Below are 55,416 nucleotides of genomic sequence, written 5' to 3'. Positions count from 1 at the left end.
CATCACTTTCGTAAGGAAAGTGATGGGGCGTCCGGAAGAAGCCGGCAGGACCTGATGGGGCGTCGCTAGGAGCCGGAGTGTGCCTGCAGGAAGCTGTACACCTCGGTCTCATCCACGCCCGGGAAGGCGCCAGGGGGCATCGCGGCCAGCAGGTGGGAGTGGGCACGCGCCGAGGGCCAGGCGTTCCCTGCCCACTGGCCGGCGAGCTCGGCAGGAGGCCGTTTGCAGCAGGTGGGGTCCGGACAGTTGGAGGTCGCCCGCGCCGTGGTCTCGCGCCCGCGGAACCACTTCACGTGCTGGTACGGCACCCCGATGCTTAGCGAGAACTCCCCGGCGGCCGAGCGTTCCGTGCGCGCGGTGCACCAGTACGTGCCCGACGGCGTATCGGTGTACTGGCTGTAGGCACTGAACTTGTCCGGCACATCGAACACCGCCCGGGAGGTCCAGGCCTTGCACGACGGCTGGCCCTCGATGGCGCCGGTGTGGTCCTGGGGGAAGTTCACGCCGTCGTTCTCGTAGGCCTTGTAGATGATGCCGCTCTGGTGCGTCTTCTGGAAATGCGTGGTGATGCCCAGATGCTTTGTGGCCAGGTTGGTGAAGCGGTGCGCCGCGGTCTCGTAGGAAACCGCGAAGGCGTCCCGGATGTCCTCCACCGCGATTTCCTTGGCCGCCTTGGCTTTTTGCAAAAATTCGACGGTTGCCTGCTCGGGCAGGAGCAGGGCGGCGGCAAAATAGTTGGTGGCCACCCGCTGGGCCAGGAAGTCACCGTAGTTCTTGGGCGTTTCATGGCCCAGGACGTAGTGGCCAAGGGCCTGCAGCAGCACCGAGCGGGGGTCGTGGTCCTGCCGCTGGCTCTGCGTCAGGTAAATTCTGCGGTTCTTCAAATCCGTCACCGAGCGGGTGGAATGCGGCAAATCTCCCACATGGTGCAGGGTGAAACCGAGGTGCGCGGCGATGTCCGCGATGACGTGCTGGCTCAGCGGACCGGTGGTGTAGCCCACCTCCTTGAGGACCTTCTGCGCCTCGGCCTCGTACTCCGGGAAATAGTTCCCCCGCTCCCGCATCATGGCCCGCAGTTCACCGTTGGCGCGGCGGGCTTCCTCGGGGGTGGCTACTTGCTCGTTCATCTTCCGTTCGAGCTCGTGCAGCAGCCCCACCTGGGCCTCCAGCACATCCAGTGGAAGCCGCGAACTGATGCGGATTTTAGGCAGGTCAAGGGACTCGTAGAGCGGGCCGCGCTGGTAGCGTTCCAGCTCGATCTCGAGGGCGGCCCGGCGGCTGGGCGGCTCGGCCCCGAGCAGCTGGTCGATGCTGACATTGAGCGCCGACGCCAGGTGCTGGAGCAGGGTCAGCTTCGGTTCGCGTTTGCCGTTTTCGATTAGGCTCAGCTGGCTGGGGGCGGTTCCGACGGCGGCGCTCAGGTCATCGAGCGTGAGCCCGGCTTGTTTGCGCAGATGACGGACTCGGCGCCCCAGGGAAATGACATCAAGGTCCGTGGACGAAGCGGACGACGGCTGGGAAACGTCCCTGTTCCAGCTTGAAGGCGACATTTCTGAAGAATACGCGAAGAACTGCATTTCTTTCCACCCTTTTTCTCTAGAAAGGCGGTTGAAAGTGCTGAAAAGTAGTTGTCACGGAAAGAAACACCGCACCGGATAAGCCGGTGGGAACCTCAACGACGCGGTTCCCACCTACCCCCTCCGGAGCTCAATCAAGGAGATCAACGATGACTGCAGCATTTGAGCCCACCCAGCAGCCGTCCGGCCAGGACACAACACAGCAGGCTGCCGCCCTGGAGCTCGAGTGGGCCGCCAACCCCCGCTGGGAAGGTGTGACCCGGGACTACTCAGCCTCCGACGTCGTCCGCCTCCGCGGCCGCGTCTCCGAAGAGCACACCCTGGCCCGCCGCGGTTCGGAGAAGCTGTGGAAGCAGCTGACTGAGGAGCACAAGACCGGCGGCTACACCAACGCCCTGGGCGCCCTCACCGGCAACCAGGCCGTCCAGCAGGTCAAGGCCGGGCTGCGCGCCATCTACCTCTCCGGCTGGCAGGTCGCGGCGGACGCCAACAACTCCGGCCACACCTACCCGGACCAGTCCCTCTACCCGGCCAACTCGGTCCCCACCGTGGTCCGCCGGATCAACAACGCCCTTCTCCGGGCAGACCAAATCGAATTCTCCGAAGGCATCCAGACGGTCGAGGACTGGATGGTCCCGATCGTCGCCGACGCCGAGGCCGGCTTCGGCGGCCCGCTCAACGCCTACGAACTCATGAAGTCCATGATCCAGGCAGGAGCTTCCGGTGTTCACTGGGAAGACCAGCTCGCCTCGGAGAAGAAGTGCGGCCACCTCGGCGGCAAGGTCCTGATCCCAACCCAGCAGCACGTCCGCACCCTGAACGCCGCCCGGCTGGCGGCCGACGTCGCCGGCACCCCCACCGTCGTCATTGCCCGCACCGACGCCGAGGCCGCCACCCTCATCACCTCCGACGTCGACGAGCGGGACCAGGAATTCATCACCGGCGAGCGCACCGCCGAGGGCTTCTACAAGGTCCGCAACGGCATCGAACCCTGCATCGCCCGCGCCAAGGCCTACGCCCCGTACTCCGACCTCATCTGGATGGAAACGGGCACCCCGGACCTGGAGCTGGCCCGCAAGTTCGCCGAGTCCGTCAAGGCCGAGTTCCCAACCCAGATGCTCTCCTACAACTGCTCGCCGTCGTTCAACTGGCGCAAGCACCTGGACGATGCCACCATCGCCAAGTTCCAGCGTGAACTCGGCGCCATGGGATTCACGTTCCAGTTCATCACCCTGGCCGGCTTCCATGCCCTGAACTACTCGATGTTCGACCTCGCCCACGGATACGCCCGTGAAGGCATGAGCGCCTACGTCGAACTCCAGGAAAAGGAATTCGCCTCCGAGTCCCGCGGCTACACCGCAACCAAGCACCAGCGCGAAGTCGGCACCGGCTACTTCGACACCATCTCCACGGCGCTCAACCCGAACGCGTCGACTCTCGCCCTCGTGGGATCCACCGAAGAGGGCCAGTTCCACTAACTTTCCTGCTCGACGGCGGTGCTTCCGTTCGGCCTTCGGACCGGCATCGCTCGGCCTGCTATTCCCCCCGTCCCGGTTTCGACCTCGCTGAGCGAGGACGGACCGGGACGCGGGGCCCCTTTTACGCAGGCTGCCGCGACACCGGCTCCTCGGCCTAGTGCCTCAGTCGCCACCCTGCCGCTTCCCGCCGTCGAACTTCCCTTTCGTCTTTAAGGAGACTGAGATGAACAGCTTCACCGATACCTTCACGATCAATGGCATAACCCTCACCGCGCAGCCCATTTGCCGGCAGGACGAGGTGCTGACCCCGGACGCCCTGTCCTTTATTGCGAAGCTGCACCGGGCTACTGCGGACCGTCGGCAGGAGCTGCTGCAGGCACGGCGGACCCGGCGGGCTGATATCGCCGCCGGCGCCGATCCCCGGTTCCTGCGGGAAACCGAGCACATCCGCAACGATGCTTCCTGGCGGGTCGCTCCCCCGGCACCCGGGCTGGAGGACCGCCGCGTCGAAATCACCGGGCCGGTGGACAAGAAGATGACCATCAACGCCCTGAACTCCGGTGCCAAGGTGTGGCTGGCTGACATGGAGGACTCCTCCACCCCCACCTGGCGGAACGTCATCAAGGGCCAGCTGAACCTCACCGACGCCCTGGAACGCCGGATCGACTTCACCACGGAGGAGGGCAAGGAATACAAACTGCGCCCGGCCGGCGAACTGCCCACCATCGTGGTCCGGCCCCGCGGCTGGCACCTGCCCGAAAAGCACATGCTCATCGACGGCCAGCCCATCGCCGGCGGCATCGTGGACTTCGGCCTGTTCTTCTTCCACAACGCCCGCCGCCTGCTCGCCCAGGGCAAAGGCCCGTACTTCTACCTGCCCAAGATCGAGAACCACCTCGAAGCCCGGCTGTGGAACGACATCTTCATCCTGGCCCAGGACCTGCTCGGCATCCCGCAGGGCACCATCCGCGCCACCGTGCTGATCGAAACCATCACCGCAGCGTTCGAAATGGAGGAGATCCTCTACGAACTGCGCGACCACGCCGCAGGCCTGAACGCCGGCCGCTGGGACTACATCTTTTCCCTGATCAAGAACTTCCGCACCCGAGGCCCCCGCTTCGTCCTCCCGGACCGGGGCCAGGTCACCATGACCCAGCCGTTCATGCGCGCCTACACCGAACAGCTGGTCCGGGCCTGCCACAAGCGCGGCGCCATGGCCATCGGCGGCATGGCTGCGGCGGTTCCCAACCGCAAGGACCCGGAAGCCAACGCCAACGCCCTCGAGAAGGTGCGCGCGGACAAGACCCGCGAGGCCAGCGACGGCTTCGACGGCTCCTGGGTGGCGCACCCGGACCTGGTGCCCGTGTGCCGTGAGGTGTTCGACGGCGTCCTGGGCAGCAAGCCCAACCAGTTGGACCGGCTCCGCGAGGACGTCACCCCGGACGACCGCGCCCTGATCAACGTTGCCGCCACCACCGGCACCATCACCGAACAGGGCATCCGGAACAACATCGAGGTGGGCATCCGCTACATCGAGTCCTGGCTCCGCGGCAACGGCGCAGTGGCCATCCACAACCTCATGGAGGACGCCGCCACCGCAGAGATCTCCCGGTCCCAGCTCTGGCAGTGGATCTATGCCCGGGCCATCACGGACCACGGCGAGATCATCAGCCACGAATGGGTTGAGGAACTCCTGGACGAGGAATTCGCCCGGCTGGAACGCTTCGACGGCGACCGGTTCGAGGACGCCCGCGACATCTTCGAGGAAGTCACGCTCAGCCGCGAGTTCCCGTCCTTCCTCACGCTCCCCGCGTACGCCCGCTACCTGACGGAGGCCCGCGAAAAGGCCACCGTGGAGGAGTTGTCGGCGGCGTGACCATACTTCCGTCTGCCGGGCCGGCACGCCCTTCGCAACAGGCCCCCCGAAATCCGGGGCGCCGGCCCGGCGACGGAGCACCCGCAACACCCCCGCTCACTTCTTATCGATAAACCCAGGACGCCCGCTCACTTTCGCGAAGAAAGTGAGCGGGCGTTGTCGTATTTATTGCCAGACGTGAGCGGGCATCGCGGGTTTAGGCACATCAGGTGAGCCTGGTTCAACACAGGGATGTCCGACGGCGGCGGGTCGTCTCAGCGTCCGCGCGGCACCTTCCGGACGGACAGGGTGGTACTGACGAAGAAGACCAGCACCGAGGCCAGGATGACCAGCAGGGCCGGGGTCCACGATCCGGAGCTGTCATGGACGAAGCCCACCAGCGGCGGCGCGACGGCGGCAAGGCAGTAACCCAGGCCCTGGACCGTGGCCGACATCCGCCCCGCGGAGGCCTGGTCGTGGGCGAGCTTGATGATGGCGATGAAGATCAGGGTGATGCCGCCGCCCTGGGCGATGCCGCCTGAGGTGGACCACAGCCACCACAGCTGCGGCAGGAAAAGCAACCCGATGGGAACGGCAAGCCACAACGTGCCCAGGGTGACCGCCACCGCCGTCGTGCTCATGTATTTGGCCGCAAAGGGCACGCCGAGGCCGCCCACAATGGCAAGGATCTGGAAGATTGAGGACGCGGCGCCGGCCGCGGACGTGGACATGGACAGCTCGTCGTGCAGGTAGCTGGGCAGCCACGCGGTGACGCCGTAGTAGGAAAACGCTTGGCCGCCGAAACCGGCAGTGAGGCCGAACGTGGTCCAGCCCGAGCTTGAAGCCCGGGCAGCCGGCGCCTCTGCCCCGTCCCCGCCGTCCACCAGGAAGGCGGTCCGCGGACCCACTGCGAGGACCCACACCGCCACCGCTGCCACGGCCAGGAGCGCCACGGACGCCAGGGCAAGCCGCCAGCCCAGCAGGGCCGCCAGCGGGGCCATGGCAACCGAAGTCAGGAACGAGCCAATGTTCAGGGCTGCGGTGTAAATTCCCATCGCGGTTCCCTGCCGGCGCGGGGCAAAATCGCGACGGATGATCAGCGGCACCGCTATGTTGCCCACGGTGATGGCCACACCGAGGACCACCGTTCCGGCCACCACCAGCACGGGTCCTCCCGCCGAGCGGACCAGCACCCCGGCCAGCACGCCCAGGATGGTCAACGTGACGGCGAACTCGGCGCCGAACTTCCGGGCTGCCAGGGAGGCCAAGGGAGCGGCAAGGGAGAAGCAGAGCACGGGGATGCTGGTCAGCAGCCCCAGCAGGACCGGCGAAAACTGCAGCTCCGCCTGCATGGGGCCCACCAGGGGCGCTACGGCAACGAACGGGCCGCGGAGGTTCAGCGCCAGCAGGCCGATGCAGGCCAGCAGGACCCAGCTCTTCGGGACGCGGGACAGGACGCGGCCGCTCACAGGGGCAAAACGGGGAATGGGCGTGGATTCATCACTTCCATTGCTATCACGCCCCGCGGCGCTGGAGTTTCAGGCGCCCGGGCCGCCGGTGCTGCCATACGATGAACCTGACCCCAGGACGAAGCACCCGCGGAGGACACCGATGACGCACCGCCTTGCCATCCTCGACGACTACCAGGACGTGGCCCACGGCTTCGCTGACTTCGCGGCCCTGGAGGCTGAGGGAGTTACCGTCACTTCCTACCGTGAGCCGTTCCCTTCCCGGGACGCCCTGGTCTCGGCGCTGGCGGACACTACCATGATCATTGCCATGCGCGAGCGGACGCCGTTCCCGCGGGAGGTGTTCGAGAAGCTGCCGGCACTTGAATTGCTGGTCACCACCGGAATGGCGAACGCCGCCATCGACCTGGCCGCCGCAGCCGAGCACGGGGTGACCGTGTGCGGAACCCCGGGCTCACCCACGGCTGCTCCGGAACTGACCTGGGCCCTGCTGCTGGCCGTGGCGCGGCAGCTGCCGGCGGAGGAAAACTCCCTCCGGGCCGGAAGCTGGCAAGCAAGCGTGGGCATCGAGCTCGCCGGGAAGACCCTGGGCATCGTGGGGCTGGGAAAGATCGGGCAGCGGATCGCCGCCTACGGGCAGGCCTTCGGCATGGACGTGGTGGCGTGGAGCCAGAACCTGACAGCGGAGGCTGCCGCCGACGCCGGGGCCCGGCTGGTATCCAAGGAGGAACTCTTCACCGTCGCCGACGTCGCCACCCTCCACCTGCGCCTCTCGCCGAGGTCGCAGAACACCGTCGGCGAGGCCGAGCTGCGCCTGCTGGGTCCCGAAGGCATCCTCGTGAACACAGCCCGCGGGCCCCTGGTTGACCAGGACGCCCTGATCAAGGCGCTCACCAACGGATGGATCCGCGGCGCCGCCCTGGACGTCTTCGACCAGGAACCCCTGCGGGCCGGGCACCCGCTCCTGGCCGCCCCGAATACCGTGCTGTCCCCCCACCTGGGCTACGTCACGCAGGAAAGCTACCGCCAGTTCTACGGCGGCGCCCTGGAGGACATCACCGCGTGGCTGGCCGGCTCCCCTATCCGCACCATCACGGCCTGAACGGGAAGAAGCAGCATGACGCACATCATCCGCAAGGCAACAGCAGACGACGCCGGCCGCCTCGCCGCGCTGGCGGCCGTCACCTTTCCGCTGGCCTGCCCGCCGTCGTCGTCCCCTGCCGACGTTGCCGCCCACCTGGCCAACACGCTCAGCGAAGACCACTTCAGCGAATACCTGGCGGACCCCGACACCACGGTCCTGGCGATCGACGCAGACGGGGACCTCACCGGCTACAGCCTCCTGGTGAACAGGGCCGCCATCGACCCGGACGTTTCCTCCGTCCTGTCCCTGCTGCCGTCCGTGGAAATCAGCAAATGCTACGTCCACCCTGACTACCACGGGCTTGGGGCCGCCGCTGAGCTGATGCACGCAAGCCTGGAGGCGGCCGCGGCCCTGGGCGGTGCTGGAGCATGGCTGGGCGTCAACAGCCAGAATGCCCGCGCCATCCGCTTCTATGAAAAATCAGGCTTCCGCAAAGTGGGGACCAAGTCCTTCCGGCTCGGCAGCACGGTGGAACACGACTTCGTGCTGGAGCGCCCCCTGCCGTAGCCGCTCAGGCTTCCGGTTGATGCAGCCGTCGGATGTCCGTGCCGGCCATCGACTCTTCCAGCGGATAGGCCAGCGGCGGCCTTGGTTCGTCCAGCAGCTTCAAACCTGGTGGCAGGCCCTCGATGGTGCCGCTCGACCCGGTGGCAGTGATGGTCACACGGCTGGTATCCAGCAGGACGTTTTCGGCCCGGAAGGTTCCCACGGACTCCGGCAGGATCGGTGCCAGGTGCACCACCCTGCGGGTGAAGACGGGGTCGAAACGCAGCAGGATCCGTGCGAGCTGCACGGGCGCCGCCGCCGCCCAGGCCTGCGGGGAGCATGCAGTGGGATAGGGAACAGGGCCCGGGAACTCACCGCGGTCGAACCCGCAGAACAGTTCCGGCAGCCGGCCATCAAAGTGATCGGCTGCGTCCAGGATGCCCAGTGCCACCCGTTTGGCCTCGTCCACGAACCCGTAGCGCATCAGCCCCGTGGCCACCAGCGCGGTGTCGTGTGGCCACACCGAGCCGTTGTGGTAGCTGACGGGGTTGTAGGCGCCCATGTCCGAGGCCAGCGTGCGGATGCCCCAGCCCGTGAACATCTGCGGGGACATCAGGTTTTCCATGACAGACACGGCTTTGTCCTCGTCCACAATGCCCGTCCACAGGCAGTGGCCGATGTTGGACGTCAGCGCATCGACATGGCGTTTGTCTTTGTCCAGCGCCACCGCAAAGTAGCCCTTGTCCGGCAGCCAGAACTTCTTGTTGAACTCCTCCTTGAAGGCTGCGGCCTTGTCCGCCCAGTGCTTTTCCAGGTCCGGATGCCCGGTCCAGTGGGCCAGCAGCGACCTGCCCACGTAAGCCGCATAGACGTAGGCCTGGACCTCGCAGAGCGCGATGGGGGCTTCTGCGATGGTCCCGTCCGCGAAATTGATGCCGTCCCAGGAGTCTTTCCAGCCCTGGTTGACCAGGCCGTGGTCGTTGGGCCGGAGGTACTCCACGAAGCCGTCGCCGTCCCTGTCGCCGTATTTTTCGATCCATTCCAGGGCGCGGTCCGCGTTGGCCAGCAGCGGCTGGATCGCGTCCCGGGACAGTCCCCACCGACTCAGCTCGCCCAGGGTTGCCACGAAAAGCGGGGTGGCGTCGGCCGTGCCGTAGTACGCGGTGCCGCCCAAAGACAGGCCCGCGGTAACGCCCAGCCGGACCTCGTGCGGGATGCGGCCCGGTTCCTCTTCGGAGTCCACATCCACTTTCTTCCCCTGGATCCCGGCCAGGGTCTGCAGCGTGCCCAGGGCGAGATTGGGGTTGACCATCATGCTCATGTAGGACGTCAGCAGCGAGTCCCGACCGAACAGGGCCATGAACCAGGGCGCCCCCGCCGCGACCGCGGCGCGGTTGGGATGGTGGGCATCGAAGATCCGCAGGGCACCGAGGTCGCTTTGGCTGCGGTTGAGCACGTTCTGGAAGCTGGTGTCCTCGATGCTGATCCGGGGCACGTTCTCTTCCCAGGCCAGGTGGCGCCGCACGCCCTCGCGGTGGTGCGGCAGCTGGCCCTCCGTGAAGGGTTTTTCCGGGGCCTCCCCGTTAACCAGCGGCACCACGATGACGCTGGTGCTCCACTTGCCGCGGGCCGGAACGGTGACCCGGAAGCGGAGCCCGTCCGTGCCCACCTCCGCGTCCTTGGCCCCGATGGCGGAGCCTCGCTGCTGGCCGTGCCGTGATGCTTCAATGATGAGCTTTCCATCCACCACCGTGCGGGTGGTGTCATCGGGGCCTGTTGTCCGGCCGCCTTTCACTTCGAAGAGGTCGGCCTGGTCCGCGTCCACATGCAGCTCGATCGCGCATTCAACGGGTTCCGCTGCGTAGTTCTCCAGGATGATGTCGTCCTGCAGGCCCGGTCCGATATGGCGGATCTGCCGGACCACCAGCGGACTGTCAAACCGGCCTCCCGGCCACGTTGCGCGACCAACAAAGGTTGCTTCGAAAGGCTGGGCCTTCTGGGCTGACAGTGGTTCGCGCCGCGAGCCGTTGATCCGCAGCACCCAGCCCGAGACGATCCGGGTGTCCTGGTAAAACGCGCCGTTCGTGCCGCCGTCGGCACTGATGTCGCCGGTTCCGGCTGAGATGCAAAACGAAGAACCCTCCAGTACGGTGACGGCACCAACATCGGAGCCGGAGGCCTCATTGTCTTCGTTCCAGGCGGTCATGGAAGGACTCCCTTCTGAGGCTGGATGCTGCCGGGGAGCCCAACGCCCGCCCGTCCCCCTTAACGATTCTGGTGCACCGGCGGGGTAACGGGAACCCCTCCCGGCAATCTCCCGGCCAGCAGGTCGTCAAAGAGCCTGAGATGTTGTGCCACCATCCTCTGGGCACTGAACCGCTCCTCCACTGAAGCCCGGCAACGTTCCCTGCTGAGGCCTGCGGCTGCCTCCACGAAGCCCGGCAGTTCCTCCAACTGTCCCAGGAAGCCCGTCCGGCCGTGCTCCACGATCTCTGGGGCCGAGCCGATCCGCGTCCCGATCACGGGAGTCCCGGTGGCCAACGCCTCGATCATCACCAGGCCGAAGGGTTCCGACCACTGGATGGGGTTCAGGAAGGCCGTGGCCTCGCCCATCAGGCGGTACTTGGCGGCATCGTCGACTTCCCCCACGAAATCTTCGTTGGGTCCGAGCATCGGTTCGATGACTTCCCGGAAGTAGCGGATCTCGTCCGGCTCCCGCATCTTGACGGCGATCTTGAGGTGCATGCCCACGTCCCGGGCGACGGTGATGGCTTCGAACAGCCCCTTGTCGTGGCAGGCGCGCCCCACAAAACAGAGATACCCGCCACTGCCACTGCCGACAGGGACCTCGGAAACGTCCATGCCATGGTGGATCACCTGCGTCACCGGGACGTCCGGGGCATGCGACGCCTGGTCACGGGAGATCGCCACAATGGCCACATCCTTCGCCATGGCCCGGTAGAGGTCCTCTGCATCCTGATGGAGCGGACCGTGGATGGTGGTGACCACGGGGATATTGGCCGGCCTGCGGGCATAGAGCGGGCCCGCCAATGTGTGGTCGTGGATGAGGTCCACGTCCCGGAGCTCGTCGTACGCCCGGATCACGTGGCTGAGCTCGGACATGGTCAAGCCAAGCTCATCCCGGCACGCCGGCCGCATGCCCGGCACCAGCGGCACGGGGCAAGTGCTTTCGGACGGGGCGGCGAGCAGGACCTCATGTCCGGCGGCCGCGAAGCCACGCGCCAGGGTGTCCACCACCCTTTCGATGCCGCCGTAGGTCAGCGGGGGAATCGGAATCCATGGTCCGGCAATAAGTCCAATACGCATATCTGGCCTCCAGGGAAACGAGGCCCGGGCTCCCAGCTGCCAGGCACTTCCCGCCACGGGACATGCAATCCCGTGGTGTTTAAGTTTGTGGCGACTGCATCACCTACTTCAGAACTATCACCCACCACGGCCCGGGCCACAAGACCTGTTTGTGGGGCATCTCATAGAACGCGGCCGGAATGGCCGCAGCAACCGCAGGGTTGTGCAAGACATGAAGATTGAGATCTGGTCCGACGTTGCCTGCCCATGGTGTTTCATTGGCAAGCGCCGTTTCGAGGCCGCCCTGGCATCCTTCCCGCACCGCGATGCCGTCGACGTCATGTGGCGCAGCTACCAGCTGGACCCTGCCCTCCCCGAACACTACGACGGGACGGAACTGGAGTACCTGAGCAGCCGCAAGGGCATGCCGGCCCAGCAGGTCTCCCAAATGTTCGATCATGTAGCCCAGCAGGCCATGGGTGAAGGCCTGGACTACCACTTCGAGAAAGTGGTGGTGGCCAACAGTTTCACGGCCCACCGCCTCATCCACCTTGCTGCAGCGCATGGCAAGCAGGACGCCGCCAAGGAACGGCTGCTCAGCGACCACTTCGAGCACGGCAAGGACATCGGCAGCCGCGGGTACCTGTCCTCCCTCGGCGCTGACCTCAGCCTGCCTGCCGGCGAAGTGGAGGAGCTCTTCAGCACGGACAAGTACACCGATGAGGTCCGGTTCGACTTCCAGGAGGCCCGGGCCCTGGGGATCACCGGTGTTCCGTTCTTCGTGATCGACCGCAAGTTCGGCCTGTCCGGCGCCCAGCCCGCCGAGACGTTCACCGCCGCCCTCAACCAGGCGTGGCAGGAAGCCAACCCCCTGGTCCTGGTGAACTCCACGGACGCCGAGGCCTGCGGCCCCGACGGCTGCGCGGTGTAGCAGCCTTTTACTGACACATCGCTGTAAAGTGTCTGTATGCCCCGGATTACAGCCGCCAGCAACGCCGAACAGCGTGCGGATACCCAGCGACGCATTCTCACGGCGTTCGGTGAGCTCCTCTTCACCCACGGACTTCCAGGCCTGACCATGACGGACGTGGCGCGGCATGCGGGAATTGGCCGCACCGCCGTCTACAACTACTACGCGGACATTGAGGAACTCCTCATTTCCTATGCGCTGGACGAGACGGAGAAGTTCCTCTCCGACCTGCGCGAATCGCTGAACCGGCTGGAAAACCCGGTGGAGCGGCTGGCCCTGTACGTCCGCGCCCAGGTGGTTGACCTCAGCCGCCGCCACCTCCCGCCGGGACCTGCCATGGGGGCGGTGCTCTCGCCGTCGTCCTTTGCCAAGCTTTCGGACCACGTCGGTGAGCTCAGCGTCCTGCTCCAGGGCATCCTGCGTGACGGCATGGAGCAGGGCTACCTGCCGGTGGCGGACGTGGGCCAGCAGTCCCAATTGATCCTGGGCACCCTGTCCTCCAGCGCCGCGAGGGGCAGCGACGAGCCTGCGGAGCTGGAAGCCCGCGTGGCCAGGACGGTGCGTTTCATCCAGCTGGGTGCCGGCGCAAGGTTCGACGACGACGGCCGGCCCCTTCGCGTGGCGCAGCTTCCCGCGGCGGCCGGGTAAGCCCCTGCCGCCCGGCAGTCAGGACACCGGCGTGACAGGCAGTTTGTCAGTGTCCGCCGTGCGCCGGCTTTCCCGGGGGCAGCTGAGTTTCCCGGGCGTCTGGTCCACCAGTTCGGGCGGGACCAGCGCTGTGTAGTCCTGGGACAGGATCACGTCAACGCTGGCGTCGTTCCTGCCGTCCTGGAAGTAGTCAGAACCCTGCAGGTTACGCTGCACCGTAAACGCGGCAGCCTGGCCGGCAGGGCCCGACACCACGGCGGCCACGCCCCGGTAACCGGGGCTGGTGTTGGACACGTTTCCCACCACGAACTTCCGCGCCAGCAGTTCATCCGCCACCGAGCGGGCCAGGCCGGCACGGCTGGTGGAGTTGAAGACGTTGACGTTGACCTTGTCGGTGGGTGTGTAGTCGAACGTCGAGGCCGGGCACGAGGACACCGGCGTGGGGGCGGGCTCGGCAGACGGGATCTTCAGGCGCCCGTTGATGACGGCAAGCGCCACGATGATACCGGCAGCAATCAAGCCGACCAGCAGGACCAGCACCGCCCCGTGCAGCACCCGGCGGCGGACACGCGCCGTTTCATCGGCGTCCCGGGCAGCCGCCATGGCCGCCCGAAGCTCAGCGCCGGAGACAACGTGGTGGCCGTGAAGGATTCCGGGGTCCTTCGTCCGCGTCCTAGCCATCGAGCACCAGGACCCGGGCGTGGATTGCGGTGCGCTGGTGCAGGGCGGTGCGGACTGCACGGTGCAGCCCGTCCTCCAGGTAGAGGGTCCCCTGGTACTGCACCACATGCGGGAACAGGTCCCCGAAGAACGTGGAATCCTCCGCCAGCAGGGCTTCCAGGTCCAGGGTGCGCTTGGTGGTGACCAGCTCGTCGAGCCGGACGGGCCGCGGGGGCAGCGACGCCCATTGTTTTGGGGTGTTGTAACCATGGTCGGGGTAAGGGCGGCCCTCGCCCACAGCTTTGAATATCACCATGCCACAGTAGGCACCGCGTTGCTCCAGCGAAAGTAGCAGGGGTGACCGGCGGCAGGTTGTAGCCAAACAGTGACCAACACGGCTGACCGATGCCCGGCCGACGGGGACTGGGGGCGGGCCATGTTGCGCGCCGCACTGGAGCGCGCAATCCTGCTGACAGAATGGAGCCATGACAGCATCCGAGTCCCCTGCCGTGCCCGCGCCCGGAATCCGCCTGCCGTCCGCACCGCCGCTGGCGCTCCTGCTCGACGTGGACGGGCCGGTGGCCAGCCCGGTGACCCGGGACGTCAAGCCGGACATCATCCTTGACCTGGTGGCCCTTGCGGCTGCGGGAATTCCCGTCATCTTCAACACCGGCCGCTCGGACGCCTTCATCCGGGAACAGGTCATGAAGCCAATGATCGCGGCAGGCATCCCGGCTGGCACCGTCATCCATGCCGTCTGCGAGAAGGGTGCGGTCTGGTTCAGCTACACGGCGGCCGGGCCCGGCCCCGTCCATGTGGACCGGGAACTCGCCGTTCCGGCGGCGTACGGGGATGACATCCGCAGGCTGGTGGCCGAGGACTACGCCGCCCACATGTTCTTCGACGAGACCAAGCGGGCCATGGTGTCGGTGGAACAGCACATCGAGGTGCCCAGTGCCGACTACCTGGCCGAGCAGAAACTGTTCGACGCCGACGCCATGGAACTCATGGTCCGCCACGGGCTGGGCGTAGTGCGGCTGGACCACCACGCCCCCAATTCCGACGACGAGGTGGACTACCGCGTGGACCCCACCATCATCTCCACGGACATCGAGTCCGTGCGGCTGGGCAAGGACCTCGGTGCCAGCCGGGCGGTGGAGCTCCTGGCGGCCCAGGGCATCACGCCCCAGGCGTGGCGGACGGTCGGAGACTCGCGCACCGACTACGCCATGGCGGACTGGCTGCACCACAACGACCACCCGGTGAAGCACGTGGACGTGCGGCCGGCGGACGGTGTGCCCATCAAGCCCTACCCGGTGCTGACGGCGGCGGACCTGGGGCTGGACGGCACAGTGATCCACGACGACGCCGGCGGCGCCTTCCTGCGCGCCTGGCGTGAGGCCCTGGACGCCTGAGCCCCTGCCGGGCCGCCGTCGTACAAGCCACCACGGGGCGCCAGCATGGCCCCGGAAACCTGCCGTTATCTTGGCAGGACTATCATGCAGGTAAGACTGCCCACATCCACCAGCACGGAGACAACCATTACAGAAGCACCGGTCCAGGACGAGGTCTACTACGGCGGCCAGGCGTCCGTGGAGGAACAATTTCACGCCGAGATCACATCGGCGGCGGCTGAGCAGCGGCTCAGCCACCGTCCCGATGTCATCCGGCACAAGGGCCGGTACGCCCTGATCAATGACACCAGGACGCCCTACCAGGCCATGGTGGAGGACCTGCTGTTCATGCGCAATGTCCTGGCGAACGCCAACCTTGCGTACCTGCTGGTCCGGGGCAACAACGACCGTCCCGTCCTTGCCCTGGACTGGAAGGACCGGAAGAAACTCCGGGCTGCCCTGGTGGAGGCGTGCCGGGAAGAGCCCTTCTACTCCATGACCGTGGACGCGAAGAAAAAGACATCCGTGTTGGTGGCGGACGGCGAACTGTCCCCCAACCGGCAGGGACGCATCTTCCGGCTGTACCGGCCGAGGGTGGAGCCGGTGGGTGGTTTCGAGTTCGGCGCTTCCGCCGGCGTCCAAATTGAGCTGTGGTCCTTCGAGGGCGAACAGCTCATCCTTCCGATCGAAAACTCCCTGACCCGCAGGACCCTGCTGCGGCAGGACGCCGTCCGCGGCACCGTGGAACGCTACGGGCACACCTGGCCCACCATCGAGAACATGTTCGCCGACCACGCAAGCGATATCAGCTTCGACATCGACATGGTCTTCTCCTGGGTGGACGGAAGCTCACCCGAATACATCGCTGCCCGCCGGGCCCAGCAACAGGGACACGTCCTGGGCGAGGGCGACGACCACGAAGCACGGTTCCGGCAGATCAACGAACTCAAGTACGCCCTGCGGTCCGTGTACATGTTCGCGCCCTGGGTGCGCCGCATCTTCATCGCCACAGACTCGCCCGCGCCCGCGTGGCTGGCGGACCACCCGTCCGTCACCATCGTCCGCAGCGAAGAGTTCTTTGCCGATCCGTCAGTGCTGCCCACCCACAACTCCCAGGCGGTGGAGTGCCAACTGCACCACATTGAGGGTTTGTCCGAGCACTTCCTGTATTCGAATGACGATATGTTCTTTGGCCGGCCCGTGGGGCCGGACATGTTCTTTACCCCCGGCGGCATCACCAAGTTCATCGAGGCGGAAACCAGGATTGGCCTGGGCGAGAACGACGCCGAGCGGAGCGGGTTCGAGAATGCCGCCCGTGTTAACCGCAAGCTCCTGTGGAACCGGTTTGGCCGGATCACCACCCGCCACCTGGAGCACACCGCTGCGCCCCTGCGCCGCAGCCTGGTGGCGCAGATGGAGGAGGAGTTCCCTGAGGAGTTCCGCAAGACTGCGGCCAGCCGGTTCCGTGCGGCCGACAACATCTCCGTGACCAACTCGTTCTACCACTACTACGCGCTGCTCACCGGCCGCGCCGTCACGCAGACAGCCGCCAAGGTGCGCTACGTGGACACCACGATGCGCTCCGGACTGAAGTACCTGCCCAAGCTGCTTGCCAAGCGGAACATGGACTTCTTCTGCCTGAACGACGGCAGCTTCCCGGAAGTCAGCGCAGACGAGCGAGCCGACGTCGTGACGGACTTCCTGGAGCGGTACTTCCCCATCAAGGCACCCTGGGAGAAGTAGCCGTCCAGCCCACGCGTTGAGAGCCGGCCCTGCAAAAGGACCGGCTCTCCTTGCGTCAGCAGCCCTAGCGGCCCGTGGACGCCCCGAGCTTGGAGTTGCCGCGCTGCTTGGTGGTCTCGGGGATCCGGATGCCGGCAGCCTCAAGCCGCCGGGCGGTTTCCTCGGGCGATACATACTCGCCAACGGTGGGGGCACTGCCCATCGGCACCACGGAGTGCACGATGGTGTGCTCATACACGTGCACCAGGTTGAAAGCTTGTCCACCGTCCTGCCCGCGGGTGCCTCCCACCGGTACGTTGAGGTCCTGGGTGTAGCAGGACGCGGAGGCAACGGACACGGGAACTCCGGCGAAGCTGGCGGTGGTGGAGTAGTGCAGGTGGCCTGCCAGGATGGTGCGGACATCCGAGTTGCGGACCACGGCCGCCAGCGACGCCTGGTCGCGCAGTTCCACCAACACCGAAAGGTCCAGCACGGACGGTACCGGCGGGTGGTGCAGGGCCAGGATGGTCCCGTCCGGCGCAGGGGTCTCCAACTGCCCCGCGAGCCATTCCAGTTGCGCCGCACTCAGTTCACCGTGGTGGAAGCCAGGCACGGTGGTGTCCAGGGTGATGACGCGCAGCCCGTTGATGAAGTAGCTGTGGTCCACCGGCTCGTCACTGCCAGGCTGGTCGAGCAGCCCCCGCCGGAAATTCGCCCGGTCATCGTGGTTGCCCATGGCCCAGATGACCTGGGCGCCGAGTTCCTTGCAGGCAGGATCGACGATGGCGCGGAGCTTTACATAGGCTTCCGGATCGCCCTTGTCAGCGAGGTCACCGGTGAAAATCACGGCTTCAGGCTTGGCCCCCGACGCTTTGACTTCGTCGAAAAGTTGGATGAGCCTGGCTTCGCTGTCGACTGATCCGTAGAGGGGGTCCGGACCTCCCAACAGGTGGGGATCGCTCAGGTGGAGTAGGAAGTGGCGTGGCCGGGGATGCTCGGCCTCGATGTGCTCCATTGCTACCTCTATGGTTGGTGGGAAGGCTCTCTTCCCTTGTACCCTTCAGTAATATTTATCCAATCAGACATTTGGCAAACATGGGGTAAATCGCCGGAGCTGATGTGGAAAAAGTTGGAAGAACTGCGCTTTTGCAGATCTGATTCGCTGAGAACGCGTTTACCCGAGTGCTTCTTCAATCGCGTCGATGACCTCGGCGGAATCCGGCCCCGCGGTCGGGGCAAACCGAGCCACCACCTCCCCTTCCCGGTTGACCAAAAACTTCTCGAAATTCCACTTCACCAGCCCTGGCAGCAGTCCGGTCTTGAACTTGGTGAGTTCGGTGTACAGCAGGTGCTGGTTCCTGCCGCGGACGTCCGTTTTGGCCGTCAGCGGGAAGGTGACCCCGAAGTTCCGTTCACAGAAGTCCGCGATTTCGCTGTCCGTGCCCGGCTCCTGGCCCGCGAACTGGTTGCACGGCACCCCCAGCACCTCGAATCCACGGTCCTTGAACTTGCCGTAGAGGGCCCTCCAGTCCGGCGTACTGCCCGGTGAAGCCACAGTTGGAGGCCACGTTGACCACCAGAACCACTTTTCCTTTGAATTGCCCGAAACTGGTCCTGGTCCCGTCGTTGAGGATCAGCGGGATCGGGTACAGGGGACGCGGGCGGCGCAGCTGCGAAAAATTGTTCATACCGTAAGTTCGTTGCCAAGCGCCCGGCGTACGGGTCCGGGATGAAGATTACGGGGTCACGGATTCGGTCGGCGTCGGCGAAGCAGTCGCACTGGCAGTCGCAGTCGGGGTCGGCGAAGCAGTCGCAGTGGGAGTCGGCGACGCAGTAGCAGTCGCGGTCGACGTCGGAGTCGGAGTCGGCGAAGCAGTAGCAGTAACCGTCGGGGTCGGCGACGCAGTCGCGGTCGGCGTCGGCGACGCAGTCGCGGTCGGCGTCGGCGATGCAGTAACCGACGCCGCCGGAGTCGGCGAAGCAGTAGCAGTCGCAGTCGGGGTCGGCGAAGCACCCGCAGTCGCGGTCGACGTCGGAGTCGGCGACGCAGTAGCAGTCGCAGTCGGAGTCGGCGACGCAGTCACAGTCGGCGTCGCAGCAATAGCCGGCGAGGGCGACGGCGACGCGGCACTGACTGAAGGTTCAGCCGCTGGCTGTGCCGTCGTCGTCAATTGCACGTTGGGCGGCGGAAGCACCATGTCTGTCGCCTCGGACGGGGAAGGCGCCGCGGACTGCTCCGGGATGAGAGGGAGGGGCGACGCCTGAAGCCCCGCCGCGGGGAATCCGCTGTCCGGGTCTATCTGGAGTGGAATAGTCCAGCTGATCCATCCACCGTAGAACTGGCCGGAGGCGTAGGAAACCATTCCTCCCGGTATCGCCTGGTTGGGTGTGCGGAGCGGGAGGAACGTCCATCTCAACGGGTTGGTGTAGCGGCCATTCAGGATGGTTTCGAAATGCAGATGGCACCCGGTGGACCAGCCGGTGGTTCCCACCCGCGCCACGACTTGCCCTGCCTGGACCTTGTCCCCGGTGCGGACGGCAATGGATTCGAGATGGTTGTAGGTGGTGATGAGGCCATCGCCGTGGTCGATCTCCACCCGGTTTCCGCCGCCCCAGGGGTGCCAGCCAGCCGCCCGCACAACACCCGAATCCGCGGCATAAACCGGTGTGCCGCAGGCGGCGGCATAGTCCTGGCCAAGGTGGAAGTCCCCCGCTGCACCGCTGAGCGGGCTGACCCTGGGACCGAAGGGTGAACTGGGGGTCAGGACCTGCAGGGGTGCCATCAGGAAACCGGACATCGGCCGGTCCGCGATGGAGGGTCCAACGGCCAAAGGGTCCACATCGCCGTGCCCTGCGTTTCCGATGGACGTCCGTGGGAAAGCCAGCGGGGCATGCGGATCGGACAGGATGACGGACGGAAGGGTGCCGGCACCAGCCACGTCCGGGGCCGAAAGAGCAGTTCCGCCTTGCAGATCCAGATGATTACCCGCGCCGGAACTTGCGGCTGGAGTCCCTGCCTGTGAGACGCCCGGCCCGGCCACGGACGCGGCCATCCGTAGGTGGTCTGGCGAACCGGCGGAAAGATTGACGGCGCAGACGGAGGCAACAAGGACACCGGCAGCAGCGACGGCGCGGGTAAGCGGGGGTAAGGGTCGCTTGCCCGGCCTTCTGTTGCCGGGCACGGATTTCTTGCCCAATACACTGACTCCACAAAGGGGCGTGCCGCACGGTGTCTCGACGGTATTCCCCATGGGACCACAGGACCGCAGACCTGGAAACCCCATCTCCGGACAATGGGGGCGTTAGGGGATTTCCCCTGTCACCAGCGTCAATACTGCTCCGGTCAAAATGGGCAACAATGTTTCATGCGCAATGTCTTCCGTACATGGCGGGACGAGATCAAGAAAACCTTCTCGGGCAGGGCCGACGCCCCGCCGGACTGGACGTTGCAGCTGGCCGAAGGGGACGATCCCGGCTACCACCTGCCAGGTTCAGCGGTGTGGGCCGTGCACGGCTCCATGACGCCCATCGTTGGAGGAATCCGCACGCTGCTGATGCAGTCGCTCCACCCGGGCGCACTGGCGGGGGTGCACGAGCACTCCAATTTCCGCGAGGATCCGCTGCGCCGGCTGGCCAACACCATCCGTTGGATCTTCACCGTGACCTACGGCTCGACGGCGGCCGCGCAGGAGGCAACCAGGCGCGTGAGGCATCTGCATGAGCCTGTCCAGGGCAGCTACAGGGACAACGACGGCGGCGTCCGCACCTACAGTGCCAACGATCCCGGGCTGGCCGGCTGGATCCACATCGCCTTCACGGACGGCTTCCTTGCGGCGCACAAGATCTGGGGTGGGCCCATTCCCGGCGGCGCGGACGCCTACATCCGCGAGTGGGCCCAAGCCGGGCAGTTGATGGGGGTGGAAGAACCGCCGCTGACAGAGGCGGAGATGCGCAGCCAGCTCGACGGGTGGTACCGGAGCGGTGAGCTGCGGGCAGACGACCGCGTCAGGGAAACCGTGGAGTTCATCCGCAACGCCCCGCTTCACCCTCTGCTAAGGCCCGGTTACCGGATCCTCTTTGCCGCTGCCGTGTACAGCCTGGAGCCCAGGTACCGCCGGATGCTGGGACTGTCTGTCCCACGGCTGGGGCCTTTCCCCCTGCCGGTGAGGTTGGCCACAAAGGTCTTGCTCGGCGTCGTGCATCTCGCCTTGGGCGGCCTCCGCAGGGGGATGGGGCCCAGCGAAGCGGCGGCGAGGAAGCGCCTGAGGCGGCTCGGCGTACCGGCTGCCGACTTTGCCTGACCTGGGCGTCACCGCCCAGCTGTGGGGCAGAAATGCAGGAAGCCGGCCCCGGGTTTACCGGGACCGGCTTCTTGACTGGCGGAGAATGGGGGATTTGAACCCCCGAGGGCGTTAACCCAACACGCGTTCCAGGCGTGCGCCATAGGCCGCTAGGCGAATTCTCCAACTGCTTCTGAATCAAAAGCAGGTACTAGACTACCTGAACTTTTCCGCATGGACCAATTAGCCCTCACGGGGCACTTATTGCACGCCCGTACCGCCGCCCGCCGCGCCTGGCCGGCCGCTTCGCCTTAATCGGAAAATGGACGCCCCCAACGCGCCCATTCCCTGTTGCACCGTTGAGCTGCCGGGTCCGGATCTTCACGCCAGGCCACGCAGCTCACAACCTTGAGATTGCCCCAATCGGTGTACAAGCCCAATGATCGTCGCTGCGGCAAGGATAAGCAATGAAAACCGGGATACATGCCGGTTGCCGGAAGTGCGCCGCACCCATTCGCAGGCGGGCGGCAGGAGCGAGGGCCGATTCGAGTCGCGCCGGATGATCGGGTAAAGTATCTGACGGCCCCTCATGTGGCGTCATCCTGTTGAACTCCCCCAGGACCGGAAGGTAGCAAGGGTAGACGGGCTCTGGCGGGTGCATGGGGGGTCTTTACTATTCCCCCACAGGGCGGCATGATGTCAGCCCGGATTGGTAGGGTTTTCTCTGTGACAGTTACTACCGCCCTGTACCGCAGATACCGTCCCGACTCGTTCGCTGACGTTATCGGACAGGAGCATGTCACTGAGCCGCTGATGACGGCCCTGCGGAAGAACCGCGTGAACCACGCCTACCTTTTTTCGGGTCCCAGGGGCTGCGGCAAGACCACTTCCGCCCGCATTCTGGCCCGCTGCCTCAACTGTGCCCAGGGGCCGACGGACACGCCCTGCGGAACCTGCCCAAGCTGCGTGGAGCTGGCGCGCGGCGGCTCCGGGTCGCTGGACGTCATCGAGATTGACGCTGCCAGCCACGGCGGTGTGGACGATGCCCGGGACCTGCGGGAACGGGCCACCTTTGCACCCGTACGGGACCGCTACAAGATCTTCATCATCGATGAGGCCCACATGGTCACCTCAGCTGGGTTCAACGCCCTGCTGAAGATCGTGGAGGAACCGCCGGAACACATCAAATTCATCTTCGCCACCACGGAGCCGGATAAGGTCATCGGAACCATCCGGTCACGGACGCACCACTACCCGTTCCGGCTGGTGCCGCCCGAGCCCCTGATGGCCTACCTGGAGCTCCTGTGCCGGCAGGAGAACGTTCCCGTGGCCCCCGGCGTCCTCTCGCTGGTCATCCGGGCAGGTGGCGGTTCCGTACGCGACTCGCTCTCCGTCCTGGACCAGCTCATGGCAGGCGCAGGACCCGGCGGGCTGGACTATGAGCTCGCGGTCGCCCTGCTGGGCTACACGCACGCCTCACTGCTGGACGACGTCGTGGAAGCCATTGCCGCGTCCGATGCCGCCACCGTTTTCCGCGCCGTGGACCGGGTCATCCAGACCGGGCACGACCCCCGCCGCTTCGTTGAGGACCTGCTGGAGCGGTTCCGGGACCTGATCATCGTCCAGGCCATGCCGGAGAGCGCCCACGCCATCCTGCGCGGCATGCCGGCGGACCAGATTGCCCGCCTCCAGAACCAGGCCCACAACCTCGGCGCCGCGGAACTGTCCCGGGCCGCGGATGTCACCAACACCGCCCTGACGGAGATGACCGGTGCCACGTCCCCCCGCCTGCACCTGGAACTGCTGTGCGCCCGGATCCTGCTGCCCAGCTCCGAACAGAATGAGCGCGGCATCGCGGCACGCATCGACCGGGTGGAGCGGCGGCTGAACTATGCAGGGAACGACGTCGGCGCTCCCGCAGCGGCAGTGCCCGCGGGAGCAGTCCCGGCGGGAGCAGTCCCGGCGGGAGCAGTCCCCGCAACGGCTCCTGCCGAAACGCCCGGCACCTCCTCACGAGGATCCCGCCCTGCCCCCGAACGGGCCCCTGCTGCTCCCCGTCCCGAGCAGGGCAGTGTTGCGAAGGCTCCGGCATCTGACGGCCCGGCCGCACCCCAACCGGTGGCCCAGGCACCGGCCGCACCCCAACCGGCCTCCCAGGCACCTGCTGCAGCGGCTGCTTCCGCCCAGGCACCTTTGGAGGCCGCCACTGACCGGGACGTTACCCCGGATGCTGCTGGTCCCCGGGGTTCGCTCACGCCGCCGCGGGTAAGCACCAACGACTGGCCGGTGGAAGAACCCGGCCGCCCGCGCGCGGAGCAGGCTCCTGCCGCCGCAGTCAACAACCAGGCAGCGCCCCAAGCCAATGCGGCCCCGCAATCCAGTGCGGCACCCCAACCGAGCACAGCGAGCACGGCGCCGCAGCCAGGTGGGAACCGGGAGACTTCCGGCGACGCGCCCGTGCCGCCGGCCTCGGATGCCTCCGCAGCCCCTGCACAGCAGGCATCTGCACAGCAGGCATCTGCGCACCAGGCGGCGGGCCAGCAAGCGTCCGGTCCACAGGCACCCGCTTCGCAGGCGCCTGGCCCCACCCAGCAGGTGCCTGCCGGGTCCAGTCCTGCGGCTCCCCCGGCCATGGGCGATGTGGAGGTCCTTCGGAGGGCCTGGCCCGACGTCCTCCAGGCCCTGACCAAGATCAAGCGCAGCACCTGGGCCCTTGTCGAGCCCAATGCACAGGTCAGCGCTTTCGACGGCACGGTGCTGACGCTGTCCTTTACCACCCAGGGACTTGCCGGGGCTTTTGGCCGGGCCGACCACTCGGACAACCTGCGCCAAGCCATCCACAAGACCGTTGGCATCGACTGCCAGATCCATGCGGTGGCCGGCGGCGCAAGCCAGGCGAGCTCTGAGCCAAACCCAAAAGCACCCGCCAGCCCGGTAGTCCAGGCAACTTCGGCTGACGTTGCGTGGGGGCTTGCCCCCGCACCTGCCGAACCCGCCCAACCAGCCCAACCGGCCCAGGGACAGGCTGCCCAGGCCGGGACAGGCATCTCGGCCGGGAGCTCCGCAGTTGCCGGCGGCTCGGCCGGCCCTGGCGGTTCCACTGCTGCCGGGAACTCCGCCGTCGCGGGAAAGACACTAGGTTCTGCCGGTGCCGGACATTCCGGCAGCTCCGCTGTTGCCGCCAGCCTGTCAGCTGCACCTGCTGTTGGCGCTGCACCTGCCCGGCCGGCCGGACAGGGCCTGGAAACCCCGGCCAACGCCGGCGCGGACGCCGGGCAGCCCCCATATCCGCCGGCCGGGGGCGACTACTCGTATTCGGATGACGACTGGGGCCCGCCGCGGGACGAGGACGCTCCCCCGCTGGATGAGGAACCTCCCATGGACTGGGAGCCCTCCGCTCGTCCAGCGAACCGGCCAGGGGCAGCTTCCCCTGATGCTTCCCCCGCGACGGGCAGCGCCAGCGGCAGCAATGGTGCAGTGTCACCCAGCCACGGGACTGTAACGAGTGGTCCAAAAACGGCCAGCACTGCCGGGCCCGCCGCACCGCCTGCCGGCACCCCACACGACCCTTGGTCACGGGCCGTGGAACAGGCCCCCGGTGTATGGGTGGTTGGCGACAAAAGCAACGTAGACGCCAAGCCCGCGCCTGCGGCGGCAGCTGACAACATCGGAACACAGGGAACGGTTCCCCACTACGCGCCCGCCACGGCTCAGGTGCCGCAGCCATCCATTCCCGTGGCCGCAGCGGCCCCTGCCCCTGTTGCGGGGAAAGCCTGGGGGCCTGGCACCGCCAGCGGTTCCGGCACTAGCCCGGCCGGGGGAAGTTTCCAGGCTGCATCCCCGGAGCGGTCCCCGGCACCCGAATTCGCCATGGCCTCCACCGCGCCCGCCGCAGCTATGCCCACTGCGCCTGCCGCCACTACAGCTGCCCCCGCCCGTCCCCAGTCGCCGGCCCCTGCGCCGGCGGCCGTGCGGACGGAGTCACGGCAGAGCCTCTACCAGCGGCTGTCCAACAGCCCGGAGGCCGAAGCAGGCCGGGCCCAGGCGCCCGCGAGGACCGTTGCTGCACCCAGTGCCTTCATCCAGGACATCCCGAGCGCGGACGATGAGACGATCGAGGAATCGGGCGTGTTCGGCCGCGCGGCCGTGGAACGCATTCTCGGTGGAAAGTTGATCGAAGAGCGGTCGCTGGACGGAAGCCCGATTCCGCCGCGCTATTGAGGGGCGGCGCGCCCCTGAAGGCCTGACGAGCCGTCCCGGCGCTCAACCCGCCATTTTGTTCCACCCGCCATCCACACCAAGCTAAAGAGGGAAACGTGTACGAAGGTGCAGTCCAGGAGCTTATTGACGAGCTCGGACGCCTTCCGGGGGTGGGCCCCAAGTCCGCACAGCGGCTGGCGTTCCACATCCTTGAAGCTGACCCGCAGGACATGAAGCGCCTGGTTGAGGCGATCACCACCGTCAAGGAACGGGTCAAATTCTGTACCGTCTGCGGCAACGTCACGGAGCAGGAGTTGTGCAACATCTGCCGCGATCCCCGCCGCGACCCCGCTGTCATTTGCGTCGTAGAGGAGTCTAAAGACGTCCTCGCTGTTGAGCGGACCCGGTCCTTCCGGGGCCGCTACCACGTGCTGGGCGGCGCCATCAATCCCATCGCCGGTGTGGGTCCGGAGCAGTTGCGGATCCGCGAACTGCTCACCAGGTTGAACGACGGCGAGATCCAGGAAGTCATCATCGCCACCGACCCCAACCTGGAAGGTGAGGCAACGGCCACCTATCTGGCCAGGATGCTGAAGACCATCGGCATTGCGGTCACCCGCCTGGCGTCCGGCCTGCCGGTGGGCGGCGACCTCGAATATGCGGACGAAGTGACCCTGGGCCGCGCCTTCGAAGGCCGCCGGAATGCCCTGGCCTGACGCCACGGTCGTTAGCGACAGGCACCGGCAGGGCTGAATTATCCCGTTGAAGATGGGGCGCCGGCAGCGCGGACGGCTCCGCCCAGCCGGCAAGGGCAGGCCGTGGCCGGTATGTGGTCACAATTCAGCGCGGCTCTGGGCGCGGCGATAAACTGTCGGAGGAAAGCCGCGCCGTCCCGGCGTAAGGCTGCCTGGCCTCCAGAACTCCAATTGATCCAACGAAGGTACGCGCATGAGTACGCCCACTACCGAAGTGCACAACGCAACCCAGCCCCGGGTGGAATCCACCTCGGGCGGGGTGACCAAACAGCTCATCGTGCAGAAATTCGGCGGCTCCTCCGTTGCGGACGCTGACGGGATCAAGCGTGTGGCAAAGCGTGTGGTCGATGCCCAGGACGCCGGCAACGAGGTTGTGGTTGTGGTTTCGGCCATGGGCGACACCACTGATGAACTCCTGGACCTCGCTGCCCAGGTGACCGATTCCGCCCCCGCCCGCGAGATGGACATGCTCCTCTCCGCAGGCGAGCGTATCTCCATGGCGCTGCTGGCCATGGCCATCAACAAGCTCGGCGCGTCCGCGCAGTCCTTTACCGGATCGCAGGCGGGCATGATCACCGACGGCATCCACGGCAAGGCCCGGATTATCGACGTCGACCCGCACCGTATCCGCACCGCCCTGGACAAGGGCAACATCGCCATCGTGGCAGGTTTCCAGGGCATGAGCCGGACCACCAATGAAATCACCACGCTGGGCCGCGGCGGTTCCGACACCACCGCAGTGGCGCTGGCGGCGGCCCTCGAAGCGGATGTCTGCGAGATCTATACGGACGTGGACGGCATCTTCACCGCGGATCCGAGGGTGGTTCCGTCAGCCCAGAAGATCGAGACCATCTCCAGTGAGGAAATGCTGGAACTGGCCGCCTCGGGCGCCAAGATCCTCCACCTGCGCTGCGTGGAATACGCCCGTAGGTTCGGCGTCCCGCTGCACGTACGTTCCTCATTCAGCCAGCATGAAGGCACCTGGGTCATTCCCAGCGCCGACGACAAGATCACCACTCAAGAGGGAGTTGCCTTGGAGCAGCCAATCATCTCCGGCGTTGCGCATGACCGTTCCGAAGCGAAAGTAACCGTGGTCGGCGTCCCCGACATCCCCGGCAAGGCCGCCGCAATCTTCCAGGTCATCGCCGACGCCCACTCGAACATCGACATGATCGTCCAGAACGTGTCCACCCACGGCACAGGCAAGACGGACATCTCCTTTACGCTGCCCATCGTGGAAGGCGCCGACGCCCTGGCCGCCCTCCACGCAGCCCAGGACCAGATCGGCTTCGAAACCATCGAATACAACGAGCAGATCGGCAAGCTCTCCCTGATCGGCGCGGGTATGCGTTCCCACCCCGGCGTCTCCGCCACCTTCTTCAAGGCGCTGTCTGACGCCGGTATCAACATCAACATGATTTCCACTTCGGAGATCCGCATCTCGGTGGTGACCCACGCCGACCTGCTTGACGAGGCTGTCCGCGTGATCCACAAGGCGTTTGGGCTGGACACCGAAAGCGAAGCTACCGTCTACGGCGGCACCGGCCGCTAGGCGCATCAAAAAGCCGGGCTGCCTTTTCCTCAGGAAGGGCAGCCCGGCTTTCTTGGTTCCGGAAGAGGCCTGGACTGTCAGCTTTCGCGTTCCAGGTCTTCGCGGCGTACTGCATAGTGATGGCCGGTTGAATCGGTCTCGACCACGAAATGCGAGAGGTCCTCTTCGGAAGCCTGTTCGAATTCGTCGTGTTTGTGCACCACGGGCATATCAGCATCCAGCCGGGTGGCAGGACCGAAGACGAAGCGGAGCCTCTCGGTCAGGCCCATGAAACTGTTGAGGACATGTGCCACTGTTTTCCACCCCCTTCCCGAATCCTCGGGCGAAAGCGCACTGGGCTCCGGCAGGAGCCAGTGCCCTCATTTTATGCCCGGGGCAGGAAAAAGGCGCCGGCGCATTCAGGCGGCAAAGGTGCAGAAAGGAATTGCTAGCGCAGCGAGCGGTCGTCAGGGTTCCTCGGCACCACGTAGGTACTGCCGTCAGGCCTGGTGATGGTCTCCCACTGCTGGGTCTCCGCCTGGCGCTGGGCCAGCAGCCGGCGGTTGTCCTCGGACATGTCATGCCCCAGCGCCGTCCGGCTTGCGGGACCGAAAACGGCCCTGAGCTTGCCCGTTGCACGCATGAAGCGCTGGGAAGCATTGCCTTTGTCCGTCGACCGGTCCCTGGCCATGAAGGGTTCCTTCCACTCACTATTCGCTACACCAAATGTACACTAATGATTAGTGCACTAACAGTTGGAGGGATCATGACCGCCACAGCGGCAACGGATGCAGCAGCAATGGACGCGGAGGCGAACCACACGGAGGTGATGGACGCGACGGGGAAGGATGCAGTGGAGGAGGAAGACCTGCTGCTTGAACACCAGCTCTGCTTCGCCCTCACGGTGGCTGCCCGAAGCGTTGTTGGCGCCTACAAGCCGGTGCTTGAAAGACTCAACCTCACGCACCCTCAATACCTGGTGATGCTCTGCCTGTGGGAACACAGCCCACGGACGGTGCGGAACATCAGCGAGGCCCTTGCCCAGGAGCCGGCCACCATTTCCCCGCTCCTGCGCAGGCTGGAAGCGGCGGAGCTGATCACGCGGCGACGCATGGACGGAAACGAGCGTGCACTCGCCGTCGAACTCACTCCCAAGGGTGCCGCCCTGAGACAGCAGGCGCTGCAGGTGCCGGGGACCATGATGGAGCGTCTGGGGCTGACCCGGGGACAGGTCGCTGACCTGCACGCATCCATGACGGCGCTGATCGCTGCAACGTCCGCGTAGGCACCGGCCAGGAATCCCGGGATACCGGAAGCGTCGGCCGCCCGTGCCAAGCCAAACGGCTAGAATAACCGGACCAAGGAGAGGTGGCCTGATGCGCGATTTACGGATGCTCGCAGCAGTCCTGGCCGTAAGCGCCGGGCTGGTTTCCGGTTGCAGCGGCACACCGGACAGCGGAACGTCCTCGGCATCGCCGGCGCCCTCCACTTCGGACAGGTCCACGTCCTCCGCAGCCAGTTCAACCACTCCTTCGCCTGATACCGAGACATCCGTGCCTGCTCCCGCACCTGCAACGTCCAGGCCCAGCGCGGGGCCCGGCCAGGGGAACGCCGAGCTCGCCATTACCGTCGTGCCGTCCCAGGGCGCACCGGAGATCAACTACACCCTGGTCTGCTCCGCCGGGACGCCGGCAGCGGAAAGCAGCCATCCGAACGTCGACGCAGCCTGTGCAGCACTGAAAGCCAACCCCGGGATCGTTGCCCCGGTGGCACCAGGAACCTCCGGGGCCTGCACGCAGCAGTACGGCGGCCCCCAGAAGGCAGCCGTGACGGGAATGGTGGACGGCGTTGCCGTGGATTCAACCTTCGCGCGCACCAACGGCTGCGAGATCAGCGCCTGGGATGCCGCCAAAGATGTGTTGGGCGCTGCCGGTGGAGCCTCTTAAGCTCCTGGCGGCAGACAGCGCACGCACCCGGGAAGAAGCCCACGTGCAGCGCGTCAGCCGCTACGCCGATCCCTATCTGGCCCGTCGGTCAGCGGGGCAGAAACACCCCGTGGAGGATTTCCTCTTCACCTACTACACACAAAAGCCCGGCCAGCTGAAGCGCTGGCACCCAGGTGCCGGAGCAGTCCTCACCGGCAGCCAGGCCGTCGAGCGGCTGGGCTGGAAGCATTACCGGCAGCTCGACGACGGCGAGCTCGCCTCCCTGGGGCTGGCGGCGGGAAGCGCTGCGGTCACTTTTGACCGGCCAGCCTTCCTGGCCGACCGCAAGGATGCCGTGGCCTTTGCCGGCATCATCCTGCGGGGCACAGCGGCCAGGCCGGCACAGTTCGGCTGCTTTGGCCTCCACGAGTGGGCGATGGTCTACCGCCAGGACAAGTTCGACCTCCGCCATGAGTATCTTCAGCTGCGGCTGGGGGCAGCGGGCACCGACAAGGTGGTGGAGGACAACAGGATCCGCTGCACCCATTTCGATGCCTTCCGCTTCTACACCCCTGATGCCATCCCGCTCAACGAGCTTGCGCCCAGCCGCGAAACCCAGCGCCAGCTGGAGCAGCCGGGGTGCCTGCACGCAAATATGGACCTCTACAAGTGGGCCTACAAGCTGCTGCCTGCCCTGCCGAGCGAACTGGTGATGGACTGCTTTGAACTGTCCTGGCGGATCAGGACCATGGACATGCAGGCTTCCCCGTATGACCTGGCCGAATGGGGCTACCCTGCCATCCCCATTGAGACGCCCCACGGCAAGGCGGCGTATGTCGAACACCAGCGTGCCTTTGCCGCTGAAGCCGGGATCCTGCGGGAAAGGCTCGCCATGGAACTCGAGGCCCTGTCACAGTGCGCACAGCATTGATTGACCTGACCATCAGCATCCGGGAAGCCCCCGGGGTTGCCGAGTATGTCTTCCGCCTGGTGGCCAGGGACAACCGGCCCGCCGCCGGAACCACCCTCCCAGAACCCGAGGCCGCCCTCGCCGCGGTGGAGCGGTTCGGCGAGGACATATTTTTCCCCAAGCCCGGCCCGCCCAGGCTGTGCACCCAGCAGTACGGCGGCCCTCAGGTAGCCGTGGTCACCGGGACATTCCGCGGGCGTCCCGTGCACGCAACCTTCACCCGGACGGATGGTTGCGAAATCGCGCGCTGGAAGGCGATGGGCCCCTTGCTGGGGGGAACTGTCGTTTAGTTCCACAGCGGGCCGGTGGAGGGGAAAACACACCAGCGCAAACAGAAAAGGTCCCGGGCGGCCGTAGTGACCACCCGGGACCTCCCCCCATTTTTCCGGTCAGGTTCCGGGAACCGTCTGTGCGAGGTCAAGCTTCGGAGCGCCGGCAGGAGTGGAGGCAGAGCCCGGCCCCACCTGGACGTTCACCCAGGTCCTGATGCCATTGCCGCCAAGGCTCAGCCGCGAAAGGTAGGACCCTTCAGACAGTCCGGTCCAGTTCAGGGTCGCCGAGGTGGCCGTGCCGTTCGGCGCCACGATGGGGTTCGGGTCAACCGTGAGGTTGCCGGCATCCCCGGAGAAGCTCACCGCCTGCACGGACGCCGTGGCGGGGCCGTTGTCCGGAGTGGCGTAGAGGTTGGCCACCACGTAGTAGGTGCCTGCCCTTGGCGCTTCCAGGTCAAGGAATTCGCTGGCGGATGCGGTGGCAACCTGGGTGGCCGTGAGCCCGCCCGCAGCGTTCGGTGCGTAGACCACCATGTCCCAGTCGACGTCGTTCGACTGCGCCTGGATGCCCAACCGGGCAAACGAGGCCCCGGCAGGTATCTTCACCTGAAGCAGGGCGTTGTGCGCGTCATTTGTCGGCGCGTACTCCCCCGGGGTCTTGGTGATGGCTGTCTGGCTCAGCGGGGCCAGCCCCTCCACTCCCACCGTGATGGGGCTGTCCGAGCCTGATACGAGCTCCATGGTGCCGCTGCCGTTGCCCGTGGGAGAGCTGAAGGAGAAGGACGGCGCGATCTGGGCGTCGACGGGCCGGACGGCGATGGGCGATGACACCGTCCGTGGGCCCTTCCAGCTGAGGCTGCCGGTGCTGAATTTGCCCACGGGCGCGCTGACGTTGCGGATGGTCACCGTCACGTCCCGGGTCTGGCCTGCCTTCGCGAAGTTCAGCGCTTTGGGTTCCACATCGACGCTGAATTCCGGCATGTTTACCTCTGGCCGGTACATGCCCGGCACCAGGGCGGTCAGCTTGCGCTTCACCTGGACTTCCCCCACGAGGCTGCCCAGGGCGATGGCGGGCAGGTTGAGGTCGCGTGCAGCAATGGTTCCTGCCTGCGGCGCGCCGGTTTCCACGCCCTGGCCGTTCAGGAAGGCGATCCAGTCCTGGATGCCGGAGTCGTAGACCAGTCCGGGGTCGGTGACGCGGGTGGAGTCGATGTGGCCCGCACCGCCCTGGAAGGGGTCGGTGTTGGGTGAACCGTCGGCGTTGACCAGCGGGTAGGCGGTGGTCATCATGGCTGACTTCACCATCGCCGGACTCCACTTGGGCTGCTTGCCCAGCACCAGGGCACCGAACCCGGCGATGTGCGGGGCAGCCATGGAGGTGCCGGACATGAACCCGAACTGGTCACCGTCGTTGCCGATAGTGGAGACACCGGCCAGGACATTGACGCCCGGGGCGGAAATGTCCGGCTTCAGCAGGTCCCCGCCGGACGCGAGGGTGGGGCCGCGGGACGAGAAGCCCGCAATCTGGGGTGCCGCAGCGGGGGGCAGGCCGGTGAGGTCGCCCTTGACCAGGCTGACCGTCAGCGCCGGGTTGGCTTCCAGCTTGGACTTCAGTTCCAGGCTTTTGGGGGCATTGACATGCACAGTGGGAAGGACATGGTTGTCCGCGTCCTCCGAGCTGCTGGTGAGGTTCACCAGGATCATGCCCACCCCGCCCTTGTCCAGCACTTCCTGGCTCTTGGCCGTCCGGTCCACCACGCCGCGGTCGCAGACCACCACTTTTCCGGCCACCTTGGTGGCGTCAAGGGTTCCGGGGCCACAGAGGTTGGCATTTGCCGCGCCCGGGGCGGCGGCTGCCGCTGCCAGGACGGCCGGCTTGTCCGCGACCTCGGACTTCATGATGGAGGCGCCCCGGTACAGCGAACCGTCAGAGACCTTGACCGTTCCCAGCAGGTCACTGGGGAAGGTTGAGGCAGCCACCGTGGTGAGCCACGGGGATGCGTGGTTCACGGTGGAGGCCGCAGGGCCGGAGTTGCCGGCCGATGCCGAAACGAAGATGCCGGCGGCGGCGGCATTCAGGAACGCGAGCGCCACGGGATCGGTGGTGCTGTTGTTGTTGCCCGAAATGGAGTAGTTCAGGACGTCAACCCCGTCCTTGACGGCGGCATCCACGGCTTCCACCGACGCGGAGGAGTAGCAGCCTCCGGTGTCCGGATTGGTGTCCTCCCAGCAGACCTTGTAGACGGAGACTTTGGCTGCGGGGGCCACGCCCGAGCTCTTTCCGAAGCTGGTTCCGTCGATCACCTGCTCAACATTCGCGTTGCCCGCTGCCGTAGTGGCGGTGTGGGTGCCGTGGCTGCCGACATCCACAGGGGAAATCAGTTCTTCCGGCGCCCGGTTACCCGGCGCCACGTACTGCAGGAAGGAATCGGCAAAGTAGCGGGCTCCGATGACCTTGGAGTTGCACAGGGAACCGTCAAAGGCAGCCCCAGTCCCTTCGCCCTTTTGGCATTCCCCTTCGAAGGTGGTGCCATCCGCCTTGAGCATGGCGATCTTGCCGTCGCCGGTGCGGTAGGGGACGCCGACCTGCGGGTTTCCCTGCAGCGGCTTCAGCGGTTCGCCCTGCAGGAAGGGATTGTCCGGCGCGTAACCGGAGTCAATGACCCCCACGACGACGCCCTTGCCGGCGTTCGCTTCTCCGCCGAACTGCTTGGCCCATGCGCCGTCCGGGCCGGTGAGCTTAAGGAAGTCGGTAGTGGTGTAGTCAGGCTTGTTTTCGACGTCGGGCGCCACCACCAGGACGCGGCTGTCCTTGGACAGGGCTGCCGCCTGCGCCGCGGTCAACTCCGCGGTGAACCCGTTGAGTGCCGCCGTGTACTGCTTGGCCGGACTGACGCCCTGGGCCGCAGCAATGTAGCGCTGCTGCTTGCGCAGGTGCGCGTCGTAGGCCTGGTAGTTGGGGCTGCCGGCGTCCAGCTTCCTGCCCTGCTGCGGCTTTGTAGCACCCAATCCCGCAGTTCCCCCTTCATACGCCGCGGCGGCCGGCCCGGCAAGTACCACGATGTACCTGCCGTCCTTGAACTGACTGTCCTTGGCGGTGGAGGAGGCATTCTCCGGACCCTGGCCACCCGGCGCCGCCGAGGCGGGCCCGACTGCCAGCGAGCTGAGGAGAAGGGGCAACCCGACGGCCAGCGCGGCCGCTTTCCGGAGTCCCCCAGCCCGCGCGGGGCTCTTTCCAGTTGATGTCACGCGCAACCCTTTCACGATGTGCTGCCCAGCCTTGGTGACAGCCGAACGACTGGATCCACAGAGGAAATTACAGGTTTTGTAATCTTCTGAGACCAGACTGTTCACAGAGTACAGACTGATAGCGTGTTATGACATAGGGCACATTCGGGAAATTTCTGCTTGTCACACGGCGTGCGGGTGACCCTCCTGCTGCACGAAAAAGGGCATCCCGAAGGATGCCCTGCCGAGTGTGGATGAAGAGGGGCGAGCCCTACTGCCGGGGCGTGCGGACCACGTCACTGATCCACTGGCGCGTCTTTTCATCGACGGGGCCAGTCAGCCGGGTTTGGCGGGCCAGGCGGTCGGCCTTTATTTTCTGGAACACCATCCTGCCGAGGCCCGCGAATACCGCCGCGGCGACCATGGGCAACAGCACGGACTTCGAATTCTCAGCCATCCGGCAATCCTAGTGAAGGCCTTCCAGCAACTCCAGAACTCCCCGTGCGGCAGGCCCGCCCGCGGACGTTCAGCCACTTTTCTCCGGGCCGGAACCACCGAATACAGAGGGGCGCTCCCGGGCCGGTAGAATGATAGGGCAAGCTCGCGGAGCGCCCGACCTCATGGTGAACCAACGCAGGTGACCCCAGTCCCCCAAACCCCGGTACGGCGTGAGACGGCACCACTCCGCTGCGCCCTTACCCAAGCTCACGCACAGGAGTTACCGGATGCCCCGGATCGTTGTTGACGTCATGCCCAAGCCCGAGATTCTTGACCCGCAGGGGAAGGCAATCGTTGGCGCTCTCCCCCGGCTGGGCTTCACCAGCTTCAGCTCTGTCCGCCAGGGCAAGCGTTTCGAACTGACGGTCGACGGCGAGGTGACGGAGGACATCCTTGCGCAGGCCCGCGACGCCGCCGAGACCCTCCTGTCCAACCCGGTGATCGAAGACGTCGTCAACGTCGAGGTCGTCGAGGCCTGAGATGACTGAACTTCCCCTGATCGGCGAGGCCGTCGCCGTCGCGGCGGAGCCGCGCCTCGCTGGCGCCCGGATCGGCGTCGTCACCTTCCCCGGCACCTTGGATGACCGCGACGCCGCCCGGGCCGTGCGCCTGGCCGGTGCCACCGCCGTCGAACTGTGGCATGGCGACACGGAACTCGGTGACGTGGACGCCGTCGTCATCCCCGGTGGTTTCTCCTACGGCGACTACCTGCGCGCCGGCGCCATCGCAAGGTTCGCGCCGCTGATGTCCAAAATCATCGACGCCGCGAACTCCGACGCCAAGCTGCCCGTCCTGGGCATCTGCAACGGCTTCCAGATCCTCACCGAGTCGCACCTGCTGCCCGGGTCGATGATCAAGAACGACCACCTGAAATTCCTGTGCCGGGACCAGGTGCTGCGCGTTGAGAACAGCAACACGGCGTGGACCCTGGACTACGAAGCGGGCCAGGAAATCACGATCCCGCTGAAGAACCAGGACGGCCAGTACATCGCGGACGAAAAGACCCTGGACGCCCTTGAGGCTGAGGGCCGCGTCGTCTTCCGCTACGTGGGCTTCAACCCGAACGGCTCGCGCCGCGACATCGCCGGTATCTCCAATGCCGCAGGCAACGTGGTGGGCCTCATGCCGCACCCGGAGCACGCCGTGGAACCGGGTTTCGGCCCCGAATCGCTGGACGGCATCGGCGGGTCCGACACCGACGGACTCGGTTTCTTCACCTCCGTACTGAACAAGATTGTGGGAGGCGACAAGTGACCACCGAAACCACCAAGAAGTTCAACATCGACACCGTCGAGAACGCTGCAAAGACCCCGGACACCGAGCTGCCCTGGGCCGAGCTGGGCCTGAAGCAGAACGAGTTCGATGAGATCGTCAAGGTCCTGGGCCGCCGCCCCACCGGCGCCGAGCTGGCCATGTACTCCGTCATGTGGAGTGAGCACTGCTCCTACAAGTCCTCCAAGAACCACCTGCGCCAGTTCGGCCAGAAGGTCACCGAGGAAATGAAGAAGGACATGCTGGTGGGCATCGGCGAAAACGCCGGCGTGACCAACCTGGGGGACGGCTGGGCCGTGACCTTCAAGATCGAATCGCACAACTCGCCGTCGTTCGTTGAGCCCTACCAGGGTGCCGCGACCGGCATCGGCGGCATTGTCCGCGACATCATCTCCATGGGCGCCCGCCCGGTTGCCGTCATGGATCCGCTGCGCTTCGGCGCCATTGACCACCCTGATACCGCCCGCGTCATGCACGGTGCTGTGGCGGGCATCGGCGGCTACGGCAACTCCCTGGGCCTGCCCAACATCGGCGGCGAGATGGTGTTCGACTCCGTCTACCAGGGCAACCCGCTGGTCAACGCCCTCGCTGTCGGCGTCATGCGCCACGAGGACATCCGCCTGGCCAACGCCTCCGGCAAGGGCAACAAGGTGGTCCTGTTCGGTGCCCGCACCGGCGGCGACGGCATCGGCGGCGCCTCGGTGCTGGCCTCCGAATCCTTTGACGACACCAAGCCCTCCAAGCGCCCCGCGGTGCAGGTGGGCGACCCCTTCGCCGAGAAGGTACTCATCGAGTGCTGCCTGGAGCTGTTCAAGGGCTCCCTGGTGGAAGGCATCCAGGACCTTGGCGCTGCGGGCATCTCCTGCGCCACGTCCGAGCTCGCCTCCAATGGCGACGGCGGCATGCAGGTTGAGCTGACCTCCGTCCTGCTGCGCGACCCCACGTTGACCCCGGGCGAAATCCTGATGTCCGAGTCGCAGGAACGCATGATGGCCGTGGTCACCCCGGAGAACGTGGAAGCGTTCGAGGCCGTCATGGACAAGTGGGCCGTGGAGTACTCCTGGCTGGGCGAGGTCACCGACACCGGCCGCCTGATCATCACTTGGGAAGGCGACGTGATTGTCGACGTCGATCCCCGCACGGTCGCGCACGACGGCCCGGTCTATGACCGTCCGTTCGCCCGTCCCGAGTGGCAGGATGCCGTGCAGGCCGACACGTTCACCGGCTCCGTGCAGGACGCCGGCCGCCCGGCCGCTCCCGCCGAGCTGGCAAAGGCCGTGACTGAGCTGGTGGCATCGCCGAACATGTGCTCCAAGTCCTGGATCACCGACCAGTACGACCGGTACGTCGGAGGCAACACCTCCATGGCGTTCCCGGACGACGCCGGCGTGGTCCGCGTTGACGAGGAAACAGGCCTGGGCGTTGCCCTGGCCACCGACGCCAACGGCCGCTACACCTACCTGGACCCCTACCACGGCGCACAGCTGGCGCTGGCCGAGGCCTACCGCAACGTTGCCACCGCAGGCGCCATCCCCATGGCCGTCAGCGACTGCCTGAACTTCGGCTCCCCCGAGGATCCGGACGTGATGTGGCAGCTGGCCGAAGCCATCCGGGGCCTGTCCGACGCCTGCATGGTGCTGGGCATCCCGGTCACCGGCGGCAACGTCTCCCTGTACAACCAGACGGGCACCACCCCCATCCACCCCTCCCCCGTGGTGGCGGTCCTGGGCAAGCTCGACGACGTCGCGCGTCGCACGCCGTCGGGCTGGCGTGAAGACGGCCAGGCCATCTACATGCTGGGCACCACAGGCGCCGAGCTGGACGGTTCCGAGTGGGCCAACATGCGGGGCCACCTGGGCGGGCAGCCGCCGAAGGTTGACCTTGAGGCCGAGCGTGCGCTGGGTGAGATCCTGATCAACGCGTCCCGCGACGGCATGATCGACTCCGCACACGACCTCTCCGAGGGCGGCCTCGCGGCGGCCCTCGTGGAGTCCTCGCTGCGCTACGGCGTCGGTGCCCGGATCGCCCTGCAGGACGTCATGGACCGGGACGGCGTGGACCTGTTCACCGCGCTCTTCTCCGAGTCGCAGGGCCGCGCCGTGGTGGGTGTCCCCCGCTCCGAGGAAGTCCGCTTCACGGACATGTGCACGGCCCGCGGCTTCGCCCACACCCGCATCGGCGTGGTGGACGCGGCCAGCGGCAAGCTGGAGATCAACGGCGTGGAGAGCCTCTCCCTTGACGCCCTCCGCGAAGCCCACGAGGGAACCCTGCCGAAGTACTTCGGCTAGTCTCCACCGGCACCCTCCATCGGTTGCTCCGTAACTGCCCTTTTTAGCCCTCAAAACGGCGGTTACGTGGGCCCCCACCGGCGAGGGACCCGGCCTGAGCTTGCGAAGGCCGGGAGCCGGTGGGGAGCAATCGTTTTTAAGAACCCCTTCGCCAGCCGGCCTGGGCCAAAGCAACAAGAACTTTGGCCGCGGCAGGCTTCGCATCGTTGACCATGTGGCGTTTGGAGATCCTGACCTCCGTCCACCCCAAGGCGGCGTACCGTTCGGAACGTGTGATGTCCCTGGCGATCTGGCTGTCCTCGCCGTGGTGCTCGCCCTCGTACTCGATTCCGATCTTGTATTTGCGGTACGACAGGTCCGGCTCATGATGTCTGACGCCATCCTCAGTAATGATCGGCACATTCAACTCCGGTTCGGGCAGGCCCGCGCGGGCAATCGCGAGCCGGAGCATGGTTTCCTGCGGTGAATCCGATCCGACCCGGATGAGTTCCAGAGCCTCCTTGGCCTTCCGGAGCCCTCGTTTTCCCCGGTGTTTATTAATCGTCCGCTGCAGGTCCCACAGGCTGCACAGCGGCATGCTTCGGCCCTCGAATTCGAGGCGCGGAACGCGAACGCAGGCATCCCCCATGGCCACGATTTCATCGATGGACAGCAGCTCGGCCATGTCGAGCCAGGTCCGCGCCGGCGTCGTGACCGGAACCCCGTCAATTGCCGTGACTTCGTCCCCGTACAGCTTCATGCGGTGCACGACGACGTGGGGCCGGTCCAGGTGGGCTGCACCTTCGGGACGGATGAGGTGGAAAGCGTCGAAGGCGTCGTCCCGGCGCCGCTGCGGCAGCGAATGAAGCTCCGCGGCCGTAATGTGCGAGGCAGCACACAGCTCGTTGACCTCAATGAAGGGCCGCACCCGCATGGCCAACGCAAGCTCCGCCGTCGGGCCGTCTGCTCTGATGCCCTTACCAAGCCTGCTGAGGGAACGATGCCTCAAGCGCTTGGCTGAGACCCCCGCCCTTGCCGCCTCAGCCGCAGTGAAGGGCCTGCCCTCAAGTACTTCAGGAAGCGGACGTGCAGTCTTCATTGCTACATCAGAGCAGAAGGTGCCGCATGTCCGCAGAAGTTATCCACACCCTCCATCGACTGCTCCGTAAACGCCCTTTTGAGGCGCCAAAAGGGCCTTTACTCAGCAATCGATGGGTTTAATCCTCGCTGTGCAGCTCACGCTGGCGGGCGCTGAGCAGTTCGATCTCCGGCCGGGCTGCAATAAAGCGTTCGACGGCGGCGAGCACCTCCACGAGGTGGCCGCGGTCAGCTGCCACCAGCCCCACCCCCAGCCGCGTGCGCCGGTACTGGCTGTGGTCCCCCACCTCGGCAACTGAGACCTCGAAGCGGCGCTTGAGTTCAGCGACGACGGGCCGGACCACGGAGCGTTTCTCCTTGAGGCTGTGCACGTCGCCCAGGAGGATGTCGAACTCGATCCAGCCAATCCACATGGCTCCGGACCTTCCCTACTCGATGGTGAGCTCACCCATCAGGTCCCAGCCCTCACCCTCGAGCTGGCGGCTGACGATCCGGGGAGTTTCAGCGAGGGCCTGCGGCATGTCCGCCATGGCCTTCTTGAAGTGGTCGCTGTTAACGTGGTCGCCGGCGGCATCATCCTTGAAGGCCTCCACCAGGACGTACTCGTTGGGGTCATCCAGGCTTCGGGACCAGTCGAACCACAGGTTGCCGGGCTCCTGCCGGGTGGCTTCGGTGAAGTCCGCCACCAGGGCCGGCCAGCGTTCGGCCCACTCCGGCTTGACCTTGAACTTGACGACGATAAAGATCACTGGGATGTTCCTTCCGCGGCGAGACTGCGTGCCCCTTCAATGTACCGGGAAGTAACGTAGCGCTGCGCCGCCCGGGTGGCCATGCCGCCGGCGGCGTAAAACCAGTTGGCCGGCCTGCTGAAGGCGCGGATCCGGAGCCACACTTCCCCCTGGCCGTTGATTTCCACCTCGAAGGACTCCTCCCCGCGGGCGGGATGGCCGGGCAAGGTCCCGTAACCGAAGCCGGCGGATTGGGGAACACCGTCAGCCGAAGCCTCGTGGACCCACACCACCCTGCAGGGCGCGGGCAGGCGGAAGGGCCCGACGCCGAATCCGCTTACCACCTGCGCACCAGGCACCGCCCTGGGTGCATCGGCGTGGACCCGGAGCCCTGCCCGCCGCTGCAGCTCCCAGCCCAGGATGCCGTCGGCAGCCCGCCGGTAGACGTCCAGTCCGCTGCCCAGCCGGGCCTCCTCGAGGACGCGGCTGTACCCTTCGGGTGTCCTGCCGTGTTCGGTGCTGCCCACTCCGGGATAGTCGAACCCGGCCCCCGCCTGTTCCTTGTCAGTCACTGCCGCCTGCCCTTTCGAGGCGCGCCCACCCCAGTTGTTCCTGCTGTTTCCGGCTCAACCCGGACACCACCAGGTCGTACGAGTCCTCCACCATGTCGCGGATCATGGCGTCCGGCAGCGAACCGTCAAGGCGGACTCCGTTCCAGTGGGTCTTGTTCATGTGCCATGCGCCGGTGATCGCGGGGTGGACTGCGCGCAACTGCACTGCCAGGGCCGGCTCACACTTGAGGTTCACGTAGAAGTCATGCTCGTCCATGGATGACAGGGCAAACAGCTTGGCCTCATGGCGGGTGCCGCCGGCAACGTGGGCCCGGACCTTGAAGACCGAAGTCTCGGGTCCGAAGGGAAAATCCTCGTATGCGCCGGGAAACGAAAGGCAGATCCTGCGCAGCGCAGTTGGGTCCATAACGGAAGCCTATAAACAGGACCCGCACGGTGCTAGTCTGCGGGCATGTCACACCGCCAGGACACCATACCGGTTCTGGACCTGGCTGCCTCCCGGCAGGGCGGCGGCACCTTCAGCCCGGACTTCATCGAACAGCTGCGGCACGCCACCCACGACGTCGGCTTTTTCCAGGTCACCGGCTACGGCGGGCGGCCCGGACAGGCCGGGGAGCTCCTGGACATCGTCCGGCGCTTCTTTGACCTGCCGCTTGAGGAGCGGATGAAGCTGGACAACCGCCTGTCTCCCCACTTCCGCGGCTACACCCGCATGGGCACTGAAGTGACCCAGGGCCGGGCGGATGCCCGCGAGCAGATCGACTATTCACCGGAGCGTGAACCTGTCAGGGATTATCCGGCGGATCAGCCCTACTGGCTTCTGCAGGGCCCCAATCTCTGGCCCGACGATGCCTTCCCCGAGTTGGAACCCGCAGCCATGGAATGGGCGGACCTGATGTCTGGGGTGGGGATGGAACTCCTGCGCGCCATCGCCGTGTCCCTGGAGTTGCCCCAAGACTACTTCGACGAACCCTTCCAGGGCACTCCCGCCTGGATGGGCAAGCTGGTGCACTATGTGGGCGGGGTGGTGGAGGCGGCCGGAGACCAGGGCGTCGGCTCGCACGCCGATTACGGTTTCGTGACCCTCCTGCTGCAGGACGAAGTGGGCGGCCTCGAAGTGCTGCCGCCCGGCACAAGCCAGTGGCTGCCCGTGGAGCCCCTCCCGGGCGCGCTGGTGGTCAACCTCGGCGAGATGTTGGAGGTCGCCACGGAGGGTTACCTTGCGGCCACCATCCACCGGGTGCAGGCTCCGCCGCCGGGCGTGGACCGGTACTCGGTTCCCTTCTTCTGGTCGCCCCGCCTCGACGCCGTCATCAAGCCCGTCCCGCTGGCGCCCCGGCTGAAGGCAGCGGCCCGTGGCATCACCGACGATCCCGCCAATCCGCTCCTCGCGTCATTCGGCCTCAACATGCTTAAAGGCCGGATGCGCGCCCACCCGGACGTTACCGAACGCCACTATCCGGACCTGGTGAAGCGCTAAAGGTCGTACTTCCAGGCAAGCTGCGCCGGACAGGCATTCATCACCACGTCCAGGCCGGCCGCCTTGGCGCGTTCTGCGGCCGCCTCATCAATGACGCCCAGCTGCATCCACACCGCCTTTGCCCCCACGGCAATGGCCTGGTCAACCACCTGGCCCACAATCTGCGAGTTCACAAAGCAGTCCACGACGTCGACGGGCTGCTTTTCCGCCGGGATGTCGCCGAGGGTGCGGTACCCGGTTTCGCCGTGGACGGAATCACCGGGGAGGTTGACCGGAATAATCTCCATGCCCAGCCTGTCGCGGATGAACAGTGAGACATCGTAGGCGGACCTCCACTCATTGGTGGTGAGGCCGACGATGGCCCAACGGCCTTTGGTTCGGAGAAGGCGTTCGATGACAGCAGGATCGTTCGTGTGGCCCATGGGATCAGCCTACGCTTCAAGCCGTACAGCAAAGCGCCCGTCCTGACGCGCCCGTTTGGCTGTGTTTGGGCTATTTCGTCGGGGCAGCGCTCTTTCGGCCATTGCCCTGGCCGTCGCCTTGTCCTGCGCCCTGTGGCGGGCTCTGGGCTTGGCCGGGATTGTCCGCAGACCCAGGGGCGTTCTGCGCCCAGGCTCCGGCGTCCACGCCGACTGCCGGATTCGGCGCTGGCGTCCCAGTCCCACCCGACCCGGCGGATGCATTCGTCCCCGCAGCGGCGCCTGTTCCGGCGGCCGCCGCCGGCGTGCGGTCCTCTTTGGACGCGCCCGAAACATCCTTGTTGTTGGCTGAGCCAACCTCCCCGGCGCCGGATGCCGCAGCTCCGCCCGCACAGGCTGCGGCGACGGAATCGTGCTTAGGCGGTCCTGTACAGGCCGGAGGGCCGGACAGGCCTGAGGGATCGCGCAGGAGCCGGAAGGCCGGGCTCCCGGTCTGGCTACCGGCCCCACGAGGCGCCGCTGTTGACGTGGCATCTGCCAGTTCTGCGGCGGCTACCGGGTCAGCGGCACGGTGGCCGGTGGCCGCGGGCGCAGCGGTGGAAGGCCCGTTCCAGGGCACCCATTCCTCCAGAAGGTGCTCCACGGCGTTGCTGTAGGGGACGGTGGAGCTGGCGGCCACTCCACCGACGCCCAGCCCCATTCCGGCCACCAGGACCAGGCCAAAGGCCGTCGGACGGTGGCGGCGACGGCGGCGGCGGCGGAGGGCCAGGTCGTCCCCGGGCTCCTCCCCGCCGTCGTGTTTGCCTGCCTTGCCGGGTTCAGCTGCGCTGCCTGCCTCAGCGGGACCAGGGTTTCCGGCCGGTGCTGCGGCCCGTGCCGCAAGCAGCGCGGCCAGTTCCCCTGTGGGCGCCGGCGCCGGCAGGGCCGCCAAGGCGCCCAGCGAGAGCAGGGCGCCGCGCAGTTCAAGGTCCTGGCCGCAGCCTGCGTCCTGAAGCATGTCATCCACAAGGGTGGTGAGGTTGTCGGAGGCGGATGTCATGGCGTGAGATACTCCTTCACTGCCGCAAGTTCCCGGAGTTTCAGCAGGGCGCGCCGCTGGAGCTGTTTGACCGCGCCGGTGCTCTTGCCCATGGCCTCCGCTGTCTGTTCCAGCGTCAGGCCGCCCACCAGGCGCAGCGACAGCACTTCACGCTGGTCCCCTGGCAGTCCGTCCAGGAGTCCCAGGACTTCCGCCGGCGAGATGCGTTGCAGGGCTTCGTTTTCCGCCGAGGTGTCCTCACGCTGGTCGAGCTCCGGTTCGAAGGGCAGCTTGGCGGGGCTTCGGCGTTGGCGTCGGTGATCGTCCACCATCCGGGCGTGGGCAACGGAGAAGATAAAGGTCCGCAGTCCGCCCTCTCCACCATGGACTGTGTCGATCCGGGGCAGGACGGAAAGGAACACGTCCTGCATCGCCGCCTCCGGATCCTCGACTCCCCGGGCCGTGAGATAACCCAATACCTGTGACGCATATGTCTTGTAGACCAGGCTGAAGCCAGCGGTCCCGGTAACCGGCCGGTCCTGAGCCTCGTCTGTCTGGGCGTCGGTCACTGACGTAAAACTTTCCGTCAAGAAGGGTGTTGGCAGGGCAAGCGTTCAGTACTGCGGGAACGCTGCCCCTACTTTACCCTCCAGTAACCACCGCCTCCGGAACCGCCACATGCCCCGGCAGGCTCTTCAATGGCCAAACCGGACTATGCGGACAAGCCCTCCGCGCAAGACAAAAGAGCCGGTCTGGAACATGATGGGGGACAGGTTCCAGACCGGCACTTCATAGGGGTAATCGCTGCGCACCATGAAAGGGTTACGCGTTTCGAAAAAATTCTTTGTAAGGCATTTTTTCGTTCGTCAGCGGGCTGCTGCGCGGGTCCACCGGGGTGCCGTCGCCTGCCGGCGCGGCGCCTTCGCCAGGGGGAAGGCATGCAGCCTGCCGGGCATCCGCTCCTCGCTGCAGGCGGGCACGACGGCGGCCGGCACCTCCGCGGAAGCGGCGGCGGCAGCGGCGACGGGGACGGCCGCGGGGCGGCCCGCAGTCCCGGTGGGGCATAGATCCGTGACCAGGCCGGTACCCGCGCATTCGCGTACGGCAGCGATTCCGGCGGCGAGGGCCTGTTTGTCCTGGTACGGTCCGGAGACGGCCACCACGGCGCCGTCCGGCGCCAGGAGCCGGAACCGGAAGAGCGAATCAGCGTCAACGAATGCTTCGAATTTTCCGGCCATGACGATCCTTCCTTGGGCACCAGGGGGTACCAACGAGTCTGGCCGCACCGCCGACAACCTCACAAGACCGATCGCGTTAAGCCTGTGTAAATTGCTTTCAACCCGATACAAGACAAGCGGCAGGCCACCTGTGGAAGGTGCCTGCCGCCGTCGTGGTCCTGCCCTGGACGGGCGTGTCAGTCGTTGATGAGGTCGTTCACCACGATGGTCTGGTCGCGGTCCGGGCCGACGCCGATGGCGGAGAACCGGGTTCCGGAGAGCTTCTCCAGGGCCAGGACGTAGTTCCGCGCGTTCTCCGGCAGGTCCGCGAGGGTGCGGGCTCCGGTGATGTCCTCGGTCCAGCCGTCGAAGTACTCGAAGATGGGCTTAGCGTGGTGGAATTCGGTCTGCGTCATGGGCATTTCGTCGTGGCGCACGCCGTCTACGTCGTAAGCCACGCACACAGGGATCTGCTCGATGCCGGTGAGCACGTCCAGCTTGGTGACGAAGTAGTCCGTGAAGCCGTTCACGCGGGAAGCGTGGCGGGCCAGGACGGCGTCGTACCAGCCGCAGCGACGGGGACGGCCGGTGTTCACGCCGAACTCGCCACCGGTCTTCTGCAGGTAGACACCCATCTCATCGAAGAGTTCCGTGGGGAACGGGCCGGCACCAACACGGGTGGTGTAGGCCTTGATGATGCCGATGGAACGCGAGATGCGGGTGGGGCCGATGCCGGAGCCCACGGAGGCGCCGCCTGCGGTCGGGTTGGACGACGTGACGAACGGGTAGGTGCCGTGGTCGACGTCCAGGAACGTGGCCTGGCCGCCCTCCATCAGGACCACCTTTCCTTCGTCCAGGGCGGTGTTCAGGACCAGGGTGCTGTCGATGACCAGGGGGCGGAGTCGTTCGGCGAAGGACAGGAAGTACTCCACGATCTCGTCCACCACCACGCTGCGCCGGTTGTAGACCTTGACCAGAAGTTCGTTCTTCTGGCGCAGTGAGCCTTCCACCTTCTGGCGCAGGATGGACTCGTCGAAGACGTCCTGGACCCGGATGCCCAGGCGGGCCACCTTGTCCATATAGGCGGGGCCGATGCCGCGGCCGGTGGTGCCGATGGCGCGGCTGCCCAGGAAGCGTTCAGTCACCTTGTCCAGGACCTGGTGGTACGGGGCCACCAGGTGGGCGTTCGCGGATACCCGCAGTTTTGAGGTGTCCGCGCCGCGGGCCTGGAGACCGTCGATTTCCTGGAAAAGGGCCTCGAGGTTCACCACACAGCCGTTGCCGATAATGGGGACGGCATTGGGGCTGAGGATGCCTGCCGGCAGCAGCTTGAGTTCGTACTTTTCACCGCCTACGACGACGGTGTGCCCGGCGTTGTTGCCGCCGTTGGGCTTGACGACGTAGTCAACACGGCCGCCCAGCAGGTCGGTGGCCTTGCCTTTTCCTTCGTCGCCCCACTGGGCTCCTACGATCACAATTGCTGGCATGGGATCCTCCCCCATTCGTTCGGGCTGCCCGTGTCCGGCCACCAGGTGGCGGGCCCGTGCAGCGCCGTTCATGAGAATGCCCCGAACAGACCGGCCTTCGCCAGGCCGCGTTGCGGCGCAGCGACGCAAGAGTTCGGGGGCTCTTACCACCCAAGTTTAGCGGATCGGGCACTTTGTCCAGCGTGTGGCCCGCCGCCGTCCCATGGATATCCGGACCGCGGCGGCGTCGGGCCGCCTACTCGTCCTCGGCCTCCCCTGCAGGCCGCGGGGTTCATCCAGGTAGTGGTCCGACATGCCACGCATCTCGAAAAGCAGGACAGCGATTCAGGGAGGGAGCGGCTGCCGGCTGTGGGGCACGGAACCAGGCGACACATTCCGGACGGATTTGCCCGGACCGCGCCCGCTCGATTTAAGTGGGAGTGAACCATCCGGAGCGGCTGAGAGACCTGGCTCAGTGACGCCGCAGCAACCACGGCCCGGCATCAACAGATGCTTGCCGAAGGTGCTACTGCCAGGACCGATGGAAAGGAATCCAGCATGTCCCTGAACACTGACCACATCCGCGTAACCCACGCCGGCTCGTTGCCCCGCACGCCGGAGCTCATCGCGGCCAACGCCGCCAAGGAATCGGAGGGAATTACCCCCGGCTTCCTTGAACTCCTCGAAGGCTCCGTGGTGGACGTGGTGCAGCGCCAGAAGGACCTGGGCATCGACATCCCCAATGACGGCGAGTACGGGCACACCATGTCCAGTTCCGTGGACTACGGGGCGTGGTGGAACTACTCCTTTGCACGGCTGGGCGGCCTGCAGCCCACGGACGTGGACCGCTGGGCCGAGGCCGGCGTACGCCGCTCGTCACCCGGCAACGTTGTCCTGACCTCGTTCCCCGACCGCCGGGACCGGCAGGCGTTCAACGAGGCCTACAACGATCCCTCCTCAGGCATCCTCACCCACCGAAAGAGCGTGGCCCAGCCCAAGATCACCGGGCCCCTGAGCTACACCGGCCAGGACCTGGTGGCATCCGACGTCCGGAACCTGAAGACCGGGCTGGCCGCGGCTGGGCTCTCGGACGGCTTCGTCGCCTCCCTCTCCCCCGGATCCTGCGCGCGGCTGGCCAATGAGTACTACAAGACGGACGAGGAACTCCTCTACGCCTGCGCCGATGCCATGCGGGAGGAATACAAAGCCATCATCGACGCCGGCCTCACGGTCCAGCTCGACGATCCGTCCCTGGCCGAGAGCTGGGACCAGATCAACCCGGAGCCGTCCCTGGAGGACTACCTGAAGTTCATCCAGCTGCGGGTGGAGGCCACCAACTGGGCATTGCGCGACCTCCCCCAGGACCAGATCCGGCTGCACGTCTGTTGGGGTTCCTGGCACGGCCCCCACACCACGGACATCCCCCTCGCCGACATCATCGGGTCGGTGCTGCAGGTCAACGCGGGCGCATACTCCTTCGAAGCAGCCAACGTCCGCCACGAACACGAATGGCGGGTGTGGGAGGACACCAAGCTCCCCGAGGGCAAGGTGATCATCCCCGGCGTCGTTTCGCACGCCACCAACGTGGTGGAACATCCCGACCTGGTGGCAGACCGCATTGTCCGCTTTGCGGAAATCGTGGGCCGCGGGAACGTTATCGCCTCCACCGACTGCGGCTTGGGCGGCCGCGTCCACCCGCAGATCGCCTTCGCAAAACTGGAGGCGCTGGGCGAGGGCGCACGCCGCGCCACCAAACGACTCTGGTAGCGCCGACCCCTAAACGCCGGCTGTGCCTTCCATCACCGGGAGGCACGGCCGGCGTTTCGCTTCCCGCAGCTTGCTAAACTGGACAAGGCCGGACAGGAGCCGGCCCACCCCAACCAACCGCCACCGACGTGACGCGCGCCCGCGTACCCGCATCGGTGACGGCAGCAATGCCAATCCCCGCAGGAGAACCAGCCCTTCATGACAGCCCTGGCCCCCGAAACATTCCACGAACAGCTCATGAGCCGCCGCTACGAACCGAGCGTGGCCGCCGTCAACGAACTGTGCGACTCACTGCGGGAAGCCAAGCCCGGAACCACAGTTCCCTACGTTGACCCCATGCACGACGTGGAGGAATGCCGCATCATCAGCCTGTTCTCCAACATCGGCGAAGCGGACAAGTCCGGTTTCATCACCGCCGGGGACCAGGACGCCGCCACCCGAATGCTGGGCATCCAGTGGAAGCTGGCCCTGCGGCCCGAGTTCGTCATGCCGTGGAACGTCCATCCCTGGCATGTCCCCGGCGAAGCCAACGGCAAGTTCACTCCGGACCAGATCCAGGCGGGCCTGAAGCCCCTGCTGAAGTTCCTGGCCTTGGTTCCCCGCGCCTCGGTCATCGTGGCACACGGCACCGAAGCCAACCGCCTGGCCAACCTGCTGCTGAAGACCGAAGTACCCCTGCTGTGGCGCCGCGGCCTGAAGACCTACAAGGTCCGGTCCCTCAGTGGCCGCGCTTTCGCCGGCTCCCCGGCGCGCCAGGAAGAGTACCTCGAAGACATGCGGGCCGCGTACGCCGACGCTATGGCGCGCACGGGCATCGCCAACAAGGGCTAGCCAGGTCTAAACAGGCTCAAGTACACACACAAGACGACGGCGGCCGGCCGCCTTTCATGCGAAAGGTGACCGGCCGCCGTCGTTCCCACCGGGGATCTAGGAGCCTTCGATGGCCGCCTTGGCCTTGGGGTCGGAGTCATTCAGGAACTTCTGGATCCGCTCCGGCTCGTCAGCTTCGCCGATGGCCGATGAGGCCCGGCCCAGGGAGTAGAGGGCACGCAGGAAGCCGCGGTTCGGCTCGTGCTCCCATGGAATGGGGCCAACGCCCCGCCAGCCGTTGCGGCGCAGCGCGTCCAGCCCGCGGTGGTAGCCCACGCGGGCGTAGGCGTAGGAGTCGATGGTGCGGCCCTCGGTCCACGCTTCCTCGGCCAGGATGGCCCAGAGGAGCGAGGATGTAGGGTGCTTTTCCACCAGGTCCAGGGCCTCGTGGCCGGCCTCGAGCTGCCCGTACACCTCTGTTTCGGCAGGCAGGAGCGTCGGCTCCGGCCCCATCAGGTTCCGGCGGAACTCGTCCGACATTTAGAAGGTCTTTCCGGCCGAACCGAGCTGCTTGGTGGCTTCCACCACGCGGGCTGCAAGGCCGGCTTCGGCGGAGGCGCCCCACACGCGGGGGTCGTAGGTCTTCTTGTTGCCCACTTCGCCGTCGACCTTCAGGACGCCGTCGTAGTTCTTGAACATGTGGTCCGCCACCGGACGCGTGTAGGCGTACTGGGTGTCAGTGTCGATGTTCATCTTGATGGTGCCGTAGGAGACGGCGTCGGCGATCTCCTGGTCCGAGGAGCCGGAACCGCCGTGGAACACCAGGTCGAACGGGTTCTCCTTGCCGATCTTGGCGCCCACCTGGGCCTGGATGTCCTTGAGGATCTCCGGGCGCAGCTTGACGCCGCCGGGCTTGTACACGCCGTGCACGTTGCCGAAGGTCAGGGCCGTGATGTAGCGGCCGTTCTCGCCCGAGCCGAGGGCATCGATGGTGGCCAGGGCGTCTTCCACGGTGGTGTACAGCTTGTCGTTGATGGCGTTCTCCACGCCGTCTTCCTCGCCGCCGACGGTGCCGATTTCAACTTCGAGGATCATCTTGGCCGCGGCGGTGCGCTGCAGCAGTTCGCGGGCGATGCGCAGGTTCTCCTGCAGGGTCTCTGCCGAGCCGTCCCACATGTGCGAGTTGAACAGCGGGTTGCGGCCGGCCTTGACCTCAGCCTCGGAAGCCTCGAGCAGGGGCAGGACGAAGCCGTCCAGCTTGTCCTTGGGGCAGTGGTCGGTGTGCAGGGCGATGTTCACGCCGTAGTTCTTGGCAACTTCGCGGGCGAAGGCAGCGAAGCCCAGGGAACCGGCAACCATGTCCTTGGTGGATGCGCCTGACCAGTAGGCGGCACCGCCGGTGGACACCTGCACGATGCCATCGGACTCCGCTTCGGCGAAGCCACGCAGGGCCGCGTTCAGCGTCTGCGAGGACGTGACGTTCACGGCCGGGTACGCGAAGCCGCCCGCCTTCGCGCGGTCGATCATCTCGGCGTAGATCTCTGGGGTTGCAATGGGCATGCTGGCTCCTCTGCTGAGTTTCGTCTGTGGGTGGATGACCCTCAAATAGACCGCTTACGGCTTGGCTCCATCCTAGCCATTCCCGGGCCGGGAGTGCTCTGGATTACGCCCCACCCGCACCCTAGCCTCGCAAGCTCGGCCAGGGAACCCTGCGGGCGTGGGCCTACCACCCTGGCCTGCCGCGAGAAATGGACGCGGTCAGGACACGCGCTGGTCGAAGACGTGCCGGCGGATCCACGCGTGCATGGCGATCGCGGCGGCGGAGGCGGCGTTGATGGATCGGGTGGAGCCGAACTGTTCGATGGACAGGGTGGCGACGGCGGCCTGGTGGACTTCCGGGGTCAGCCCCGGGCCCTCCTGCCCGAAGACCAGCACGCAGTCGCGGGGCAGTTCGTAGGTTTCCAGGGGCACCGAGTCCGGGAAGATGTCGATCCCGATAACGGCGAGCCCCTCCCCCTGCGCCCACTGCACGAAGTCCTCGACGGTGGGGTGGTGCCGGACGTGCTGGTAGCGGTCGGTAACCATGGCACCGCGCCGGTTCCACCGCCGTCGGCCGATGATGTGCACTTCCTTGGCCAGGAAGGCGTTGGCGGTGCGCACCACCGTGCCGATGTTCAGGTCATGCTGCCAGTTCTCGATTGCCACGTGGAAGTTGTGCCGCCGGGAGTCCAGCTCGGCAACAATCGCCTCGTGCTTCCAGTACCGGTATTTGTCCAGAACGTTGCGCCGGTCGCCATCCGCCAGCAGGTCAGGGTCCCAGTGATCGCCTTCGGGCAGCTCACCCTGCCAGGGCCCGACGCCGACCTCCGCCTTTGCGGGTTCGGCCTCCCCAGGCTCGTGGTGCGGTTCGTCTGCTGTTCCGGGCGTTTGGTTCACCCTTCAACACTAGACTGGAGCATTCGGGCAACCATCATCACGTGGAGGACAGGCATGGCAGAAACAGACCAGGTGGCAGGGAACCCGGCGGTTTACCGCAGCGGGCAGGAGATTGAGTGCTGGCTGACGGACATGGACGGTGTCCTGGTGCACGAGAACCAGCCCATCCCCGGTGCCGCGGAACTGATCCAGCGCTGGGTGGATACGTCCAGGCGCTTCCTGGTGCTGACCAACAACTCCATCTTCACGCCGCGTGACCTGGCCGCCCGCCTGCGCGCTTCCGGGCTGGAGATCCCCGAGGAGAACATCTGGACTTCGGCCCTGGCCACCGCCCAGTTCCTGAAGGACCAGGTGTCCGCAGGCGGCTCGGAATCCGGAAACCGCGCCTACACCATCGGCGAGGCAGGGCTGACGACGGCGCTGCACGAGGCCGGGTTCATCCTCACCGACCAGAGCCCGGACTTTGTGGTGCTCGGCGAGACGCGCACCTACTCCTTTGAGGCGATCACCACCGCGATCCGCCTGATCCTGGCCGGTGCCCGCTTCATTGCAACAAACCCGGATGCCACGGGCCCGTCGAAGGACGGCCCCATGCCGGCCACCGGGGCGATCGCCGCCCTGATCACCAAGGCCACCGGACGGGAACCGTACATTGTGGGCAAGCCGAACCCCATGATGTTCCGTTCCGCAATGAACCAGATCGACGCGCATTCCGAGACCACCGCCATGATCGGTGACCGGATGGACACGGACATCATTGCCGGCATGGAGGCGGGACTGCATACGGTCCTGGTCCTCAGCGGCATCACGCACAAGGACGACATTGCCGCCTACCCTTTCCGCCCCAACCAGGTGCTTAACTCGGTGGCGGACCTGAAGAACCAGATCTAGAAGATACTGACCCTGGAGCCGCCCCGGGGCAGGGGGAAATACTCGTCCAGCAGCCCCGTCACCAGGGGCCGGTAAATCTGCGGGTTCCAGCCGGGGCTGGCGTGGGCGGGCGCCGCACCAGCGGTCTGCAGGTTGCTTGAGACCATGTTGTCCTTGAACACCACGGCCCAGGTTTCCGCTGCGGTTTCGTAGTCCACGGTCTGGTCCTTCGGATTGCCGATGTAGGCCATCTTCGCCGTCCCAAGTTTTCCCGCGAACTGGCTTCCCTCGAAGTGGTAGATGTAGGCGGACTCGGTTTGGATGAGCATGCTGGACGGGGCGATCGGGGACAGCTGCTCCAGCGTCTGGTCCAGGATCTGCCGCCAGCTGCGCTCATCCTTGTGGATGATCCGCTCCCCCAGCTCGTACCCGCCGCGCAGTGTGGAGGGGAACCGGACACCGCTCTCGTAAAGGAACACCACGCCGTCGAACCAGCTTTGGTCCAGCACGTCGTGGGCGCTGTAGGGACTTGAGTCCAGCAGGATGAACTGCACCTGCAGCCCCTGCAGCGCAAGAAGCCGGGCGGCCACCTGGGTGGCGAGCATGCCCCCGAAGCTGTGCCCGTAGAAGAAAAGCTTGGTGATCTTCTCCGCGGTGACGTAGTCGGTGATGGCGTCGACCACCTCGGTGATGTTCAGCCCCAGATTGGAGTACCCGACGGCGGCAAGCCGGGCGCGCTTGTTCAGCGCACCCCGGAGCGTATTGAGGATCCACTGGGCCTCCTCCCAGCTGGTCTTGTAACCGGGGAAAAGGAACCAGCTGGCGTCCGGATAGTAGGCGTCGGCGAAGTCGTCCGCAACAGGCAGGATCCGTGTGGACTGGCGCTGCGACTGAACCTGACGGGTGACGATCATGTCGGCAGCGAGCAGCCCTGACGCCCCGGCTCCGGCCAGGAAGGTACGCCGGGAGAAGCGTTTCAGGGCAGCAGCTTCCGCCAGCAGGCGGGCGTCGGAGACCGCGCGCCGGCCCTGCGGACTGACCTCCCCCTCATACGGCACATTCCTACCGTAAGCCCAGCCAAACCCGCCGCCGCAACAGGAGGAGTAAACCTTCGGTTAACCCGCCCTCAGCAGGCGGCCTGCCCTCCGGCGGCCGGGAAGGGGACCTCGGATTCCTGCCGGCGGCGGTGGAGCTCCAGGCCGATGTCGTTGTAGCGGCCCAAAAGGTCCGCGCCGTCGGGTGCCTGCGGGGTGTCGAGCAGTGCGAACAGCGCATCGCTGGCCTGCAGCAGTTCCTCGTCCGTGTATTCGGCGAGGGAACGGCCATACAGCCTCTCGATCCACATCACGGGAAGCTGGGGAAACCCGGCTGGAAAGTCCGCGCCGGGAAAGAGCTCCGTAACGTCGTCGTCCATGGCCAGCGGACGGCAGCTGATTGTGTCCTCCGCGGCCCAGTCACGGGCGGCAGGCCCAAGCTGGAGGGAGACTCCGGCGGAGGCGGCTCCCAGCAGGGAACCGGAGTCCACTGCGTTGAGATCGCGGCGAAGGCCGGCGAGCGCGGAGGATTCGATCAGCACTGCCTGGGAAAGATCGACGCTGATACGGCAGCGCATGCCCATCCTCCGGACACGGCGGATGATGTGGACCAGTTCAGCACGGGAATCCTGGTGAAGGGTCCCCCGGACTTCGATCCGGACGATGTCTGCGGGAACATCGAGATTAACGAGAGCGTCTAATGCGCGGTCCATAGGTACTCCAAATGAGGTCTATGGCCGACGGCTCAACCTCCGCAAGCGTAACCCCCGCCGGGTCCCCGCACAACCCGGACCTCAGGCGCCTGTCCCCGGGCTGACCTTTCCCGGCTCCTGGTAGTAGGTGCGGGCGCCGGCACCGCCAACCGAATCCACGATGGACCTGGCGACGTCCCGCAGCTTCGTGTTGCTGTTGCTGGAGGCCTCGGTCAGGATTCGGACGGCGGCCTCCTGGCTGCAGCGGTTCTGCGCCATGACAATGCCAACAGCGATGTCAATGGTGGTCCGGGATTCAAGCGTGGCACGCAGGTTGGACGCGCTGTCCGCGTGCAATGAGAAACGCACGGCCAGGCGCAAGGCCTGGGAGATTTCGCGGGTGAAGTCCCTGGCCCGGGCCGCGGCCTGCCCGTCGAACTTGCGCGGGACGTCGGAGTAGAGGTTCAGCGCGGCCTTTGCCTCGCCCTGCAGGTGGAACGGCAGGGACAAGACTGACCGCAGCCCGTGGGAGGCAACGGCGGCGGCGTAGTCGGGGCCCCACCGGTCCTCCTGGAACAAGTCCGGAACGTATACTTCGCGCTCTTCCTTGGCGGCCGAGAGGCATGGTCCCTGGGACAGGGAGTACTGGATTTCGTCGACTTCCCGGGCAGAAGGACTGCTCCAACCAATGGTTGCAGCCTTGCGGTCACGCAGCAGAGTGATGCCGCAGAGGGCGTCATCGCCGTCGCCCGCCATCTGGTGGGCAGAGAACCGGGCGAGTTCGTTGAGGAAGTTTTCGAAATCAGCGCTGTCCAGAATGAGGTTCTGGATCTGGTCGGTTGCGCTCAAGGGCTTTTCTGGGGGGAGCAAGGTACACGGTCTCCAAATGCTGAATGGACTATCCCTATGATATTGCAGCCTTGAACGGTCGACCAGCAGCAGCCCGGCGCCGGCGTTAGGGCGTGTCTCCTAAACCCGGGTTGGTTAAGCCGGGATGCTTGATGAGTGTCTCGTACTTCTGTTTTGACTGATGGGCAGTGGGCCCGCATCCAGCCGTTGCTACCGTCCTCTGATGGTCGTCGGGGCCGTCCTTTTCGGGACGACCGCCGGGTGGTCGAGGGCATCATTTACCGGTATCGGTGCGGAATCGCGTGGCGGGATGTGCCTGGCGAGTTCGGTCCGTGGCAGACGATTTGGAAGCGTCACCGCCGCTATAGCGGTGACGGAACTTGGGACAGCATTCTGGCGGCTTTGCTGACGGTTGCGGACTCTCAGGGTGAAGTGGACTGGTCGGTCTCGGTCGATTCGACGGTGAACCGTGCCCACCAGCACGGCACGAACCTTCCCCGCACCACAGGGGGCCGGCTCGAATTACATGAATCTGTGTGCTGAACCGGACGACCATGCCATTGGCCGGTCGCGCGGCGGGCTGAGTACCAAGATCCACGCCCTGGTTGATGGCAAAGGCAGGCCCCTAGTTCTGCTGGTCGCGCCGGGACAGGGCGGCGATGCGCCGATGTTCGCCCACCTGATGAACCAGTTGAAGGTCAACCGGGCCGGTCCGGGCAGGCCACGTACCCGCCCGGACCGGGTTCGTGGAGACAAGGCCTACTCATCGAGGGCCATCCGAACCCAGCTCCGGGATCGAGGCATCGTCGCTGTCATCCCGCAACCATCCGACCAGATCGGCCACCGCAAGCGACGAGGATCCACCGGAGGCAGGCCTCCGGCCTTCGACAAAGAGGACTACAAAGGCCGGAACGTCGTCGAACGGAACTTCAACATCTTCAAGCAATGGCGTGCCCTGGCGACCCGCTACGACAAACTCGCCCTGACCTACCGCGGCGGAGCCGTTCTCCGGGCAATCAGCATCTGGCTGACAGCTTTAGGAGACACGCCCTA

The 55,416-nt window shown here is 66.1% G+C and carries 52 protein-coding genes, 1 tRNA gene, 1 other RNA gene, 2 pseudogenes and 1 riboswitch; of the genes and pseudogenes, 26 read left to right on the top strand and 30 right to left on the bottom strand.

Annotation, left to right across the window (positions count from 1 at the left end; translation table 11 throughout):
• Positions 1–65: 65 nt before the first annotated feature.
• Positions 66–1,577: a helix-turn-helix domain-containing protein gene (locus tag ACTJK0_RS15390; RefSeq protein ID WP_440745761.1), complete on the bottom strand. Its 1,512-nt coding sequence runs from the start codon at positions 1,575–1,577 to the stop codon at positions 66–68.
• Positions 1,578–1,726: 149 nt separating this feature from the next.
• Here ACTJK0_RS15390 and aceA point away from each other — a divergent pair, with 149 nt between their 5' ends.
• Positions 1,727–3,055: an isocitrate lyase gene (aceA, locus tag ACTJK0_RS15385; protein WP_440745760.1), complete on the top strand. Its 1,329-nt coding sequence runs from the start codon at positions 1,727–1,729 to the stop codon at positions 3,053–3,055.
• Positions 3,056–3,278: 223 nt separating this feature from the next.
• Positions 3,279–4,931 carry a malate synthase A gene (aceB, locus tag ACTJK0_RS15380; RefSeq protein ID WP_440745759.1) on the top strand — a complete coding sequence of 551 codons (1,653 nt, stop codon included), beginning with the start codon at positions 3,279–3,281 and terminating at the stop codon, positions 4,929–4,931.
• Between the two features lie 254 nt (positions 4,932–5,185).
• On the opposite strand, the gene ACTJK0_RS15375 is transcribed toward aceB, so the two are convergent.
• The gene (locus tag ACTJK0_RS15375; protein ID WP_440745758.1) at positions 5,186–6,379 is read right to left on the bottom strand and encodes an MFS transporter; all 1,194 of its coding nucleotides are present in this window, start codon (positions 6,377–6,379) and stop codon (positions 5,186–5,188) included.
• A gap of 142 nt (positions 6,380–6,521) precedes the next feature.
• Between ACTJK0_RS15375 and ACTJK0_RS15370 the strand changes: the two genes are divergently transcribed.
• Complete coding sequence (locus tag ACTJK0_RS15370) at positions 6,522–7,481, top strand: D-2-hydroxyacid dehydrogenase family protein (RefSeq protein ID WP_440745757.1); 960 nt, start codon at positions 6,522–6,524, stop codon at positions 7,479–7,481.
• Positions 7,482–7,496: 15 nt separating this feature from the next.
• Positions 7,497–8,030 (top strand): N-acetyltransferase family protein, encoded by a 534-nt coding sequence (locus tag ACTJK0_RS15365; protein ID WP_440745756.1) that lies wholly within the window; start codon positions 7,497–7,499, stop codon positions 8,028–8,030.
• A gap of 4 nt (positions 8,031–8,034) precedes the next feature.
• Here ACTJK0_RS15365 and ACTJK0_RS15360 read toward each other — a convergent pair whose 3' ends face one another.
• Both ACTJK0_RS15360 and ACTJK0_RS15355 read right to left on the bottom strand, forming a co-directional pair.
• Positions 8,035–10,215: an amylo-alpha-1,6-glucosidase gene (locus ACTJK0_RS15360; RefSeq protein ID WP_440745755.1), complete on the bottom strand. Its 2,181-nt coding sequence runs from the start codon at positions 10,213–10,215 to the stop codon at positions 8,035–8,037.
• Between the two features lie 59 nt (positions 10,216–10,274).
• On the bottom strand, positions 10,275–11,336 hold the full coding sequence (locus ACTJK0_RS15355; RefSeq protein WP_110544305.1) for a glycosyltransferase family 4 protein: 1,062 nt from the start codon (positions 11,334–11,336) through the stop codon (positions 10,275–10,277).
• Between the two features lie 211 nt (positions 11,337–11,547).
• On the opposite strand from ACTJK0_RS15355, the gene ACTJK0_RS15350 reads away from it, so the two are divergent.
• Together ACTJK0_RS15350 and ACTJK0_RS15345 are read left to right on the top strand one after the other, a co-directional pair.
• Positions 11,548–12,246 carry a DsbA family oxidoreductase gene (locus tag ACTJK0_RS15350; protein WP_440745754.1) on the top strand — a complete coding sequence of 233 codons (699 nt, stop codon included), beginning with the start codon at positions 11,548–11,550 and terminating at the stop codon, positions 12,244–12,246.
• 36 nt (positions 12,247–12,282) lie between these two features.
• Positions 12,283–12,933: a TetR/AcrR family transcriptional regulator gene (locus tag ACTJK0_RS15345; RefSeq protein WP_110544300.1), complete on the top strand. Its 651-nt coding sequence runs from the start codon at positions 12,283–12,285 to the stop codon at positions 12,931–12,933.
• A gap of 18 nt (positions 12,934–12,951) precedes the next feature.
• Here the strand turns inward: ACTJK0_RS15345 and ACTJK0_RS15340 are convergent, their stop codons facing one another.
• Positions 12,952–13,614 (bottom strand): LytR C-terminal domain-containing protein, encoded by a 663-nt coding sequence (locus ACTJK0_RS15340; RefSeq protein ID WP_110544298.1) that lies wholly within the window; start codon positions 13,612–13,614, stop codon positions 12,952–12,954.
• Positions 13,607–13,906, bottom strand: a complete 300-nt coding sequence (locus ACTJK0_RS15335) for a type II toxin-antitoxin system VapB family antitoxin (protein ID WP_181422479.1) — start codon at positions 13,904–13,906, stop codon at positions 13,607–13,609. The genes ACTJK0_RS15340 and ACTJK0_RS15335 overlap by 8 nt, the downstream gene beginning before the upstream one ends.
• A 172-nt stretch (positions 13,907–14,078) precedes the next feature.
• On the opposite strand from ACTJK0_RS15335, the gene ACTJK0_RS15330 reads away from it, so the two are divergent.
• Entirely contained in the window at positions 14,079–15,008 is a 930-nt protein-coding gene (locus tag ACTJK0_RS15330) for a hypothetical protein (RefSeq protein WP_110544292.1), read from the top strand.
• A gap of 84 nt (positions 15,009–15,092) precedes the next feature.
• The gene (locus ACTJK0_RS15325) at positions 15,093–16,730 is read left to right on the top strand and encodes a stealth family protein (RefSeq protein ID WP_440745753.1); all 1,638 of its coding nucleotides are present in this window, start codon (positions 15,093–15,095) and stop codon (positions 16,728–16,730) included.
• A gap of 64 nt (positions 16,731–16,794) precedes the next feature.
• Here the strand turns inward: ACTJK0_RS15325 and ACTJK0_RS15320 are convergent, their stop codons facing one another.
• Together ACTJK0_RS15320 and ACTJK0_RS15315 are read right to left on the bottom strand one after the other, a co-directional pair.
• Positions 16,795–17,724, bottom strand: coding sequence for a phosphodiesterase (locus tag ACTJK0_RS15320; RefSeq protein WP_110544280.1), 930 nt, complete (start codon positions 17,722–17,724; stop codon positions 16,795–16,797).
• Between the two features lie 159 nt (positions 17,725–17,883).
• Positions 17,884–18,397, bottom strand: a pseudogene (locus ACTJK0_RS15315) (glutathione peroxidase).
• 127 nt (positions 18,398–18,524) lie between these two features.
• On the opposite strand from ACTJK0_RS15315, the gene ACTJK0_RS15310 reads away from it, so the two are divergent.
• The gene (locus ACTJK0_RS15310) at positions 18,525–18,974 is read left to right on the top strand and encodes a hypothetical protein (RefSeq protein WP_440745803.1); all 450 of its coding nucleotides are present in this window, start codon (positions 18,525–18,527) and stop codon (positions 18,972–18,974) included.
• 212 nt (positions 18,975–19,186) lie between these two features.
• Here the strand turns inward: ACTJK0_RS15310 and ACTJK0_RS15305 are convergent.
• A pseudogene (locus tag ACTJK0_RS15305) lies at positions 19,187–19,492 on the bottom strand (M23 family metallopeptidase); the annotation flags it as partial.
• Positions 19,493–20,074: 582 nt separating this feature from the next.
• Here ACTJK0_RS15305 and ACTJK0_RS15300 point away from each other — a divergent pair.
• Positions 20,075–21,010: an oxygenase MpaB family protein gene (locus ACTJK0_RS15300; protein WP_440745752.1), complete on the top strand. Its 936-nt coding sequence runs from the start codon at positions 20,075–20,077 to the stop codon at positions 21,008–21,010.
• Positions 21,011–21,086: 76 nt separating this feature from the next.
• On the opposite strand, the gene ACTJK0_RS15295 is transcribed toward ACTJK0_RS15300, so the two are convergent.
• Positions 21,087–21,174: transfer RNA gene (locus ACTJK0_RS15295), tRNA-Ser, on the bottom strand.
• A gap of 393 nt (positions 21,175–21,567) precedes the next feature.
• On the opposite strand from ACTJK0_RS15295, the gene ffs reads away from it, so the two are divergent.
• From ffs to ACTJK0_RS15275, 4 genes are all read left to right on the top strand, one after another.
• An RNA gene (gene ffs / locus ACTJK0_RS15290) (signal recognition particle sRNA small type) lies at positions 21,568–21,664 on the top strand.
• A gap of 21 nt (positions 21,665–21,685) precedes the next feature.
• A complete protein-coding gene (locus ACTJK0_RS15285) occupies positions 21,686–25,210 on the top strand; it encodes a DNA polymerase III subunit gamma and tau (protein WP_440745751.1) in 3,525 nt (1,174 codons plus the stop codon).
• Positions 25,211–25,305: 95 nt separating this feature from the next.
• Complete coding sequence (gene recR / locus ACTJK0_RS15280) at positions 25,306–25,905, top strand: recombination mediator RecR (protein WP_043448920.1); 600 nt, start codon at positions 25,306–25,308, stop codon at positions 25,903–25,905.
• 232 nt (positions 25,906–26,137) lie between these two features.
• On the top strand, positions 26,138–27,496 hold the full coding sequence (locus ACTJK0_RS15275) for an aspartate kinase (protein WP_440745750.1): 1,359 nt from the start codon (positions 26,138–26,140) through the stop codon (positions 27,494–27,496).
• Between the two features lie 77 nt (positions 27,497–27,573).
• Here ACTJK0_RS15275 and ACTJK0_RS15270 read toward each other — a convergent pair whose 3' ends face one another.
• Positions 27,574–27,789, bottom strand: coding sequence for a hypothetical protein (locus tag ACTJK0_RS15270; RefSeq protein ID WP_110544267.1), 216 nt, complete (start codon positions 27,787–27,789; stop codon positions 27,574–27,576).
• A 134-nt stretch (positions 27,790–27,923) separates the two neighbouring features.
• Positions 27,924–28,166: a hypothetical protein gene (locus ACTJK0_RS15265; protein WP_110544265.1), complete on the bottom strand. Its 243-nt coding sequence runs from the start codon at positions 28,164–28,166 to the stop codon at positions 27,924–27,926.
• Between the two features lie 138 nt (positions 28,167–28,304).
• On the opposite strand from ACTJK0_RS15265, the gene ACTJK0_RS15260 reads away from it, so the two are divergent.
• The 4 genes from ACTJK0_RS15260 to ACTJK0_RS15245 all read left to right on the top strand — a co-directional run bounded on the left by ACTJK0_RS15260 (position 28,305) and on the right by ACTJK0_RS15245 (position 30,660).
• Positions 28,305–28,760: a MarR family winged helix-turn-helix transcriptional regulator gene (locus tag ACTJK0_RS15260; protein WP_440745800.1), complete on the top strand. Its 456-nt coding sequence runs from the start codon at positions 28,305–28,307 to the stop codon at positions 28,758–28,760.
• A 91-nt stretch (positions 28,761–28,851) separates the two neighbouring features.
• A complete protein-coding gene (locus ACTJK0_RS15255; protein WP_440745749.1) occupies positions 28,852–29,421 on the top strand; it encodes an SSI family serine proteinase inhibitor in 570 nt (189 codons plus the stop codon).
• Positions 29,390–30,331, top strand: a complete 942-nt coding sequence (locus ACTJK0_RS15250) for a 3-methyladenine DNA glycosylase (protein WP_440745799.1) — start codon at positions 29,390–29,392, stop codon at positions 30,329–30,331. Before ACTJK0_RS15255 ends, ACTJK0_RS15250 begins: the two co-directional genes overlap by 32 nt.
• Complete coding sequence (locus ACTJK0_RS15245) at positions 30,328–30,660, top strand: serine protease inhibitor (RefSeq protein ID WP_440745798.1); 333 nt, start codon at positions 30,328–30,330, stop codon at positions 30,658–30,660. Before ACTJK0_RS15250 ends, ACTJK0_RS15245 begins: the two co-directional genes overlap by 4 nt.
• A gap of 99 nt (positions 30,661–30,759) precedes the next feature.
• Here ACTJK0_RS15245 and ACTJK0_RS15240 read toward each other — a convergent pair whose 3' ends face one another.
• Positions 30,760–33,891 (bottom strand): S8 family serine peptidase, encoded by a 3,132-nt coding sequence (locus tag ACTJK0_RS15240; RefSeq protein ID WP_440745748.1) that lies wholly within the window; start codon positions 33,889–33,891, stop codon positions 30,760–30,762.
• A gap of 250 nt (positions 33,892–34,141) precedes the next feature.
• The gene (locus tag ACTJK0_RS15235; protein WP_110544253.1) at positions 34,142–34,327 is read right to left on the bottom strand and encodes a hypothetical protein; all 186 of its coding nucleotides are present in this window, start codon (positions 34,325–34,327) and stop codon (positions 34,142–34,144) included.
• A gap of 268 nt (positions 34,328–34,595) precedes the next feature.
• On the opposite strand from ACTJK0_RS15235, the gene purS reads away from it, so the two are divergent.
• Genes purS through purL form a run of 3 tightly spaced genes read left to right on the top strand, consistent with a single transcriptional unit; the run spans position 34,596 to position 37,928 of the window.
• Positions 34,596–34,847, top strand: a complete 252-nt coding sequence (gene purS, locus ACTJK0_RS15230) for a phosphoribosylformylglycinamidine synthase subunit PurS (RefSeq protein WP_003798434.1) — start codon at positions 34,596–34,598, stop codon at positions 34,845–34,847.
• Between the two features lies 1 nt (position 34,848).
• A complete protein-coding gene (purQ, locus tag ACTJK0_RS15225) occupies positions 34,849–35,622 on the top strand; it encodes a phosphoribosylformylglycinamidine synthase subunit PurQ (RefSeq protein ID WP_286401540.1) in 774 nt (257 codons plus the stop codon).
• Positions 35,619–37,928 carry a phosphoribosylformylglycinamidine synthase subunit PurL gene (gene purL, locus ACTJK0_RS15220; protein ID WP_440745747.1) on the top strand — a complete coding sequence of 770 codons (2,310 nt, stop codon included), beginning with the start codon at positions 35,619–35,621 and terminating at the stop codon, positions 37,926–37,928. Before purQ ends, purL begins: the two co-directional genes overlap by 4 nt.
• 136 nt (positions 37,929–38,064) lie before the next feature.
• Here purL and ACTJK0_RS15215 read toward each other — a convergent pair whose 3' ends face one another.
• From ACTJK0_RS15215 to ACTJK0_RS15195, 5 genes are all read right to left on the bottom strand, one after another.
• Positions 38,065–39,006 (bottom strand): hypothetical protein, encoded by a 942-nt coding sequence (locus tag ACTJK0_RS15215; RefSeq protein ID WP_440745746.1) that lies wholly within the window; start codon positions 39,004–39,006, stop codon positions 38,065–38,067.
• A gap of 118 nt (positions 39,007–39,124) precedes the next feature.
• Positions 39,125–39,418 (bottom strand): DUF503 domain-containing protein, encoded by a 294-nt coding sequence (locus ACTJK0_RS15210; RefSeq protein WP_440745745.1) that lies wholly within the window; start codon positions 39,416–39,418, stop codon positions 39,125–39,127.
• A gap of 15 nt (positions 39,419–39,433) precedes the next feature.
• Positions 39,434–39,754 (bottom strand): putative quinol monooxygenase, encoded by a 321-nt coding sequence (locus ACTJK0_RS15205; protein ID WP_110544240.1) that lies wholly within the window; start codon positions 39,752–39,754, stop codon positions 39,434–39,436.
• Entirely contained in the window at positions 39,751–40,305 is a 555-nt protein-coding gene (locus ACTJK0_RS15200; RefSeq protein WP_440745744.1) for a DUF1990 family protein, read from the bottom strand. The genes ACTJK0_RS15205 and ACTJK0_RS15200 overlap by 4 nt, the downstream gene beginning before the upstream one ends.
• Positions 40,298–40,711, bottom strand: coding sequence for an MmcQ/YjbR family DNA-binding protein (locus ACTJK0_RS15195; protein WP_440745743.1), 414 nt, complete (start codon positions 40,709–40,711; stop codon positions 40,298–40,300). Before ACTJK0_RS15195 ends, ACTJK0_RS15200 begins: the two co-directional genes overlap by 8 nt.
• A 45-nt stretch (positions 40,712–40,756) precedes the next feature.
• Between ACTJK0_RS15195 and ACTJK0_RS15190 the strand changes: the two genes are divergently transcribed.
• On the top strand, positions 40,757–41,785 hold the full coding sequence (locus ACTJK0_RS15190; protein WP_440745742.1) for an isopenicillin N synthase family dioxygenase: 1,029 nt from the start codon (positions 40,757–40,759) through the stop codon (positions 41,783–41,785).
• Here ACTJK0_RS15190 and ACTJK0_RS15185 read toward each other — a convergent pair.
• From ACTJK0_RS15185 to ACTJK0_RS15165, 5 genes are all read right to left on the bottom strand, one after another.
• Positions 41,782–42,207: a CoA-binding protein gene (locus ACTJK0_RS15185; protein ID WP_110544229.1), complete on the bottom strand. Its 426-nt coding sequence runs from the start codon at positions 42,205–42,207 to the stop codon at positions 41,782–41,784. The two genes, ACTJK0_RS15190 and ACTJK0_RS15185, sit on opposite strands and share 4 nt — an antisense overlap.
• 70 nt (positions 42,208–42,277) lie before the next feature.
• Positions 42,278–43,243, bottom strand: coding sequence for a hypothetical protein (locus ACTJK0_RS15180; RefSeq protein ID WP_440745741.1), 966 nt, complete (start codon positions 43,241–43,243; stop codon positions 42,278–42,280).
• Positions 43,240–43,791, bottom strand: a complete 552-nt coding sequence (locus tag ACTJK0_RS15175) for an RNA polymerase sigma factor (protein ID WP_440745740.1) — start codon at positions 43,789–43,791, stop codon at positions 43,240–43,242. The genes ACTJK0_RS15180 and ACTJK0_RS15175 overlap by 4 nt, the downstream gene beginning before the upstream one ends.
• A 297-nt stretch (positions 43,792–44,088) precedes the next feature.
• Positions 44,089–44,460 (bottom strand): YegP family protein, encoded by a 372-nt coding sequence (locus ACTJK0_RS15170; protein WP_440745739.1) that lies wholly within the window; start codon positions 44,458–44,460, stop codon positions 44,089–44,091.
• A gap of 176 nt (positions 44,461–44,636) precedes the next feature.
• Positions 44,637–45,926, bottom strand: a complete 1,290-nt coding sequence (locus ACTJK0_RS15165; protein ID WP_110544388.1) for an adenylosuccinate synthase — start codon at positions 45,924–45,926, stop codon at positions 44,637–44,639.
• 421 nt (positions 45,927–46,347) lie between these two features.
• A riboswitch (SAM riboswitch) is annotated at positions 46,348–46,453 on the top strand.
• Positions 46,454–46,463: 10 nt separating this feature from the next.
• Here ACTJK0_RS15165 and ACTJK0_RS15160 point away from each other — a divergent pair.
• Both ACTJK0_RS15160 and ACTJK0_RS15155 read left to right on the top strand, forming a co-directional pair.
• Positions 46,464–47,672: a cobalamin-independent methionine synthase II family protein gene (locus tag ACTJK0_RS15160; RefSeq protein WP_440745738.1), complete on the top strand. Its 1,209-nt coding sequence runs from the start codon at positions 46,464–46,466 to the stop codon at positions 47,670–47,672.
• Between the two features lie 198 nt (positions 47,673–47,870).
• Positions 47,871–48,503, top strand: coding sequence for a uracil-DNA glycosylase (locus ACTJK0_RS15155; RefSeq protein ID WP_440745737.1), 633 nt, complete (start codon positions 47,871–47,873; stop codon positions 48,501–48,503).
• A 96-nt stretch (positions 48,504–48,599) separates the two neighbouring features.
• Here ACTJK0_RS15155 and ACTJK0_RS15150 read toward each other — a convergent pair whose 3' ends face one another.
• The 3 genes from ACTJK0_RS15150 to ACTJK0_RS15140 all read right to left on the bottom strand — a co-directional run bounded on the left by ACTJK0_RS15150 (position 48,600) and on the right by ACTJK0_RS15140 (position 50,918).
• A complete protein-coding gene (locus ACTJK0_RS15150; protein WP_110544214.1) occupies positions 48,600–49,022 on the bottom strand; it encodes a DUF3151 domain-containing protein in 423 nt (140 codons plus the stop codon).
• Complete coding sequence (gene fbaA, locus ACTJK0_RS15145) at positions 49,023–50,042, bottom strand: class II fructose-bisphosphate aldolase (protein WP_110544211.1); 1,020 nt, start codon at positions 50,040–50,042, stop codon at positions 49,023–49,025.
• Positions 50,043–50,240: 198 nt separating this feature from the next.
• Positions 50,241–50,918: a TrmH family RNA methyltransferase gene (locus ACTJK0_RS15140; protein ID WP_110544208.1), complete on the bottom strand. Its 678-nt coding sequence runs from the start codon at positions 50,916–50,918 to the stop codon at positions 50,241–50,243.
• A gap of 54 nt (positions 50,919–50,972) precedes the next feature.
• On the opposite strand from ACTJK0_RS15140, the gene ACTJK0_RS15135 reads away from it, so the two are divergent.
• Positions 50,973–51,809: an HAD-IIA family hydrolase gene (locus tag ACTJK0_RS15135; RefSeq protein ID WP_110544205.1), complete on the top strand. Its 837-nt coding sequence runs from the start codon at positions 50,973–50,975 to the stop codon at positions 51,807–51,809.
• Here the strand turns inward: ACTJK0_RS15135 and ACTJK0_RS15130 are convergent.
• From ACTJK0_RS15130 to ACTJK0_RS15120, 3 genes are all read right to left on the bottom strand, one after another.
• Entirely contained in the window at positions 51,806–52,846 is a 1,041-nt protein-coding gene (locus tag ACTJK0_RS15130; RefSeq protein WP_110544203.1) for a thioesterase domain-containing protein, read from the bottom strand. The genes ACTJK0_RS15135 and ACTJK0_RS15130 overlap by 4 nt on opposite strands.
• Positions 52,847–52,914: 68 nt before the next feature.
• The gene (locus tag ACTJK0_RS15125; RefSeq protein WP_110544200.1) at positions 52,915–53,535 is read right to left on the bottom strand and encodes a hypothetical protein; all 621 of its coding nucleotides are present in this window, start codon (positions 53,533–53,535) and stop codon (positions 52,915–52,917) included.
• 81 nt (positions 53,536–53,616) lie between these two features.
• Positions 53,617–54,363, bottom strand: coding sequence for a GAF and ANTAR domain-containing protein (locus ACTJK0_RS15120; RefSeq protein ID WP_440745736.1), 747 nt, complete (start codon positions 54,361–54,363; stop codon positions 53,617–53,619).
• 156 nt (positions 54,364–54,519) lie between these two features.
• Here ACTJK0_RS15120 and ACTJK0_RS15115 point away from each other — a divergent pair.
• Positions 54,520–55,416, top strand: a protein-coding gene (locus ACTJK0_RS15115) for an IS5 family transposase (RefSeq protein WP_440744999.1) whose coding sequence is annotated in 2 segments (ribosomal slippage) — positions 54,520–54,870 and positions 54,872–55,416 — 896 coding nt annotated over the 2 segments. Because the reading frame shifts where the segments join, the coding sequence is not laid out codon by codon here. This gene is flagged as partial in the annotation.

Origin of the sequence: Paenarthrobacter sp. 22069 (assembly GCF_052046035.1) — a bacterium.
Lineage (GTDB): Bacteria > Actinomycetota > Actinomycetes > Actinomycetales > Micrococcaceae > Arthrobacter.
The sequence above is the reverse complement of the archived record's forward strand: the minus strand, read 5'-3'. Positions and strand labels throughout refer to the sequence as shown.

What these genes read in the sequence shown, in the direction of transcription:
- ACTJK0_RS15390 (WP_440745761.1), bottom strand. Translation starts at nt 1,577, where the DNA reads ATGCAGTTCTTCGCGTATTCTTCAGAAATGTCGCCTTCAAGCTGGAAC.
- aceA (WP_440745760.1), top strand. Translation starts at nt 1,727, where the DNA reads ATGACTGCAGCATTTGAGCCCACCCAGCAGCCGTCCGGCCAGGACACA.
- aceB (WP_440745759.1), top strand. Translation starts at nt 3,279, where the DNA reads ATGAACAGCTTCACCGATACCTTCACGATCAATGGCATAACCCTCACC.
- ACTJK0_RS15370 (WP_440745757.1), top strand. Translation starts at nt 6,522, where the DNA reads ATGACGCACCGCCTTGCCATCCTCGACGACTACCAGGACGTGGCCCAC.
- ACTJK0_RS15365 (WP_440745756.1), top strand. Translation starts at nt 7,497, where the DNA reads ATGACGCACATCATCCGCAAGGCAACAGCAGACGACGCCGGCCGCCTC.
- ACTJK0_RS15360 (WP_440745755.1), bottom strand. Translation starts at nt 10,215, where the DNA reads ATGACCGCCTGGAACGAAGACAATGAGGCCTCCGGCTCCGATGTTGGT.
- ACTJK0_RS15355 (WP_110544305.1), bottom strand. Translation starts at nt 11,336, where the DNA reads ATGCGTATTGGACTTATTGCCGGACCATGGATTCCGATTCCCCCGCTG.
- ACTJK0_RS15350 (WP_440745754.1), top strand. Translation starts at nt 11,548, where the DNA reads ATGAAGATTGAGATCTGGTCCGACGTTGCCTGCCCATGGTGTTTCATT.
- ACTJK0_RS15345 (WP_110544300.1), top strand. Translation starts at nt 12,283, where the DNA reads ATGCCCCGGATTACAGCCGCCAGCAACGCCGAACAGCGTGCGGATACC.
- ACTJK0_RS15340 (WP_110544298.1), bottom strand. Translation starts at nt 13,614, where the DNA reads ATGGCTAGGACGCGGACGAAGGACCCCGGAATCCTTCACGGCCACCAC.
- ACTJK0_RS15330 (WP_110544292.1), top strand. Translation starts at nt 14,079, where the DNA reads ATGACAGCATCCGAGTCCCCTGCCGTGCCCGCGCCCGGAATCCGCCTG.
- ACTJK0_RS15325 (WP_440745753.1), top strand. Translation starts at nt 15,093, where the DNA reads ATGCAGGTAAGACTGCCCACATCCACCAGCACGGAGACAACCATTACA.
- ACTJK0_RS15320 (WP_110544280.1), bottom strand. Translation starts at nt 17,724, where the DNA reads ATGGAGCACATCGAGGCCGAGCATCCCCGGCCACGCCACTTCCTACTC.
- ACTJK0_RS15300 (WP_440745752.1), top strand. Translation starts at nt 20,075, where the DNA reads ATGCGCAATGTCTTCCGTACATGGCGGGACGAGATCAAGAAAACCTTC.
- ACTJK0_RS15285 (WP_440745751.1), top strand. Translation starts at nt 21,686, where the DNA reads ATGTCAGCCCGGATTGGTAGGGTTTTCTCTGTGACAGTTACTACCGCC.
- ACTJK0_RS15275 (WP_440745750.1), top strand. Translation starts at nt 26,138, where the DNA reads ATGAGTACGCCCACTACCGAAGTGCACAACGCAACCCAGCCCCGGGTG.
- ACTJK0_RS15265 (WP_110544265.1), bottom strand. Translation starts at nt 28,166, where the DNA reads ATGGCCAGGGACCGGTCGACGGACAAAGGCAATGCTTCCCAGCGCTTC.
- ACTJK0_RS15260 (WP_440745800.1), top strand. Translation starts at nt 28,305, where the DNA reads ATGGACGCGACGGGGAAGGATGCAGTGGAGGAGGAAGACCTGCTGCTT.
- ACTJK0_RS15255 (WP_440745749.1), top strand. Translation starts at nt 28,852, where the DNA reads ATGCGCGATTTACGGATGCTCGCAGCAGTCCTGGCCGTAAGCGCCGGG.
- ACTJK0_RS15250 (WP_440745799.1), top strand. Translation starts at nt 29,390, where the DNA reads ATGTGTTGGGCGCTGCCGGTGGAGCCTCTTAAGCTCCTGGCGGCAGAC.
- ACTJK0_RS15235 (WP_110544253.1), bottom strand. Translation starts at nt 34,327, where the DNA reads ATGGCTGAGAATTCGAAGTCCGTGCTGTTGCCCATGGTCGCCGCGGCG.
- purS (WP_003798434.1), top strand. Translation starts at nt 34,596, where the DNA reads ATGCCCCGGATCGTTGTTGACGTCATGCCCAAGCCCGAGATTCTTGAC.
- purQ (WP_286401540.1), top strand. Translation starts at nt 34,849, where the DNA reads ATGACTGAACTTCCCCTGATCGGCGAGGCCGTCGCCGTCGCGGCGGAG.
- ACTJK0_RS15215 (WP_440745746.1), bottom strand. Translation starts at nt 39,006, where the DNA reads ATGAAGACTGCACGTCCGCTTCCTGAAGTACTTGAGGGCAGGCCCTTC.
- ACTJK0_RS15210 (WP_440745745.1), bottom strand. Translation starts at nt 39,418, where the DNA reads ATGTGGATTGGCTGGATCGAGTTCGACATCCTCCTGGGCGACGTGCAC.
- ACTJK0_RS15195 (WP_440745743.1), bottom strand. Translation starts at nt 40,711, where the DNA reads ATGGACCCAACTGCGCTGCGCAGGATCTGCCTTTCGTTTCCCGGCGCA.
- ACTJK0_RS15190 (WP_440745742.1), top strand. Translation starts at nt 40,757, where the DNA reads ATGTCACACCGCCAGGACACCATACCGGTTCTGGACCTGGCTGCCTCC.
- ACTJK0_RS15185 (WP_110544229.1), bottom strand. Translation starts at nt 42,207, where the DNA reads ATGGGCCACACGAACGATCCTGCTGTCATCGAACGCCTTCTCCGAACC.
- ACTJK0_RS15180 (WP_440745741.1), bottom strand. Translation starts at nt 43,243, where the DNA reads ATGACATCCGCCTCCGACAACCTCACCACCCTTGTGGATGACATGCTT.
- ACTJK0_RS15170 (WP_440745739.1), bottom strand. Translation starts at nt 44,460, where the DNA reads ATGGCCGGAAAATTCGAAGCATTCGTTGACGCTGATTCGCTCTTCCGG.
- ACTJK0_RS15165 (WP_110544388.1), bottom strand. Translation starts at nt 45,926, where the DNA reads ATGCCAGCAATTGTGATCGTAGGAGCCCAGTGGGGCGACGAAGGAAAA.
- ACTJK0_RS15160 (WP_440745738.1), top strand. Translation starts at nt 46,464, where the DNA reads ATGTCCCTGAACACTGACCACATCCGCGTAACCCACGCCGGCTCGTTG.
- ACTJK0_RS15155 (WP_440745737.1), top strand. Translation starts at nt 47,871, where the DNA reads ATGACAGCCCTGGCCCCCGAAACATTCCACGAACAGCTCATGAGCCGC.
- ACTJK0_RS15150 (WP_110544214.1), bottom strand. Translation starts at nt 49,022, where the DNA reads ATGTCGGACGAGTTCCGCCGGAACCTGATGGGGCCGGAGCCGACGCTC.
- fbaA (WP_110544211.1), bottom strand. Translation starts at nt 50,042, where the DNA reads ATGCCCATTGCAACCCCAGAGATCTACGCCGAGATGATCGACCGCGCG.
- ACTJK0_RS15135 (WP_110544205.1), top strand. Translation starts at nt 50,973, where the DNA reads ATGGCAGAAACAGACCAGGTGGCAGGGAACCCGGCGGTTTACCGCAGC.
- ACTJK0_RS15125 (WP_110544200.1), bottom strand. Translation starts at nt 53,535, where the DNA reads ATGGACCGCGCATTAGACGCTCTCGTTAATCTCGATGTTCCCGCAGAC.